56 protein-coding genes (2 of these 56 cut by a window edge) are annotated in these 56,450 nt (G+C 58.9%); 24 read left to right on the forward strand and 32 right to left on the reverse strand.

Annotated features, from left to right (window positions below; all coding sequences use genetic code 11):
• The 5 genes from xsc to GOX73_RS14875 form a co-directional block, all read left to right on the forward strand.
• Positions 1-1,158, forward strand: partial view of a sulfoacetaldehyde acetyltransferase gene (xsc, locus tag GOX73_RS14855; protein WP_171126323.1) — the 3' portion only. Its footprint begins 621 nt before the window's first position; 1,158 of the gene's 1,779 nt are visible here — the last part of the coding sequence; its start codon lies off the left edge, out of view; it ends in the stop codon at positions 1,156-1,158.
• A 5-nt stretch (positions 1,159-1,163) separates the two neighbouring features.
• On the forward strand, positions 1,164-2,177 hold the full coding sequence (gene pta, locus GOX73_RS14860; protein ID WP_171126324.1) for a phosphate acetyltransferase: 1,014 nt from the start codon (positions 1,164-1,166) through the stop codon (positions 2,175-2,177).
• 88 nt (positions 2,178-2,265) lie between these two features.
• On the forward strand, positions 2,266-5,079 hold the full coding sequence (locus GOX73_RS14865) for a molybdopterin oxidoreductase family protein (protein ID WP_171126325.1): 2,814 nt from the start codon (positions 2,266-2,268) through the stop codon (positions 5,077-5,079).
• A gap of 91 nt (positions 5,080-5,170) precedes the next feature.
• Positions 5,171-5,920, forward strand: coding sequence for a 4Fe-4S dicluster domain-containing protein (locus GOX73_RS14870; RefSeq protein WP_171126326.1), 750 nt, complete (start codon positions 5,171-5,173; stop codon positions 5,918-5,920).
• Entirely contained in the window at positions 5,920-6,792 is an 873-nt protein-coding gene (locus GOX73_RS14875) for a DmsC/YnfH family molybdoenzyme membrane anchor subunit (protein WP_171126327.1), read from the forward strand. Before GOX73_RS14870 ends, GOX73_RS14875 begins: the two co-directional genes overlap by 1 nt.
• Before the next feature lie 98 nt (positions 6,793-6,890).
• On the opposite strand, the gene dapA is transcribed toward GOX73_RS14875, so the two are convergent.
• Entirely contained in the window at positions 6,891-7,763 is an 873-nt protein-coding gene (gene dapA / locus GOX73_RS14880) for a 4-hydroxy-tetrahydrodipicolinate synthase (RefSeq protein ID WP_171134996.1), read from the reverse strand.
• A 133-nt stretch (positions 7,764-7,896) separates the two neighbouring features.
• On the opposite strand from dapA, the gene GOX73_RS14885 reads away from it, so the two are divergent.
• On the forward strand, positions 7,897-9,861 hold the full coding sequence (locus GOX73_RS14885) for a lytic transglycosylase domain-containing protein (RefSeq protein ID WP_171126329.1): 1,965 nt from the start codon (positions 7,897-7,899) through the stop codon (positions 9,859-9,861).
• Here GOX73_RS14885 and GOX73_RS14890 read toward each other — a convergent pair.
• Both GOX73_RS14890 and mnmD read right to left on the reverse strand, forming a co-directional pair.
• The gene (locus tag GOX73_RS14890; protein ID WP_171126330.1) at positions 9,835-10,704 is read right to left on the reverse strand and encodes a DMT family transporter; all 870 of its coding nucleotides are present in this window, start codon (positions 10,702-10,704) and stop codon (positions 9,835-9,837) included. The genes GOX73_RS14885 and GOX73_RS14890 overlap by 27 nt on opposite strands.
• Positions 10,701-11,366 carry a tRNA (5-methylaminomethyl-2-thiouridine)(34)-methyltransferase MnmD gene (gene mnmD / locus GOX73_RS14895; protein ID WP_171126331.1) on the reverse strand — a complete coding sequence of 222 codons (666 nt, stop codon included), beginning with the start codon at positions 11,364-11,366 and terminating at the stop codon, positions 10,701-10,703. Before mnmD ends, GOX73_RS14890 begins: the two co-directional genes overlap by 4 nt.
• Before the next feature lie 55 nt (positions 11,367-11,421).
• On the opposite strand from mnmD, the gene GOX73_RS14900 reads away from it, so the two are divergent.
• Positions 11,422-12,456 carry an FAD-binding oxidoreductase gene (locus tag GOX73_RS14900; protein WP_171126332.1) on the forward strand — a complete coding sequence of 345 codons (1,035 nt, stop codon included), beginning with the start codon at positions 11,422-11,424 and terminating at the stop codon, positions 12,454-12,456.
• Here the strand turns inward: GOX73_RS14900 and GOX73_RS14905 are convergent.
• From GOX73_RS14905 to GOX73_RS14920, 4 genes are all read right to left on the reverse strand, one after another.
• Positions 12,448-13,248 (reverse strand): acyl dehydratase, encoded by an 801-nt coding sequence (locus GOX73_RS14905; protein WP_171126333.1) that lies wholly within the window; start codon positions 13,246-13,248, stop codon positions 12,448-12,450. The two genes, GOX73_RS14900 and GOX73_RS14905, sit on opposite strands and share 9 nt — an antisense overlap.
• 46 nt (positions 13,249-13,294) lie before the next feature.
• Positions 13,295-13,840 carry an NADPH-dependent FMN reductase gene (locus tag GOX73_RS14910; RefSeq protein WP_171126334.1) on the reverse strand — a complete coding sequence of 182 codons (546 nt, stop codon included), beginning with the start codon at positions 13,838-13,840 and terminating at the stop codon, positions 13,295-13,297.
• A gap of 119 nt (positions 13,841-13,959) precedes the next feature.
• On the reverse strand, positions 13,960-14,631 hold the full coding sequence (locus tag GOX73_RS14915) for an OmpA family protein (RefSeq protein WP_171126335.1): 672 nt from the start codon (positions 14,629-14,631) through the stop codon (positions 13,960-13,962).
• A gap of 118 nt (positions 14,632-14,749) precedes the next feature.
• A complete protein-coding gene (locus tag GOX73_RS14920; protein WP_171126336.1) occupies positions 14,750-15,439 on the reverse strand; it encodes a YafY family protein in 690 nt (229 codons plus the stop codon).
• 103 nt (positions 15,440-15,542) lie between these two features.
• On the opposite strand from GOX73_RS14920, the gene GOX73_RS14925 reads away from it, so the two are divergent.
• The gene (locus GOX73_RS14925) at positions 15,543-15,728 is read left to right on the forward strand and encodes a hypothetical protein (RefSeq protein WP_171126337.1); all 186 of its coding nucleotides are present in this window, start codon (positions 15,543-15,545) and stop codon (positions 15,726-15,728) included.
• A 2-nt stretch (positions 15,729-15,730) separates the two neighbouring features.
• Here GOX73_RS14925 and GOX73_RS14930 read toward each other — a convergent pair whose 3' ends face one another.
• Positions 15,731-16,378: an RluA family pseudouridine synthase gene (locus GOX73_RS14930; protein WP_171126338.1), complete on the reverse strand. Its 648-nt coding sequence runs from the start codon at positions 16,376-16,378 to the stop codon at positions 15,731-15,733.
• 96 nt (positions 16,379-16,474) lie between these two features.
• Between GOX73_RS14930 and GOX73_RS14935 the strand changes: the two genes are divergently transcribed.
• Together GOX73_RS14935 and GOX73_RS14940 are read left to right on the forward strand one after the other, a co-directional pair.
• Complete coding sequence (locus GOX73_RS14935) at positions 16,475-16,885, forward strand: nuclear transport factor 2 family protein (protein ID WP_171126339.1); 411 nt, start codon at positions 16,475-16,477, stop codon at positions 16,883-16,885.
• Positions 16,886-16,887: 2 nt separating this feature from the next.
• The gene (locus tag GOX73_RS14940) at positions 16,888-17,592 is read left to right on the forward strand and encodes an SGNH/GDSL hydrolase family protein (RefSeq protein WP_254429215.1); all 705 of its coding nucleotides are present in this window, start codon (positions 16,888-16,890) and stop codon (positions 17,590-17,592) included.
• Here GOX73_RS14940 and rarD read toward each other — a convergent pair.
• The 9 genes from rarD to GOX73_RS14985 all read right to left on the reverse strand — a co-directional run bounded on the left by rarD (position 17,583) and on the right by GOX73_RS14985 (position 28,236).
• A complete protein-coding gene (rarD, locus tag GOX73_RS14945; RefSeq protein ID WP_171126340.1) occupies positions 17,583-18,488 on the reverse strand; it encodes an EamA family transporter RarD in 906 nt (301 codons plus the stop codon). The genes GOX73_RS14940 and rarD overlap by 10 nt on opposite strands.
• A 254-nt stretch (positions 18,489-18,742) precedes the next feature.
• Entirely contained in the window at positions 18,743-21,196 is a 2,454-nt protein-coding gene (locus GOX73_RS14950) for an FAD-dependent oxidoreductase (RefSeq protein WP_171126341.1), read from the reverse strand.
• Positions 21,197-21,285: 89 nt separating this feature from the next.
• A complete protein-coding gene (locus tag GOX73_RS14955) occupies positions 21,286-22,230 on the reverse strand; it encodes a GlxA family transcriptional regulator (RefSeq protein ID WP_171124414.1) in 945 nt (314 codons plus the stop codon).
• A gap of 4 nt (positions 22,231-22,234) precedes the next feature.
• Positions 22,235-23,128 (reverse strand): homocysteine S-methyltransferase family protein, encoded by an 894-nt coding sequence (locus GOX73_RS14960; protein ID WP_171126342.1) that lies wholly within the window; start codon positions 23,126-23,128, stop codon positions 22,235-22,237.
• Between the two features lie 14 nt (positions 23,129-23,142).
• On the reverse strand, positions 23,143-24,195 hold the full coding sequence (locus tag GOX73_RS14965) for a zinc-binding dehydrogenase (RefSeq protein ID WP_171126450.1): 1,053 nt from the start codon (positions 24,193-24,195) through the stop codon (positions 23,143-23,145).
• Positions 24,195-26,642 carry an FAD-dependent oxidoreductase gene (locus GOX73_RS14970; RefSeq protein ID WP_171126343.1) on the reverse strand — a complete coding sequence of 816 codons (2,448 nt, stop codon included), beginning with the start codon at positions 26,640-26,642 and terminating at the stop codon, positions 24,195-24,197. Before GOX73_RS14970 ends, GOX73_RS14965 begins: the two co-directional genes overlap by 1 nt.
• Positions 26,643-26,657: 15 nt before the next feature.
• Positions 26,658-27,038 (reverse strand): GFA family protein, encoded by a 381-nt coding sequence (locus GOX73_RS14975; protein ID WP_171126344.1) that lies wholly within the window; start codon positions 27,036-27,038, stop codon positions 26,658-26,660.
• 4 nt (positions 27,039-27,042) lie between these two features.
• A complete protein-coding gene (locus GOX73_RS14980; RefSeq protein ID WP_171126345.1) occupies positions 27,043-27,666 on the reverse strand; it encodes a LysE family translocator in 624 nt (207 codons plus the stop codon).
• A complete protein-coding gene (locus GOX73_RS14985; protein WP_171124424.1) occupies positions 27,667-28,236 on the reverse strand; it encodes an XRE family transcriptional regulator in 570 nt (189 codons plus the stop codon).
• Between the two features lie 57 nt (positions 28,237-28,293).
• Between GOX73_RS14985 and GOX73_RS14990 the strand changes: the two genes are divergently transcribed.
• Positions 28,294-28,626: a DUF1294 domain-containing protein gene (locus GOX73_RS14990; RefSeq protein WP_371808651.1), complete on the forward strand. Its 333-nt coding sequence runs from the start codon at positions 28,294-28,296 to the stop codon at positions 28,624-28,626.
• Between the two features lie 116 nt (positions 28,627-28,742).
• Positions 28,743-29,132 carry an SHOCT domain-containing protein gene (locus tag GOX73_RS14995; protein WP_171126452.1) on the forward strand — a complete coding sequence of 130 codons (390 nt, stop codon included), beginning with the start codon at positions 28,743-28,745 and terminating at the stop codon, positions 29,130-29,132.
• A gap of 36 nt (positions 29,133-29,168) precedes the next feature.
• Here the strand turns inward: GOX73_RS14995 and GOX73_RS15000 are convergent, their stop codons facing one another.
• Positions 29,169-29,621: a GAF domain-containing protein gene (locus GOX73_RS15000; RefSeq protein ID WP_171126346.1), complete on the reverse strand. Its 453-nt coding sequence runs from the start codon at positions 29,619-29,621 to the stop codon at positions 29,169-29,171.
• Between the two features lie 59 nt (positions 29,622-29,680).
• Positions 29,681-30,853 carry an acetyl-CoA C-acyltransferase gene (locus tag GOX73_RS15005; RefSeq protein WP_171126347.1) on the reverse strand — a complete coding sequence of 391 codons (1,173 nt, stop codon included), beginning with the start codon at positions 30,851-30,853 and terminating at the stop codon, positions 29,681-29,683.
• A 102-nt stretch (positions 30,854-30,955) separates the two neighbouring features.
• Here GOX73_RS15005 and GOX73_RS15010 point away from each other — a divergent pair, with 102 nt between their 5' ends.
• The 3 genes from GOX73_RS15010 (at position 30,956) to GOX73_RS15020 (ending at position 33,542) form a co-directional block, all read left to right on the forward strand.
• The gene (locus tag GOX73_RS15010; protein WP_171126348.1) at positions 30,956-31,294 is read left to right on the forward strand and encodes an STAS domain-containing protein; all 339 of its coding nucleotides are present in this window, start codon (positions 30,956-30,958) and stop codon (positions 31,292-31,294) included.
• Positions 31,295-31,325: 31 nt separating this feature from the next.
• Complete coding sequence (locus tag GOX73_RS15015) at positions 31,326-31,766, forward strand: ATP-binding protein (protein WP_171126349.1); 441 nt, start codon at positions 31,326-31,328, stop codon at positions 31,764-31,766.
• 198 nt (positions 31,767-31,964) lie between these two features.
• A complete protein-coding gene (locus GOX73_RS15020) occupies positions 31,965-33,542 on the forward strand; it encodes a gamma-glutamyltransferase family protein (protein ID WP_171126350.1) in 1,578 nt (525 codons plus the stop codon).
• 24 nt (positions 33,543-33,566) lie between these two features.
• Here GOX73_RS15020 and hspQ read toward each other — a convergent pair whose 3' ends face one another.
• Positions 33,567-33,893 (reverse strand): heat shock protein HspQ, encoded by a 327-nt coding sequence (gene hspQ / locus GOX73_RS15025; protein WP_171124435.1) that lies wholly within the window; start codon positions 33,891-33,893, stop codon positions 33,567-33,569.
• A gap of 80 nt (positions 33,894-33,973) precedes the next feature.
• Here hspQ and GOX73_RS15030 point away from each other — a divergent pair, with 80 nt between their 5' ends.
• On the forward strand, positions 33,974-34,855 hold the full coding sequence (locus GOX73_RS15030; RefSeq protein WP_171126351.1) for an AEC family transporter: 882 nt from the start codon (positions 33,974-33,976) through the stop codon (positions 34,853-34,855).
• Between the two features lie 60 nt (positions 34,856-34,915).
• On the forward strand, positions 34,916-35,497 hold the full coding sequence (locus tag GOX73_RS15035; protein WP_171124439.1) for a lytic transglycosylase: 582 nt from the start codon (positions 34,916-34,918) through the stop codon (positions 35,495-35,497).
• Positions 35,498-35,511: 14 nt separating this feature from the next.
• Here the strand turns inward: GOX73_RS15035 and GOX73_RS15040 are convergent, their stop codons facing one another.
• The 4 genes from GOX73_RS15040 to GOX73_RS15055 form a co-directional block, all read right to left on the reverse strand.
• Positions 35,512-36,108: an outer membrane lipoprotein carrier protein LolA gene (locus tag GOX73_RS15040; RefSeq protein WP_171124441.1), complete on the reverse strand. Its 597-nt coding sequence runs from the start codon at positions 36,106-36,108 to the stop codon at positions 35,512-35,514.
• A gap of 139 nt (positions 36,109-36,247) precedes the next feature.
• Positions 36,248-39,142: a DNA translocase FtsK gene (locus tag GOX73_RS15045; RefSeq protein WP_171126352.1), complete on the reverse strand. Its 2,895-nt coding sequence runs from the start codon at positions 39,140-39,142 to the stop codon at positions 36,248-36,250.
• 14 nt (positions 39,143-39,156) lie between these two features.
• Positions 39,157-40,338: an aminotransferase class I/II-fold pyridoxal phosphate-dependent enzyme gene (locus tag GOX73_RS15050; protein WP_171126353.1), complete on the reverse strand. Its 1,182-nt coding sequence runs from the start codon at positions 40,336-40,338 to the stop codon at positions 39,157-39,159.
• A 108-nt stretch (positions 40,339-40,446) separates the two neighbouring features.
• The gene (locus tag GOX73_RS15055; RefSeq protein ID WP_171126354.1) at positions 40,447-41,775 is read right to left on the reverse strand and encodes an amidase; all 1,329 of its coding nucleotides are present in this window, start codon (positions 41,773-41,775) and stop codon (positions 40,447-40,449) included.
• A 53-nt stretch (positions 41,776-41,828) separates the two neighbouring features.
• Between GOX73_RS15055 and GOX73_RS15060 the strand changes: the two genes are divergently transcribed.
• Positions 41,829-43,091, forward strand: coding sequence for an FAD-dependent monooxygenase (locus GOX73_RS15060; RefSeq protein WP_254429216.1), 1,263 nt, complete (start codon positions 41,829-41,831; stop codon positions 43,089-43,091).
• On the opposite strand, the gene GOX73_RS15065 is transcribed toward GOX73_RS15060, so the two are convergent.
• The 6 genes from GOX73_RS15065 to GOX73_RS15090 form a co-directional block, all read right to left on the reverse strand.
• Positions 43,088-43,273 (reverse strand): Trm112 family protein, encoded by a 186-nt coding sequence (locus GOX73_RS15065; protein ID WP_171124448.1) that lies wholly within the window; start codon positions 43,271-43,273, stop codon positions 43,088-43,090. The genes GOX73_RS15060 and GOX73_RS15065 overlap by 4 nt on opposite strands.
• Positions 43,270-43,911 (reverse strand): LON peptidase substrate-binding domain-containing protein, encoded by a 642-nt coding sequence (locus GOX73_RS15070; protein ID WP_171126355.1) that lies wholly within the window; start codon positions 43,909-43,911, stop codon positions 43,270-43,272. The genes GOX73_RS15065 and GOX73_RS15070 overlap by 4 nt, the downstream gene beginning before the upstream one ends.
• Positions 43,912-43,938: 27 nt before the next feature.
• Positions 43,939-44,856 carry a co-chaperone YbbN gene (locus GOX73_RS15075; protein WP_171126356.1) on the reverse strand — a complete coding sequence of 306 codons (918 nt, stop codon included), beginning with the start codon at positions 44,854-44,856 and terminating at the stop codon, positions 43,939-43,941.
• Positions 44,857-44,932: 76 nt separating this feature from the next.
• On the reverse strand, positions 44,933-45,721 hold the full coding sequence (locus GOX73_RS15080; RefSeq protein WP_171126357.1) for an exodeoxyribonuclease III: 789 nt from the start codon (positions 45,719-45,721) through the stop codon (positions 44,933-44,935).
• A 143-nt stretch (positions 45,722-45,864) separates the two neighbouring features.
• Complete coding sequence (locus tag GOX73_RS15085; RefSeq protein ID WP_171126358.1) at positions 45,865-47,067, reverse strand: GSCFA domain-containing protein; 1,203 nt, start codon at positions 47,065-47,067, stop codon at positions 45,865-45,867.
• Between the two features lie 321 nt (positions 47,068-47,388).
• Positions 47,389-48,075, reverse strand: coding sequence for a response regulator transcription factor (locus GOX73_RS15090; RefSeq protein WP_170415695.1), 687 nt, complete (start codon positions 48,073-48,075; stop codon positions 47,389-47,391).
• A 161-nt stretch (positions 48,076-48,236) separates the two neighbouring features.
• Here GOX73_RS15090 and ribA point away from each other — a divergent pair, with 161 nt between their 5' ends.
• Positions 48,237-49,331 (forward strand): GTP cyclohydrolase II, encoded by a 1,095-nt coding sequence (ribA, locus tag GOX73_RS15095; protein ID WP_171124457.1) that lies wholly within the window; start codon positions 48,237-48,239, stop codon positions 49,329-49,331.
• Positions 49,328-49,828: a L,D-transpeptidase gene (locus GOX73_RS15100; protein WP_171126359.1), complete on the forward strand. Its 501-nt coding sequence runs from the start codon at positions 49,328-49,330 to the stop codon at positions 49,826-49,828. The genes ribA and GOX73_RS15100 overlap by 4 nt, the downstream gene beginning before the upstream one ends.
• Here GOX73_RS15100 and GOX73_RS15105 read toward each other — a convergent pair.
• Both GOX73_RS15105 and GOX73_RS15110 read right to left on the reverse strand, forming a co-directional pair.
• Complete coding sequence (locus tag GOX73_RS15105; RefSeq protein WP_171126360.1) at positions 49,812-50,471, reverse strand: YggS family pyridoxal phosphate-dependent enzyme; 660 nt, start codon at positions 50,469-50,471, stop codon at positions 49,812-49,814. The genes GOX73_RS15100 and GOX73_RS15105 overlap by 17 nt on opposite strands.
• A gap of 100 nt (positions 50,472-50,571) precedes the next feature.
• Positions 50,572-51,618: a porin gene (locus tag GOX73_RS15110; RefSeq protein ID WP_171126361.1), complete on the reverse strand. Its 1,047-nt coding sequence runs from the start codon at positions 51,616-51,618 to the stop codon at positions 50,572-50,574.
• A 282-nt stretch (positions 51,619-51,900) separates the two neighbouring features.
• Here GOX73_RS15110 and GOX73_RS15115 point away from each other — a divergent pair, with 282 nt between their 5' ends.
• From GOX73_RS15115 to holA, 4 genes are all read left to right on the forward strand, one after another.
• The gene (locus GOX73_RS15115; protein WP_171124687.1) at positions 51,901-52,389 is read left to right on the forward strand and encodes a DUF3576 domain-containing protein; all 489 of its coding nucleotides are present in this window, start codon (positions 51,901-51,903) and stop codon (positions 52,387-52,389) included.
• Positions 52,390-52,461: 72 nt separating this feature from the next.
• Positions 52,462-54,996 (forward strand): leucine--tRNA ligase, encoded by a 2,535-nt coding sequence (gene leuS / locus GOX73_RS15120; RefSeq protein WP_171126362.1) that lies wholly within the window; start codon positions 52,462-52,464, stop codon positions 54,994-54,996.
• Positions 54,983-55,474, forward strand: a complete 492-nt coding sequence (lptE, locus tag GOX73_RS15125; protein ID WP_171126363.1) for an LPS assembly lipoprotein LptE — start codon at positions 54,983-54,985, stop codon at positions 55,472-55,474. Before leuS ends, lptE begins: the two co-directional genes overlap by 14 nt.
• A protein-coding gene (holA, locus tag GOX73_RS15130; RefSeq protein WP_171126364.1) for a DNA polymerase III subunit delta crosses the window boundary here: on the forward strand, positions 55,471-56,450 show its 5' portion. It continues 49 nt past the right edge of the window; the window shows 980 of its 1,029 coding nt (coding positions 1-980); its start codon is at positions 55,471-55,473; its stop codon lies beyond the right edge, outside the window. The genes lptE and holA overlap by 4 nt, the downstream gene beginning before the upstream one ends.

Consider the following 56,450-nt stretch of genomic DNA (forward strand, 5'->3'; position numbering starts at 1 on the left):
GTGGTTCTGTCCGAAGGAGGGATCGAGGCGTCTAAAGATCTGGCCGAGCGTCTGGATGCGCCGGTCTGCGTTGGTTATCAGCACAACGATGCCTTCCCCGGTTCGCACCCGCTGTTTGCCGGGCCGCTGGGCTATAACGGCTCAAAAGCGGGGATGGAATTGATCAGCGAGGCTGATGTGGTTTTGTGCCTCGGCACCCGCCTGAACCCGTTCTCGACCCTGCCCGGCTATGGCATGGAATACTGGCCGACGGACGCCAAGATCATTCAGGTCGACATCAACCCCGACCGGATCGGCCTGACCAAGACGGTTTCGGTGGGCATCATCGGTGACGCGGCCAAGGTGGCCAAGGGCATTCTAGCGCAGCTAAGCGATACTGCAGGCGATGCAGGGCGGATTGAACGCAAGTCGCGCATCGCCCAGAAAAAATCCGCATGGGCGCAGCAACTCTCCAGCATGGACCACGAAGATGACGATCCGGGCACCACATGGAACCAGCGCGCCCGCGCCGCCAAGCCCGACTGGATGAGCCCCCGCATGGCGTGGCGCGCGATTCAGTCCGCCCTGCCGAAAGAGGCGATCATCTCGTCCGATATCGGCAACAACTGCGCCATCGGCAATGCCTACCCATCTTTCGAGGATGGTCGCAAGTATCTGGCGCCCGGCCTGTTCGGCCCGTGTGGCTATGGCCTGCCGTCGGTTGTGGGCGCCAAGATCGGCAACCCGGACGTGCCGGTTGTCGGGTTCTCGGGCGACGGAGCCTTTGGTATCGCGGTCAACGAACTGACCGCCATCGGGCGCGAGGAATGGCCCGCGATCACCCAGATCGTCTTCCGCAACTATCAGTGGGGGGCCGAAAAGCGAAACTCGACCCTGTGGTTTGACGACAATTTCGTTGGCACCGAGTTGGACACCAAAGTGTCTTACACCGGAATTGCACAAGCTTGCGGTCTGAAAGGCGTCGTGGCGCGCACGATGGACGAGCTGACGGCCGCCCTGAATCAGGCCATCGAAGACCAGAAGAACGGCATCACCACCCTGATCGAAGCCATGATCAATCAGGAACTGGGCGAACCCTTCCGCCGCGACGCGATGAAAAAGCCGGTGGCGGTTGCGGGCATCAGCGCCGATGACATGGCCCCACAGGCCGGGGCGTAACCCCCGTGAAGCCTCTGCGCGCCATTCTCGGGACGGCAAGCGCGTCGGACAAAATCATCGCCCTGTCCGAGGGCGACGATCCCCGCGTTGTCGAAGGCGCGGTGAAAGCCGTAAAAGAGAATGTCGCGCGGATCATCCTGATCGGAGACAGGGCCGAAGTTTCGGCCCTGCTTGAAACCCATGACGGGTATGATTCAGACCGGATTGACATCCACGATCCGGCCACGTCGGACCTGACGCCCGGCCTTGCGCAAGCGCTATACGAACGGCGCAAGCACAAGGGCATGACGTTGGAAAACGCGCGCCAGCAGATCACCAACCGTCTGATCTATGCCGCAATGCTGGTGCAACAGGACATCGCCGACGGCACGGTCGGCGGCGCGGTCGAGACAACCTCTGACACCGTGCGCGCCGCGTTACAGATCATCGGCACCGCGCCCGAAGCCGCGATGGTATCCAGCTTTTTCCTGATGTTGTTCTGCCAGGACCATCACGAGGTCAAAGGCGCCCGAATCTTTGCCGATTGCGGGCTGATTGTGGACCCCGACGCACAAGAGATGGCAGAGATCGCCCGCGCCTCGGCTGACTCCTACACGACCCTGACCGGCGAGGTTGCGCGGGTGGCGATGCTATCCTTTTCCACCTCGGGCAGCGCAGAACACCCTAAGGTTTCGAAAGTGGTCGAAGCGACGCAGATCGCCCGCGCCAAAGACCCAAGCCTGCTGATCGACGGAGAGCTACAGTTCGACGCCGCCTTCGTGCCTGAAATCGCCGCCGCCAAGGCCACGGACTCACCACTCAAAGGTGAAGCAAATGTCTTTGTCTTCCCCAGCCTGAACGCGGGCAATCTGGGTTATAAAATCGCGCAGCGCATCGGTGGGGTCGAGGCGATCGGCCCCGTGCTGCAAGGATTGGCGAAACCCGCCAACGACCTGTCACGCGGCTGTTCATCCGAGGACATCCTGCACATGATCGCCGTCACCGCCGTTCAGGCGCAACACAACGATTCCGGGACGTAAGCCGTCCTCACAAGAAAAAACGAAAACATTATTCCGATTTACCTCATTTTATGAGAAAGGTCGGATCGCAGTCTTTAAGGGGGCGCTTTTGAACCAGCCAGTGATCGACACCTCGCCCAAGGTCTCAGACGAGGTCCGCAAGACCACCTGCTACATGTGCGCCTGCCGCTGCGGTATCAATGTCCACATGAAGGACGGCAAAGTTGCTTATATCGAGGGCAACCGCGACCACCCCGTGAACAAGGGCGTTCTGTGCGCCAAGGGCAGCGCCGGGATCATGCAGGTCAACGCACCCTCGCGCCTTTGTAAACCGCTGCGCCGGGTCGGCCCGCGTGGCTCGGGCGAATTCCGCGAAATCGAATGGGACGAGGCGATCAGCACCGCTGTCGGCTGGCTGAACGAACTGCACGAAACCGCCCCACAGAAACTGGCCTTCTTCACCGGGCGCGACCAAAGCCAGAGCTTTACCAGTTTCTGGGCGCAGCATTTCGGCACGCCAAACTATGCGGCCCATGGCGGATTCTGCTCGGTCAACATGGCGGCGGGTGGGATCTACACCATGGGCGGCGCGTTCTGGGAATTCGGCCAACCCGACTGGGAGCACACCAAGCTGTTCATGCTGTTCGGTGTGGCCGAGGACCACGACAGCAACCCGATCAAGATGGGGATCGGCAAGATCAAAGCGCGCGGCGCGCGGGTGATCGGGGTGAACCCGATCCGCTCGGGCTATAACGCGGTGGCCGATGATTGGGTCGGGATCACGCCGGGCACCGACGGGCTGTTCATCCTGTCGCTGATCCATGTGCTGATGAAGGCGGGCAAGATCGACCTCGACTACCTTGCCCGCTACACCAACGCGCCGGTTCTGGTGAATGCCTCTGACGGCCCCGAGAAGGGCCTGTTCCTGCGCGACGCCGACGGCAAACCTCTGGTGATCGACCGTGTGACCGGAAAGCCCACCGCCTTTGACAAACCCGGTGTGCGCCCGGACCTGTCGGCCACCTATGACAAGGATGGCGTCACCCACCGCCCGGTCTTTCACCTGATGGCCGAGAAATACCTCTCGGACGATCACGCCCCGGAAAACGTGGCCGAGCGCTGCGGCATACCGGCCCAGAAAATCCGCGCCATCGCAACTGAGATCGCCCGTGTCGCCTTTGATGAGGCCATCGAGCTTGACCAGGAATGGACTGATTTCCGGGGCGAGAAACACAGCAAAATGACAGGCCGCCCGGTCAGCTTCCACGCGATGCGGGGGATCTCGGCCCATGCCAACGGTTTCCAAACCTGCCGCGCGCTGCACGTGCTGCAAATCCTGCTGGGCACGGTCGAGGTTCCCGGCGGCTTCCGCTTCAAACCGCCCTACCCCAAACCGGTCGAGGCCCACCCCACCCCGCACGGCGATCGCCGCCCGGGTCGCCCGCTGGAAGGCCCCCATCTTGGCTTCCCGCGCGGCCCCGAAGACCTGCTGCTGGACGAAAACGGAAATGCCCAGCGCATCGACAAGGCGTTCACATGGGAAAACCCAATGTCGGCGCATGGGCTGATGCATATGGTGATCTCGAACACCGCCGCCGGTGATCCTTACAAGATCGACACGCTGTTCATGTATATGGCGAACATGTCGTGGAACTCCTCCATGAACACCAAGGGCGTGATGGAGATGCTGTCGGCCAAGACCGAAGACGGCAAATACGTCATCCCCAAGATTATCTACTCGGATGCCTATTCCTCGGAAATGGTCGCCTATGCCGACCTGATCCTGCCCGACACAACTTATCTGGAGCGACACGACTGCATCTCACTTCTGGACCGCCCAATCTGCGAGGCCGACGCCGCCGCCGACGCGATCCGCTGGCCCGTGATCGAACCCGACCGCGACGTACGCGGGTTCCAGTCGGTGCTCATTGAACTGGCCAACCGCATGAGCCTGCCGGGCTTCACAAACGAAGACGGCACACCAAAATGGAAGGATTACGCTGACTATATCGTCAACCACGAACGCAAACCGGGCATCGGCCCGCTTGCCGGGTTCCGGGGTGAGGACGGCGACAAGGAAGGGCGTGGTGAGGTCAACCCGGACCAGTTAAACCGGTACATCGAAAACGGCGGCTTCTACGTGGCCCACATCCCCGAAGGCGCGGATTACTACAAACCGTGGAATGCCGCCTATCAGGACTGGGCCGTTAGCATGGGCCTCTATGACAGCCCGCAACCCTACTTGTTCCAGCTCTATTCCGAACCGATGCGCAAATTCCAACTGGCCGCCGAAGGGCATGGTGACCGCCAGCCCCCCGAGCACCTGCGCCAGCGCCTCAAAGACACGATGGACCCGCTGCCCATCTGGCACGAAACCGACCAGCAGGGCAACGAAGGCTTCACCGTCAACGCCCTAACCCAACGCCCCATGGCGATGTATCACAGCTGGGGCACCCAAAACGCATGGCTCCGCCAATTGCACGGGCGCAACCCGCTTTACGTGCCCACAAAGCTGATGCGCGAACACGATCTGCAAGACGGTGACTGGGCCAAAGTCAGTTCACCGCATGGGGAAATCACAGTCCCAGTCATGGAAATGGCTGCACTGAACGAAAATACCGTGTGGACATGGAACGCCATTGGTAAGCGCAAAGGTGCCTGGGCCCTGCAAGAAGACGCCCCCGAAGCCACCAAAGGCTTCCTGCTGAACCACCTGATCCACGAACTCCTCCCACACAAAGGCGATGGAATGCGCTGGGCCAATTCCGACCCGGTTACCGGACAGGCCGCGTGGTTCGACCTGAGGGTCAAAATCGAAAAGGCCGCGCCGCCTGAGGATGCGGAAAGCCAACCGGAATTTAGCCCGATCAAGTCGCCTGTGGGGACCGGGCCCAAAGACCTCGCTTGGAAGGTTGGCAAATGACCCGATCCGCTCTTCATCTGGCCCAAAATATCCCGGGGTCTGGGGCAGAGCCCCAGCCCGCCGTCACCCCAAACGCAGAGGCAAGGCAACCATGACCCAGCTCCCACAATCCACCGAGCGTAAAATGGGGCTGGTGATCGATCTTGACACCTGTGTCGGGTGCCATGCCTGCGTAATATCGTGCAAAGGTTGGAACACGGAAAACTATGGCGCTCCCCTTTCGGATCAGGATGCCTATGGCAGCAACCCCTCAGGCACGTTCCTGAACCGAGTTCATTCCTACGAAGTGCAACCCAATCAAGGCCCGGCCCAACTGATCCACTTTCCAAAGTCCTGCCTGCATTGCGAGGACGCCCCATGCGTCACCGTTTGCCCAACCGGGGCCAGTTACAAACGGGTCGAGGATGGCATCGTGCTGGTCAATGAAAGTGACTGCATCGGATGTGGGCTCTGCGCGTGGTCCTGCCCTTACGGCGCGCGTGAGATGGATGTTGCGGAAGGTGTAATGAAGAAATGCACATTGTGCGTTGACCGTATCTACAATGAAAACCTGCCCGAGGTGGACCGAGTTCCATCCTGTGTTCGCACCTGCCCCGCAGGGGCACGGCATTTCGGTGATCTGGGAGACCCCGAAAGCGATGTCAGTAAATTGGTGGCCGAACGCGAAGGAATGGACCTGATGCCCGAGATGGGCACAAAACCCGTGAACAAGTACCTGCCACCGCGCCCCAAAGATCAGGTGGAAGACCAGATTGATATTCTCGCGCCCCTGCTGGCCCCGGTCGCCGAAGAACCCAAGGGCTTTATCGGCTGGCTCGACAAAGCTCTGGAGAAGCTCTGATGCATCCAGCGCCTTCCGTCATCATCTTCACCACCCTGTCCGGTCTGGGTTTCGGTCTTCTCTTCTTTCTGGGTCTGGGGATGCCGGACGTCACCGGCTGGGTTGCGTTCGTCTTCTTTATTATCGCCTATGGCCTGTCTGTTGGCGGACTTATGGCGTCGACCTTCCACCTTGGGCACCCTGAACGCGCCTGGAAGGCGTTCACACAATGGAGATCCAGTTGGCTTAGCCGCGAAGGATGGTGCGCCGTCATCGCACTGACCGTCATGGGCTTTTACGCGATTGGAGCGGTCTTTCTGGGACAAAAGTGGAGCGTGCTTGGGGTCATCGGGTCAGTGTTTTCGTTGGCGACTGTTTTCACGACGTCCATGATCTATACCCAACTCAAGACCATCCCTCGCTGGAACATGAAGCTGACACCGGCTCTGTTTCTGAGTTTCGGTCTGGCTGGCGGGGCTCTGCTTGCAGGTCAAACCCGGCTTGCCGTACCTTTGTTACTTATCGCCGCGACCATTCAAGCCCTTTATTGGTGGCAGGGCGACAAAGCGTTCGCCAAATCTGGAACCAACCTAGGCACGGCAACGGGTCTGGGGTCGCGCGGGGCAGTTCGGGCGTTCGAACCTCCGCATACCGGGACGAACTATCTGCTGCGCGAGTTCGTGCATGTCGTGGGACGCAAACATGCCGAGAAGCTGCGGATCATTTCGTTTCTGTTGGCTTTCTTCGTACCAGTCGTTCTGCTGTTTTTGCCGTTCAACCACTTTTTTGCGCTGATCGCGGTGGTCTCGCATCTGGCGGGTGTCGCCGTGTCACGCTGGTTGTTTTTCGCGCAGGCCGAGCACGTGGTCGGATTGTATTACGGAAAGAGATAAAGAAGGGGGCCAGCCCCCTTCTTGGTCTTTCAGACCAATTCATCCCCCGGGATATTTTCAGCCAGATGAAGGGCGGACCCCGCCAAGGGTCAGCCGGGCTATAGGAGACCGGCGTGGACCAATGCCGCATCAATCGCAGATTTGGTACCTTCTTCCAGCTCAGTCAGAGGCGAACGGACTTCGGTGCTGCAGAGGCCGAGTTTACTGAGGGCGTATTTCGCGCCCACAAGACCCGGTTCAATAAAGATCGCCTCGTGCAAAGGCATCAGCCGGTCCTGATATTCCAACGCCTTGGCGTAATCACCCTGAAGCGTCGCTTGCTGGAACTCGGCGCAGAGTTTCGGCGCCACGTTTGCTGTTACCGAAATGCAGCCCACGCCCCCATGCGCATTGAAGCCAAGTGCAGTTGCGTCTTCGCCTGACAATTGACAGAAATCTTCGCCGCAGGTGGCGCGCTGCTGGCTGACACGCGCCAGATCGCCGGTGGCGTCCTTAACGCCCACAATGCGCGGCAGTTCCGCCAACTCTCCCATCGTTTCAGGCGTCATGTCGACGACCGAGCGGCCCGGGATATTGTAAATGATGATCGGAATATCTGCGCAATCGTGCAGCGCCCGGAAATGTGCGATCAGTCCTTTTTGCGTCGGCTTGTTGTAATACGGGGTCACAACCAGCGCGGCGTCAGCGCCAACCTTCTGAGCGAATCGCACAAAACGGATTGCTTCGACCGTATTGTTCGATCCCGCACCCGCGATCACTGGTACGCGCCCGGCCGACGCCTTTACGACCTCTGCGACGACGGTTTCGTGTTCATCATGGCTGAGGGTGGGGCTTTCGCCGGTGGTGCCAACGGGAACCAGACCGGTTGACCCTTCGTGAATTTGCCATTCGACCAACCGTTTGAGCGTATCCAGGTCCAACTCGCCGTTTGTGAACGGGGTGACCAGGGCTGGCATCGAGCCTTTGAACATGACACGCTCCTCAGAGTGCAGTTGGCAATTATTGTGCCGCCAGCGATCACAATCTGAGTGATGTGAGTTGATCCCGGCGGCGCAAGGTTTATCCTGAATGGCTCTATCCTTGGTTGGTTAGGAAATGCAAGGCATGACACGCGTTCTGACGCTATTGATGGCAATGATTCTGGGATCATTCGGGCAGGCGCATGCCGACGCAGCAAGCGATCTGCGCGCCGGGCTGGATGAAATGCGCAAAGGCGACTGGAATGCCGCTTTGCGTGAGGCAGGCGCGCGGGGATCGGTATCACGCGACATAATCGTCTGGCATTGGCTTCGCGAAGGTTTTGGCAGCTCTGGTGACGTACTGGTCTTTTTGGACCGTCGCCCTGATTGGCCGGGCCTGACATGGCTGCGCCGCAAAAGCGAACCGGCGTTTACCGTGGCAGATCCTGACCGTGTATTGAAGTTTTATGCCGATGTACCACCGCAAACGGCAGAGGGCGCATTGAACTATGCGGTGGCGCTCAAGGCCAAGGGGCGCCCAGGGGATGCCGAGGCAGATATCGTTGCGGCGTGGCGGACCATGCCGATGGGTAAAGGCCTGCAGAAGGATTACCTTGAAAACTTCGGGAAGCTCCTCAAGCCCCACCATGAGGCCCGGCTGGATCGGATGCTGTGGGATAACCACCTTGTCAGCGCTGGACAGATGCTGCCTTTGGTCGGGTCTGATCATCGTAAGCTGGCCGAAGCCCGGATCGCGCTGCAAAAGCGCCTGCCTGGTGTGGATGGTAAAGTTGCTGCCGTTCCCAAATCGTTGGCAGAGGCCCCGGGGCTGGCGTTTGACCGGTTTGTCTGGCGGGACAAAAAGGAACTGGACGACAGCGCCATTGACCTGATGCTGGCGCGGTCCACCGGCCCCGAGGCTTTGGGCGAGCCGGACAAATGGGCAGAAGGCCGACGCCGCCTGGCGCGGCTGGAGATGCGCGGCGGCGATATCAATCGCGCCTATGACATCGCGGCCAACCATCACATGACGCCTGAAATGGGCTATGGGTATGCCGATCTTGAATGGCTGTCAGGGTTCCTTGCCCTGCGCAAACTGAACGACCCGGCAACAGCCGTGCGTCATTTCCAGAATTTCTCGGACGCCGTTCAGTCGCCTATCTCGAAAGGGCGGGCCGGATATTGGCTTGGGCGGGCTTACGCGGCACAGGGCAATGCGGACAAGGCCTACGAAGCCTATGCCATGGGAGCGGATCATCAGACCTCGTTCTACGGATTGCTGGCGGCTGAGCAGATTGGCCGCCCGTTCGATGGTGAATTGGCAAACCCCAGACGCGCGCCACATTGGAAACAGGCCGAATTCGCCGAGTCCAGCGTGCTGGAGGCGGGGTTGTTGCTGCTGCAAGCTGGCGAAGCAAACCTGTCGGAACGGTTCCTGACACATCTGGTGGAGGACCTGGACTCGGTCGAGGCAACCCAACTGGGTGATCTGGTTATCGAATTGAAAGAGCCTCATCTGGCCGTAATGATTGCCAAGCGCGCGGCCAAAACCGGTGTTGTCCTGCCTGCTGCCTATTACCCGGTGCATCCGGTGGCCGATCTGGGCCTGCCGATGGCCAAGGAGATGACGTTGGCCATTGCGCGCCGCGAAAGTGAGTTCGACCCCATTGTCGTCAGTGGGGCAGGTGCCCGAGGTTTGATGCAGGTCATGCCTGCGACCGCGCAACTGGTTGCCAAAAACATGGGCATCCTCAGTGGTCATAAGACGGGCAAGCTGACGTCTGACTGGAAATACAATGCCAAGCTAGGTGCGAATTACCTGTCTGGGCTGGCGGCGGATTTCAACGGCAACGTAGTGATGATGGCCGCCGGATATAATGCCGGGCCGCGCAGACCGATCTCTTGGATGGGTCGGTATGGTGACCCGCGCGCAGGTGAGATTGACGTTGTCGACTGGATTGAGACGATCCCGTTCAGCGAGACCCGCAACTACGTGATGCGCGTCGCCGAAAGCCTGCCGGTCTACCGCGCCCGTCTGGGTCAACCGGCCCTGCCGATCCCGTTTTCGCAAGAGCTGATTGGCTCAACTCTGGCGGCGTTCGCGCCATAAGGTGAACAGGCCAGCGGCGATGACCAGTCCGGCGCCGATGACAACCGCGGGCCGCAGGGTTTCGCCAAAAACCGAGATTCCCAGAATCGCGCTCCACATCAGGTGGAAATAGGCAAAGGGCTGAACGGCGCTGGCTTCGGCCATTTCATAGCATTTGATCAGCAGCCAATGTCCCAGCACCCCGCTGAGACACAGCAACCCCATCCAGAACCAATCGCGGCTTTCCATAGGTTCCCAGAACCACATGCCGACCGCAGTCATGGCGACCGCTCCGGTGATACCGGTCCAGAAAAAGCTGGTTGCAGTGCTGTCCTGTCGGGCGACATACCGGGTCAGCAACCCATAGACCGCGAACATCAGAGCCGAGATCAGGGGGATCACTGCCAGCGGGTTGAACACACCCATACCGGGTTGAAGGATAATCAGCACGCCCATGCAGCCGACGCCAATTGCCGTCCATCGCCGCCAGCCCACCTTTTCCCCCAATACCGGACCGCTAAGCGCCGCCACCAATAGCGGATAGCAGATGAACACGGCCTGACTTTCAATCAGACCCAGTACGGTAAAGGCATAAACGGCCACGCAAATCTCGCCGGCAAGCAGTACACCGCGCAATATCTGCCATCCCAATTGGCTAGTCCGCGCCGTCACTCCGATGCCACCCGGGGCGCGAAGGGCCAGGGCCAGAACGAACGCAGCAAAGAACCAATACCGGATCATAACGACCATGTAGGTGTTGTAGGTTCCGGCAAGGTGGCGGGACATGCCGTCCTGCAACGCGAAGACAACGGTTGCCGCGATCATCAGGGCAATCCCTGCGCGTGTATTGTTTTGCTGCGTCATGATCTGACCGCCCGCGTCATATGGCGTTTGCGGCCATATCCGGGGACGCGAGTGACAGAAAAGCCCGCATCCTCCAATCCGCGGCGAACGAAACCTGCAGCTGTGTAGGTCGCGGCAGTACCGCCGGGGGTCGTATGGTCAGCCACATGCTGCATCAACTCAGCCCCCCACATTTCCTGGTTCTTGGCCGGAGAGAACCCATCCAGAAACCACGCATCCGCGGATGCGGCCCATTTGGGCAGCGTTTCGCGCGCATCCCCTTCGATAACCTCAAGCCGCAGCGTACCCAGATCGCACGACCCTCCGCGCCAGTGCTGCAGAAAACGCGTGCTCCAGGGGGTGATTTCGGGAAAAGCCTCCAATGCGCGGGACATATCCGCAGGGTCCATTGGGTAGGCTTCGAAACTGGTAAAGCTCAAAGGTGTTGTTTGTCCGGACTTCTCCCACTCTGACCACGCGGTCAGCATGTTCAGGCCGGTGCCAAACCCAAGTTCAGCAATACGAAATCCCGGCGCGAAGCGCGCGGGCAGGTCGTTGCCGTCAAGAAAGACATGACGCGTCTCAGCCAGCCCGTTTTGCAACGAGTAATACGGGTCGTCGAACCGGTCTGAAACGGGTATTTGATCGTCGGTCCAAGTCAGTTCGGCACGCTGGTCTGCCATCGGGGAATCCTGTAGCTAAGCGGCGCGACACTGAACAAGGAAAAGGGGTTTGGCAATGGTCGATGTGACGGTACGCGGCGCGGGTATCTTTGGCCTGTCCATCGCCTGGACCTGTGCCCGACGCGGTGCAAAAGTTCAGGTCGTTGATCCTTTTGGCGCAGGTTCAGGATCAAGTGGCGGATTGGTTGGTGCCCTTGCCCCCCATGTCCCCGAGAACTGGAACGCTAAGAAAGCCTTTCAGTTCGACAGCCTGATCATGGCCGAACCATTTTGGAAAGGCGTTAAGGAAATCGGCGGGGTTTCAGCGGGTTTTGCAAGGCTGGGGCGGCTTCAACCTGTACCTGACCCCAGAACCTTGGAACTGGCTCACGCCCGCGCGGACACGGCGGCTGAACTGTGGCAGGGCAAGGCCGAATGGCGTGTCGTTGAAACCGAACAACTGGGATCGTGGTGCCCACCCAGTCCAACTGGATACGTAATCCACGACACGCTCAGCGCCCGGATGCACCCACGGCGCGCCTGTGCCGCGCTGGTATCAGCACTGGCCGTCATGGGTGTTGATGTCGTGGCTGAGGCACCGGACAGGGGGCAAGTCGTTCACGCCACCGGGTTGGCTGGACTTCAGGAGCTAAACGACGCATTGGGGAAAGTTGTCGGCAATGGCGTCAAAGGACAGGCCGCATTGTTGCGGTTCGACGCCGGCGATGTTCCCCAGCTCTTTGCCGATACGGTCCATATCGTGCCGCATGCGGATGGCACGCTGGCCATCGGCTCAACCTCCGAGCGCGAGTATGACGATCCAACCAGCACAGATGCCGCGCTTGAGGACGTGCTGGAGCGTGCCACGCGCGCAGTCCCTGTTCTGCACGGGGCCGAGGTGATCGAACGCTGGGCCGGGGTTCGTCCCCGCAGCAAAAGCCGTGCCCCTATGCTGGGCGCGCATCCCTTGCACAAGGGACAGTTCATCGCCAATGGCGGGTTCAAGATCGGCTTTGGAATGGCCCCGAAGGTGGCCGCAATCATGGCCGATCTGATACTGGACGACCGCGATACGATCCCAGACGATTTCCGGCCCCAAGCGTCACTGTGACCGCGCGGCGGCATCGGCAATCATGCATTGCCGCCCGTCGGGGCCACGCACCCACATGCTCTGACCGTCCCGGCACAGGGTCGCAGTTTCGGTATGCATCAACGGCGAAGTCGCGCGGAACGAGAACCGTGCAAGCGGACCCATCACATCCTCGGCAAACAACATCAACAACTGGGCCAGCAACGGCCCATGCACGACCAGACCATCATACCCTTCGACCTGACGCGCATAGTCCAGGTCATAATGGATACGGTGACCGTTGAACGTCAGCGCCGAGTATCGAAACAACAAAGTCGAGTCGAAAGTTACCTCGCGCCGAGCGGTCTCGTCGGTCCGGGCCACCGGCGGCATGGGGTGTGGTTCATTGTCAAATGGATCGTTGCGGTAAACGAGGTCCTGCCACTCGGTCAGGCAATGCGTTTCATCCTGCCATATCTCGTGGCGCAGCGTGACAAAGGCCAGCGGCCCGGTTCGTCCTGTTTTGGACACAAGATTTTCCCGGACAGAGCGCCGTTCGGCTACCCTGCCCGCAAAAAGGGACGCATGAAACTCTAGCCGACCGCCTGCCCACATCCGGCGAGGCAAACCCAAATCGGGGATCAGGCCACTTCCAACCTTTGGGTGACCGTCCCGGCCAAGGCCGTCGGGTGGCTGCGGTGTCCAGAAATAAAGCTGGTGGAAAAAGGCAGGCAAGGGTGTGCCTGCCCTAATGGTCCCGCCCTGCCCCAACGCGATCTGAAGCGCGGCGGCGCGGGCCGGGTCCAGAACATCTGTCCGTGTCTCTACCTTCATGGCAAAACACTAGACAGCGGAACCGGCACCGACAAGCGACCTGTGGTTATTGGAAACCAGCCTCGGCCCGCAGCTTTTGCATTAAAGTTTGCAGAGCGCTTTCGTATCTTTCGCTGGTCAGTTTTCCCTGCTCATCGAATTCACTGGAACTGCTGGCCAGATGAATTTCCGGTCCCTGCAAAATACGTGGCTGGAACGGCACCATATAGCCGCGCAGCACCATTTGGGCCCGCTCTCCGCCTGCGCGACCCGCGGCGGCGGACATCACCGCAACGGGTTTGTCGGCCCATGGCTTGCCCTTGGTTCGGCTTACCCAATCCAGCGCGTTCTTCAACACACCGGATGGACCCTTGTTGTATTCCGGGGTCGAGATGATCACGGCGTGCGCCTGTGCGATCTGGTCCGCCAGCAATTGAACCGGCTCGGGGATACCTTCGCCGTCCTCCAGATCACCGTCATAAAGCGGCAGGTTCAGGTCTGCCTCGACATATGTCCCGGGGTCAAACAGCCGCGCGGCTTCGCGCAGCAACTTACGGTTGGTTGCGCTCTGGCGCAGCGATCCGGACAGGCCAAGCAGGATCGGTTCAGACATGGTAGGGCTCCGTGATAGTGTCTTTCACTAATTAGCGCGACACCTCTGCGCGCCATAGCCCCCATGACGCGCAGTCAATGTGCGAAAAAGCCAGAGCACCTAATTATGCCCTGTTAAATTCAGGTGCGCCCGTTTGGAATGATCTCGATATCGACCCGTCGATTAAGGGCTTTACCCTCAGGCGTCAGGTTCGAGGCCGCTGGGCGGTTCTCACCCAGTCCAATCGTGCTGATCCTTGCACTGTTGACGCCATTGGCCTGCAAAATATCGGCGACAGAGCCCGCCCGACGTTCTGACAGAGCCTGATTGTACGACGCCTCACCGTCACTGTCCGTATGGCCAATGACCTGCACGGTTGAGTTGGGGTAATTCACCAGGTTTTGCCCCACCCGCACCAGATCGGACCGCAGCGCCGGGCGCACGGTCGAACTGTCGGTGTCAAAGGTGATGTCGTTCGGCACGGTGACAATCAGCCGGTCTCCGGCATTGGTTACGGTAATCCCCTGATTGGCCAATTGCTGACGCAGTTCTGCGGCCTGTTTGTCCAGTTGGTTACCGATCAGGCCGCCACCCGCCGCACCAATCGCACCACCAGCCAACGCACCAAGAAGCGGATCAGAGCCATTCGCGATCGCTCCGACACCCGCACCAACCAATCCACCCAGAATCGCACCCTGTTTTGTGTTCTGGTTTGGGTCGGCTGGCAAATTCAGCGTACCGGGGTCCGTGCACGCGCCCAAAAACATTGCCGAGCACAGCCCGGCGGAAACAACAAACTTGGAAATGGTCATGAAATCACCTTCTGCTCTGGTACCCGTTTGCCGGGACCATCTTGTTCAGCGCAGTATATCGCGCCGACGCCGAGCAGGCTCAAGCAACAATCCGGTGATATCGGCAGTTACCCGCCAGTCATTGTTGTGTGGCAGCGTCCCAGCGATTTTGCTCTTGCCATATCGCGCGAAGCGGCGCGCCCTGACCGCAAAAGTGATCATCGATCAGATCACAGGACCAGATGCGGTCGGTCCGAAAATGTCGAAACCCGTTTCTTAACTCGCACCATGCAGCAAGCATCGTGCACTCGATATGATAGATCAGCGCAACTGGGCGCACGGTCCGTTCCGTCCGGTCACCAGCAGAATTGACATAGGTAATACGGATCTTGCGCTCGGACCGGATCGCCTCACGGTAGTTCACAACCTGAACGCATCCCTTTTCGGGGTCGTCTGCGGGCGCGCCCCACGGGGCCACTTGCAGCCAATCCGCAGGCGCACGCAGAGCGTCGATTTTGCGACACACCCGATCGGCGGCCTGTTGCAGCGTGCTGTCGCCGGTGCGCGCCAGCATGGACAGACCAACCCACAATGCTTCGACCTCTTCCGCGTCAAAGTTCAGTGGCGGCAGATCATAACCACGGCGCATCAGATACCCGATGCCCGCCTCACCTTCGATTGGGATGCGCTGCGCCTGCAACGCGGCAATATCGCGATAAACCGTCCGAACGGAAACCTTGAGCTTTTCGGCAAGCATCTCGGCGGTGACGGGCGCGTTTGAGGCGCGCAGAATTTGGATGATCTCAAACAAACGGGTCGAACGGCGCATGAAAATCTCCGGCTGAACTGCTGACACTCTAACACAGCCCCCTGACAAGGTGGTGTCAGCAGTGATCGGCAAGGCTGGACCAACACAAAAAAGGATGCCCTCCATGCCAAGCCGAGACAATCATGTTCTAATGACCCTCAAACTGGGTCAATGGGCCGAGAAGCACAACCTGCGCGCCTTTGAAGTAGAACGCGAAGTCGCAGCAAACCGTCAACGCTGCACCGCCAGACGCCACGCAAGGCGGTTTTCTCTGGGCAATCTCAAGCTGCTCTGGACCAACGCAGTCTGACGTCAGAATTCGGGTGCGGCGCGGAATTTCATAGAAACGCCGCCCTCGGGGTTTTTCAGGCGCAATTCTTCGGAATGCAGCATAAGGCGCGGATAGTCGCGCGCTGCACCGTCCGCATAAAACGGGTCGCCCAAAATCGGGTGACCCAAAGCCTGCATGTGGACCCGCAACTGATGGGACCGCCCGGTTTTCGGAAACAGGCGCACACGGGTCGTGTCGCCTTCGTGTTTAACGACCCGCCAATCCGTGACAGCAGGTTTACCAGTCTCATGACACACCTTCTGACGCGGGCGATTGGGCCAATCCACAATCAGCGGCAGATCAATGGTGCCGGTTTTGGGTTCAACCCGACCAAACACACGCGCGACATAGGTTTTGCGCGTCTGGCGCTTCTCGAACTGCATGCTCAGATGCCGTTGGGCGTGCGGGGTCTGCGCGAACACCATCACCCCCGACGTATCCCGATCGAGCCGATGCACCAACAAGGCTTGCGGAAAGGCTGCCTGCACCCGTGTCAGCAGGCAATCGGCAAGATGCTCTCCGCGCCCCGGAACCGACAACAGGCCCGATGGTTTATTCACCACGATCAGTTGCGCATCTTCGTGCAACACGTCCAGAGGTGTTTGGGGTGGATCGTAGGGTTCGCTCATGCGCGCCTGCCTATCGCAGCCCGCTGCCTCCCGCAACGTCGTCCTTGCTTGCGCCGCATAGTTCCGCAACTCTGCCCCTAAAGCGGAGGAAAATTCATGCACACCACAATCGAGCGCATGCAAGAGGTTGTTGCCAAAGGTGACGAATCCCAGATTCTAGAACTGCTGGCCGAGGATGTGCGGTTTTCACCCCCAACCTATTTCAGCACATGGACAGGGCGCGCCCCGGTCGCGGCGGTACTGGGCCATGTGGGGCAGGTGTTCACTGATTTTCACTATCGGCGGGTCATGGGCGACGGCAAGGATTGGGCGTTGGAATTTCAGTGCAAGGTTGGCGATCTGGATGCGGTCGGCGTAGATCTGATCACACTGGATGACGATGGTATGATACAGGAGTTCGAAGTCGTCATGCGCCCCTACAAAACGATTGGTGCCCTGCGCGAAGCGATGATGGCCCGCGTCATGACCGATCCGCGTTTTCTGGAATACAAAAACGCACTGAGCTGATGATGCCAGTAGCCCCAGACCAGTTGTTGCGGGTGCCGCTGCTGCCAGTTCTGGCCGCACAGGGCCTGTCTGTCCGACGGAGCGCGCAACTTTTGCCCGAACCCATAGGCCCCCGCAGCGGCCGAAATGGTCGGGGGCCCCGACTGCGCCTTTTGATCGCCGGGGACAGCTCGGCCGCCGGTGTAGGCGCCGGCACGCAGGCACAGGCGCTTTCAGGGCATCTGGTTCGGGAATTGTCCCGGTACTACACCGTCGAATGGCAGCTTGAAGCCATGACCGGCCACACCACGCAGGATACACTTAACCGCCTACAGGTTTTGGTCGGCCAATTTGACATGGCAGTCACAGCGCTGGGAGTGAATGATGTCACGCATGGCGTCACACGCAAGAAGTTCGCCGACCGACAGACGCTATTGATGAACCTTCTTGTCCGGCAGCTTGGCGTTCGTCGCATTGTCGCGACAGGCGTCCCCCAAATGGCCCGGTTTCCAGCGCTGCCGCAGCCATTGGCCTGGGTTCTGGGTCAGCAGGCCGCCCGGTTGGATCAGGCTTTGCAAGAAGTCACCGCCGGGTTTTCTCAGGCGCGCCATCTAACGCTCAACTTGCCTGACGATCCCGCATTGGCCGCGCCAGACGGCTATCATCCCAGCCCAAAAACTTATGCCATCTGGGCATCCGAAGCCGCGACACTCCTGCGTCAGGCCTGAGCGCGCATCTGCCGGATCATTGGAATCGAGTACACAACCAACGCAGCCCAAATCAGCGGAAACGCAATCATGCGCCCCCTGTCAATCTGCTCGCCGAAAACAGTGATCGCGGTGATGAAGATCATGGTCGGTGCGATGTACTGCAATATGCCCATCGTCGACAGGCGCACCAGCTTTGCCCCGTTTGCATAAACCAGCAGAGGAACGGCCGTCACCACCCCCGCAGCGGCCAACAACAGGGTATCCGAACCCGTTGCCCCAAAATGCCCAGTTCCTTTGGCACCAAGCCACGTTACGTAAACCAATGCCGGAATCAAGAGGATCAGGACCTCAAGCAGGAACCCCTGATTTGGGCCGATAGGCAAAGATCGCTTGAAGAATGCGTAGAACCCCCAACTGACCATCAGGCCCAGGGCCGCCCAAGGCAAACTGCCAGCCTGAAGAACTAAGACCAGTACGCCGGCCGCAGCAAGACCAACGGCAATCAATTGCGTTTTGTTAAGTGGCTCCCGCAGTAGAACCGCGCCCAAAGTTATGCTGAACAGCGGGTTGATATAATACCCAAGCGCGGCATCCAGCGCATTTCCGCTGGCAATGGCCCAGATGTAAATCGCCCAGTTCACAGATATCAGCGCCGCAGTCAAACAGGCCATGCCCAACATTTTGGGGTTTTGCAACGCCGCTTTCAGATCAGCGGTTCGCCCAAGCGCGATCAACAACGCACCTGCCACAGGTACCGACCAAATGACCCGATGCGCCACGACCTCAACCGGGCCGATATGCACCAACGCCTTCATGTAAAGTGGAAGAAACCCCCACAAAACATAGGCCGTGACCGCCAGCGCCAACCCTTTAGGCGTGTCGCCATTGTTCGACGGGACTGGGGTGTCTGCCATGGTGAGTCTCCGATTGATCTTGAAGCTCTGTAAGACAAACTCAGAAAAAAGAAATCCGCGAAATCTGTGACGGACACCATCATGGAATCTGATATGTCTCGCCAATTGCGACGGCTCACCTTGCGAGGCTCTGCCTCGCGCTCCGGGATATTTTTAGCCAGATGAAGAGTGGATCTCCTGCTTCATCTGGCCCCAAATATCCCGGGGGAGTCGCGGCTTGCCGCGGCGGGGGCAGAGCCCCCTTTTGCCGCGCATCAGACTTTTACGCGTTCCGATTTTGGGTCATACATCGGTTTTAGCGATGCTTCTGCTGTGACCTTCACCCCGCAGACGTCGATCTCATAGCTTGAGGCCAAAACATCGGCAGCCTTTTCACCCGCGCAGGGCACATAGCCCAGACCGATGGCACCACCCAGCGTGTGTCCATAGTTGCCCGAACTCAGATAACCCACATATTCACCGTCCCGCAGGATGGGTTCGTTGTGGAACAGCAGCGGTTCGGGGTCAGTGAGTTTGAACTGAACCAATCGGCTTTGTGGTCCGGTTTCCTTTCGTGCGATCACTGCCTCGCGCCCGATGAAGTCGCAGCCCTTGTCGGTTTTCACAGCAAAGCCCAGCCCGGCATCGACCACGTGATCTTCACAGGTGATGTCATGGCCGAAATGGCGGAAGCCTTTTTCGATCCGGCACGAGTCCATCATGTGCATCCCACAGAGTTTCAGGTCCATATCCTGCCCGGCCTCAAACAGGGTGTCGAAAACATGGCCTGCCATGTCTGAGGAAACATAAATCTCCCACCCCAGTTCACCCACATACGTGACGCGATGCGCGCGGGCGAGGCCCATGCCGATCTCGATCTGTTGCGCGGTGCCAAACGGATTTGCCGCGTTCGAGAAATCAGCAGGCGAGACCTTTTGCAACAGCGTGCGCGCATTGGGACCCATGACGGCCAGAACACCTTCGCCTGCGGTGACATCCGTGATGACCACGTTGAACGCATCCGCGTGGCGCTGCATCCATGTCTGATCGGCCAAGCGTGTGGCGGCAGGTGTGACGACCAGATAGGTGGTCTCGGACAGGCGGGTGACGGTCACGTCCGCCTCGATCCCACCTGTGCGATTTAGGAATTGAGTGTAGACGATCTTGCCATTGGGTACCGCGTAGTTGCCGCCGCCGACATAGTTCATGAACGCCTCGGCATCGGGGCCTTCAACGCGGATTTTGCCGAAGGAAGACATGTCATACATGCCCACATTCTCGCGCACCGCGCGGTGTTCGGCAGCCGCGTTTTCGAACCAGTTCTGACGTTTCCAGCTGTAGTGGTATTCGCGTTCCTGACCTGCGTTGGCGAACCAGTTGGCCCGTTCCCACCCGGCGAGTTCACCCATGACAGCACCCTGTTCCAGCAGGTGATGGTGGAAGGGCGTGCGCCGTACCCCGCGTGCGGTGGCCTTCTGGCGATAGGGGAAGTGGTCGGCATAGAGCAGGCCCAGCGTTTCCTTGGAGCGTTCAAACAGATACTGTTTGTTGCCCTGAAACGGCTGCATCCGGCCAATATCTACATCGCCCAGGTCAAAGGGTTTTTCTCCGCTGTCCATCCACTCGGCCAGTGCCATACCCGCACCACCGGCGGATTGGATACCGATCGAGTTGAACCCGGCAGCGACCCAAACATTGTCCATCTCGGGCGCGAGACCCAGATGATAGGCGTCGTCGGGCGTGAAAGATTCCGGCCCGTTGAAGAACGTATGAATTCCCGCCTCGGCCAGCATCGGCATCCGGTTTACCGCCGCCTCTAGGATCGGTTCAAAGTGGTCGAAATCCTCGGGCAGTTGGTCAAATTCGAAACTATCGGGGATGCCATTCATCGCCCAGGGCTTTGCGTTAGGTTCAAAGGCCCCCAGCAGGATTTTACCCGCGTCTTCCTTGTAATAGGCGCATTCATCCGGCACGCGCAGTACCGGCAGTTGGGTCAGACCATCTATCCCTTCGGTGACGATGTAGAAATGCTCGCACGCGTGCAGCGGCACGTTTACGCCTGCCATGCGGCCGACCTGATGCCCCCACATACCCGCGCAGTTCACGACCATATCGCATTCGATATGGCCTTGCGTCATGCCATCATCGCTGACCCATTCCACAGAATTGACCCACCTCCCCTGCCGAGAAATGCCGGAAACTCTTACCCGTTCCTGAACAATCGCCCCACGTTGACGCGCACCCTTGGCCAGTGCCAGCGCAATATTGGCGGGATCGGCCTGGCCATCGGTCGGCAACCAGACCCCCCCGGTCACACCATCAAGATTGATATGCCCGTAGCGCTCTTTCACCTCGGTCGGAGACAGCTCTTCGACCGGGACGCCAAAGGCGCGGGCCATTGCGGCGTTCCTGTAAAGCTCTTCCAGACGTTCGTCGGTCAGCGCGACCGAGACCGACCCGACTTGACGCATCCCCGTTGCCACGCCGGTTTCTTCTTCGAGCCCTAGATACAACTCGGCCGAATAGCGCGCCAATTTGGTCATGTTCGACGTTGCGCGCAACTGCCCGATCAGGCCTGCCGCGTGCCATGTTGTGCCGCTGGTCAGTTGCTTGCGCTCCAGCAGGACAACATCGTTCCAGCCCTTTTTGGTCAGGTGATATGCGACCGAGCATCCGATGACGCCGCCGCCGATGATGACCACACGGGCCTTGTTGGGAAGATCAACCATCCTGAAATCTCCGCACTGTCAGGTTTGGGTCAAATTGGCATGGAAGATCGACAATAAATGTGCCAAAAGCGTCACAATATCGGTAATTTTCACCGATGTGCTACGCGCTTTTCGCGGCGCAGAACAAACGGCGTGACGCCGAAAAAGCTTTTGTAGACAGACGAAAATCCGTTCGGAAATCCACAAGCCAGGCCGATTTCGCGCACGCTCATAGTAGTGTTGAGAAGAAGGTTATTGGCCTTGGCCAACCGCATTTCGCGGTAGAACCCGTTCGGGGTGGTGCCGAAGAAAGTCTTGAACTTGCGCTCAAGCGAACGGTTGGACAGGTGCAGTTCTTCGACGATCTGATGGATCGGCAAGGGGTCTTCGATATTGGCCTGCATCAGCTTGATGCACAGGTCCAGCTTGGCATCCCCGGTGGCGGTCAGGCGCGCGCCGGAAAACGGCTGCATCGAGGAAAAATCGCGGATGTTCTCGTGCAACATGATATCGGCCACGGTCATCTTGGCGGGCCCCGAGATGTGACGGCCGATCACCGACAAAGCCACATCCGTCGTCGCCTCCATCCCCGCACACGTCACTACAGCGCCTTGCTGGGTGGCGATGGACAGCTTGGCCTCGAACCGGGCGCCGCGTTCGCGCAGGAACGAAGCGTTCTCCCAATGGGTCGCCATATCCTCAGTTCCGTGTTCGTCGATGTAACGACTGGCGGCTTCGGCCAGCAGAAACACCTGCGCGCCGCGATAGGTATAGTCGGACACCACGCGACCCAACGACAGGTCAGGGTGATCGGGATCGGTATTGCCAATGACAAACAAGTAATCCGCCTTGGGTTGGGCACTGACGGCCTCGGTCTGGATCATCGCGTCGCTGCTGGAATGGATCGGGCCGCCCTTCAGGGATTTATACGCATAGGTAAAAGGCGGATGTGGGCAGACGCGGTTGGCCAGACGCAGCACCTCGACCAGCGACGCCAGTTCCAGCAGCACATAGCCGGGGGCGACGAGGATATCGAAATGCTGCTGTGTCGCCATCGCCCTAAACGATCCTGTGTCGGGCGGCGTGCAGCGCGTGGGCCAATGCCTCGATATGATCAGGGCCTACCTCGCAGCAGCCGCCGACAATGGTGGCCCCGTGCTCGACCCAAGACATTGCGAAATCGGCATAGGTTTCGGGGGTCAGGTCATGACGTTCTTCCAGCGCATCAACGGTGGGGGCGTCCTCCAGAAATTCTTGCGTGATGCCGGTGAAGCCATTGGCATAGGCCCCATACGGGCGGCCCATCGTTTCAAGGATCGTCAGCGCGGGCATCACTGATTCCGGGCGGGTGCAGTTGATCAGCACCGCTTGCGGCTTACAGCGATCCACCAGCGGCGCGACCTGCGCCAGATGCTCGCCCGAGCGCAGGCGGGTGCCGTCAGTGTCCATCACCGACAGCGCCAGCCAGACGGGTTTAGTCGCGCTTTCCGTGCCGCGCAGCGCGCCTTCGGCCTCTTGCAGCGAGGACACGGTTTCGTGCAGGAACAGGTCCACCCGATCGTTCATCAGACCGACCAGCTCGGCATATTTCAGCGCCGCCTCTTCAACATCGGGTTTCAGGTCGGGCCGGTACGAGGCCAGCAGAGGCCCCAGTGCCCCGGCGATCCGCCCACGCGACGCAGGTCGCGCGCCTTCCGCCTGCGTCAACGCCGTGTCGATCAGGGCGGGCAGTTGATCCTCGATCCCTTCGCGTACCAGACGCGAGCGGTGGATAGCGTAGGTGTTCGTAGTCGCCACGGTCGCGCCGCGTCGAAAGTAATCTGCATGGACCTGCCCCACCAATTCGGGCTGATCCATCATCACCCGCGTCGACCACAAAGGTGTAGGCTTTTCGCCGCCACGTTTGACCAACTCCTGCCCAATCGAGCCGTCCAACAGAGTGATATCCGCCATGTCCTTACCTTTCCTCAGGGAATGAGAACCAGTTTTCCCGCAAACGCCTTGGACTGAAAGTCTGCTTGCGCTTTGGCAATGTCTCTTAGCGGATAGGTTTTCGAGATCAATGGTTTTACCCGGCCGGCGTTCATCAGTTCGACCAATCGGCCGAAAACCTCGAACGCCTGATGGGTGCAGCCGTGAATGGCGATGTCGCGCAAATAGATATCGCGCAGGTCGGCCTGAACGATAGGTCCGGCGATAGCTCCCGAGACGGCATACTGCCCGCCGGGCTTCAGTGACAGGATCAGATCGGGCCATGCGGGACCGCCGACCACGTCAATCACCACATCGAACATGTCTTTCGGCAAAGGCGCGCCTCGGTCGAACGTATCAATCGCGCCTTGATCCCTCACCACCTCGGCCTTGGCAGGACTGGTGACGCCCCACACGGTCGCCCCGCGCAGCCGGGCCAGTTGTACGGCGGCCAGACCAACCCCGCCCGAGGCTCCGGTGATCAGAACCTTGTGCCCGGCAGTCACACCTGCGCGGGTCAGCAGGTTTTCCGCCGTGCCAAAAGCACAGGGGACGGCAGCGATTTCGACATCTGACAGGGGTGAGGCCGACACATCGTACAGATCAAACGCCTCGACCAGACAATATTGCGCGAAGGCCCCGTCAATCTCGGACCCCAAAGCGATGAAGCCAGTCGGGTTGCCGGGGCGTGGGCGCGGTAGGTTGATCGGGCAGGTTACGCGCTGGCCTTTGGTGAAACCCGTGCCCGGCGCGGCCTGTTCAACTATGCCGCACAGATCGCCGCCCTGAATGCGTGGGAAGTGCAGCGCGCCTCCCCAGCCGCCCGCGTCGACCTCCTGATCCACCGCATCTGTCGCACCGGTCACATCCGAGGAATACCAACCGACGCGCGTGTTGATATCGGTGTTGTTCACCCCGGCGGCAGCAACCCGAACCAGCACTTGACCGGGTCCGGGTTGTGGCACCGGGATATCCGCGCGCCATTCGAGCGCCTCTGGTCCACCATGGTGGGTCAGATAGACGCCTTGCATGACGTTTGGCACAGCCATCAGGCCCGAAGCCGTTCGTTGGCTGGATCCCAAAGCGGTTGGTCCTCTTGTACCACGGCGGGGTATTTTCGACCGTAGATTTCAACCTCCAGCGCCGTGCCCGGATTTGCCAGTTCCGACTTGATCATGCCAAGTGCGATAGACTTGCCCACGCGGTAACCCCATGCGCCGGACGTCGTCTCACCCACAATCTGATCGCCTTGCCAGATGCAGGACATGTAGGGCGCGTCGCAGTCACCGGCCTCGACCGTCAGGGTCACGAAGGACTTCTTCACCCCCTGCTGCTTTTCGTTCAGGATCGCCGCCTTGCCCGGGAAATCTTGCGGCTTGTCCAGTTTGACGAAGCGCCCCAACCCGCCTTCCAGCAGCGAGTAATCAGTCGACAGATCGCCCTTCCATGCGCGGTAGCCTTTTTCGATCCGCAGCGAGTTCAGCGCATACATGCCAAACGGCGTGGCTCCAGCCTCAAGGATCGCATCATAGATCGCGGGCATGTCGTCGTTCAGGGCGTGAACCTCCCACCCCAGTTCGCCCGCGAAGGATACGCGGATCAGATAGGCAGGTTTTCCGGCCACCGCGGCAGCCTGATGGGTCAACCAGCCCAGCGACAGGTCGGCATCGGTCAGACCCGACAGTATGTCCCGCGATTTCGGCCCGGTGACGATCAGCGTGTCGCGTGTCGTGGTGACATCCTCGACACTGATACCAGAGGGCATCGCATTCACCAGAATGTCCCGGTCATGCCATTGCGCGGTGGCGGCTGTGATCATGACGAACTCATCTTCACCCAAGCGCAAGCAGGACATCTCGGTCAGGATACGCCCCCGGTCGTCGGCGATATAGACCAAATTAATCCGGCCCACCTTAGGCAGACCACCCGTTACCAGCCCGCGCAGCGCCTCGGCCGCGCCTTCGCCTTTGACCATGAAGCGCGAGAAACCCGGCAAGTCCAGCACGCCGCAATGGTCGCGGACGGCCTCGCATTCTTCTTTGATCCGCTGCTCCCACGGGCCGGATCGGCCCCATGTATGCGTCGCGTCCAGCGAGGTGTCGTCGCCCGGCTTGGCGAACCAATTGGCGCGTTCCCAGCCGTTATAGGCACCCATAACCCCGCCCAGTTCCTTGATCTTGTCATGAACCGGAGACAGCTTCTTGTCGCGCGCCGCAGGCCATTCGTGATGCGGGAAATGCATGGCGTATTCGTTGCCGTAGACCTCCATACCCTTCTGGTTGCAGTAGTCCTGATCGGTGTAGTCGGTGTAACGACGCGGATCGACGGCCCACATATCCCATTCGGTCGCGCCATCGACGATCCATTCGGCCAGCACCTTGCCAGCGCCACCACCCTGCGCGATACCGAAGGTGAATGTGTGCGCCTCGAACGCATTTCGAACACCGGGCATCGGCCCGATCAGCGGCAGCCCGTCGGGCGCGTAAGGGATCGGGCCGTTGATCACCCGACCCACGCCCGAGGTCGCCATCAACGGCACCCGCTCCATCGCGTCGGTGACGATGTCCTCGATCCGGTCTAGGTCGTCGTTCCACAGCTGAAAACTGAAATCCTCGGGCATCGGATCGTCTTCGCTCATCCAATGACCCTTGCAGTTGGGCTCATACGGGCCAAGGTTGAAGCCGTTCTTTTCCTGCCGCAGATAGTACGAGATATCCACGTCGCGCAGCAGCGGCAGCTTGCCGCCGTTTTCCTTCGACCACGCCTCGATTTCCGGAATCTCGTCGGTCAGCAGGTACTGATGGCTCATGACCATGGCAGGCACGGTGCGCCCACCAAAGGGTTTGAACCATTCGCCCACGCGCTGCGCATAGTACCCGGCGGCATTGACCACGTAATCACAGGCAATATCGCCCTTGTCGGTGTGAACGGTCCACATGCCGTCGTCGCGCTGAGTCACGCCAGTCGCCGGACAGAAGCGGATGATCTTTTGTCCCAAATCCCGCGCGCCTTTAGCCAGCGCCTGCGTCAGCTGCGCCGGGTCGATGTCGCCGTCGGTGGGGTCGTACAGCACACCCTCAAGGTCATGGGTTTCAAGGAAAGGATAGCGCTCTTTGGCCTCTTCCGCGGTCCACATCTCCATCGGGATGCCCTGATAGCGACCCATGGACATGGCGCGCTCGAACTCCTGCATCCGTTCTTTGCTATGCGCCAGACGGATTGAGCCCGAGACGTGGTAGTTCATTGGATAGTCGACCTCATCGGCCAGCCGCGAATACAGCTCGGTCGAATAGCGCTGCATGTTCATGATCGCCCACGAGGTCGAAAAGGTCGGCACGTTCCCCGCCGCGTGCCAAGTCGAGCCCGCCGTCAGCTCATTCTTTTCCAGCAGAACGCAGTCGGTCCAGCCCTTCTTGGCCAGATGATACAGCGCCGAACAGCCGACAACGCCACCGCCGATAACGACCACACGGGCCTTGGTTGGAAAATCACTCATGGTCTTGATCCTCTGTCAGTGTGCCCGCTGGGGCAGATCGTCTTGGATGTCGTAATAATCGCCCTTGTCAGCGACAAAGATGTGCCGAGCGAGTTTCACTCCAGTGGGCTCGTCCAGAGACCCCATTGAAACCGCAATCGTATCCTCGTCATTGTGCTGCCAGAACAGGAACGAGCCACAGGCGCTGCAAAAGCCGCGCTTGGCGATATCCGAGGCGCGATACCAACCCAGTGTATCGCTGGCGGTAAAGCTGAGGTTGTCCTGATGCGTGACGGTTGAGGCCCAAAGATGCCCCGACTGCCTACGGCATTGACCGCAGTGGCAGGCATTTGGCGGCGTGAGATCTCCGACAATTTTGAACGCAACCTTGCCGCAAAGGCAGGAACCGGTGTGCATGTCTTTACCCCCTTGTTGCTGGCGTTGAGCTGGTGCCCAGCAGCACGCCGTAAATGATGAAACAGGTCGCCATTACGCGGCGGACCCAGATGTTGAACACAGCCCCCAAGGCCGCTTTGCCCATCAGCGCACCCAACAGGGTGAACCCGGTATAGCTGAGTGTTGTGATGATCAGTGCGGTCGGCATGATCACCCCCATCTGCTGCCAGACTGGCACGTCCGGCTGCACGAACTGAGAAAACGCTGCCAGATACCCGGCCACGCTTTTGGGGTTGATCGTCGCCACCGCCAACGCATGCAGATAGACATGGCGCGCTGGCCGCTCGGACGCAGGCGCGGGCTTGCTGGCATTGATCCAACCGCGGATGCCCATCCAGATCAGGAACCCCGCGCCGATCAGCTTGGCGATGAAAAACCCTGTGGGAGAGGCCGCAATCAGCGCCGTTATGCCCAGCGCCGAAAGGATCAGAAACGCGCTGGCCTGCGTCAGGATCGCCAACACCCCCAGCATTGCCTTGGGAAACGGCAGGCTCATCCCGTTCGAGATACAATTCACCGCGTTTGGCCCCGGAGTAGTCACGAACACCACCCAAAACAGCGCGAATATGGTCCAGGCTTCGAAGCTCATTCAATACACCGGTGGCGCGATGACCCAGACGGTCACGGCGGGCTCATCATAAGGGTTGGCCCATTGGTAGGGTTCATGTTTGATGCGGAAACTGTCCCCCGGCCCGACCGAGAACTGCCGTCCTCCAATCATCAAGTCCAGACGGCCGGACACCACATAGCCGACCTCTTGCGTCGGACGATCGGCGGGGGTCTGCATTTGGGATCGGGGTTCGAACGTGGAATGCACCATTTCGAAATCATCGGTCAGATCAGGTGACAGCAATTCCTCGATCAAACCTTCCTCACCCGATCCCATAGGACGGCGTGAACCAGCGCGCACAATATACCCCTGTTCGTCCGCTGGTGCGGCTGAATGTGCGAACAACATCGACATCGGCACACCAAGACACTCGGCGATCTGGCGCAGGTCCGAGATCGACGGCTCGGACTTGTCCCTTTCGACCTGGCTGAGCCATCCAACCGAACGCTCCAGACGCGCCGCGATCTCGGTCAGGGTCAAACCCCGCGCTTTGCGCAATGCCCGGATATCCGCGCCAAGAGTCGACCTGTTTGGGGCTTGGCTGTTCACGTGGTGCTCCGGTTGTTCGTGAAAATTTTAGTGACTTTTTCACGATGACCTGAGTCGGTGAAATTTCCAAGCATTTTTTCACTTGGGTGTCTGACGGGGATTGTTTTTTCGTCGGACATGTGGATTGCAGTTACGTATCTTTGGGTCATTAACCTGCTGACCCTGCTGGCATTTGGATGGGACAAACTGCGCGCCAAACGTCGCAAAACCCGCGTGCCCGAGGCCAAACTGCTATGGCTCGCCGTGATCGGCGGGGCACCGGGCGCGGTTTTGGGACGCTGGATTTTCCAACACAAAACCCGCAAGCGACGGTTTTCAATGTACCTCTATCTGGTGCTCGGTCTGCAGGGTGCTGTTCTGTACTTTCTGGCCACCCACTTCCCACCCTGACACACGCGAACTTTCAATCAAAAATTATCCGCAGCCAAAGAGGAAACTGTCTGCTACACTGACGTAGTTACTGAATTCCTGAAATAATCTTATATTGGCAAAGGGTTGGAAGAGACATGGAAAATGGCATCGGGTTTTTCGACATAGTGTGGTCGATCTTCTGGCTATTCCTGATGGTAGCCTGGTTCTGGGTAATGATTTCGGTGGTGGCCGATGTGTTCCGCTCAAAAGACCTGAGCGGTTTCGGCAAGGCCGCATGGATCGCGTTTGTTATCCTTGTTCCCTGGCTCGGGGTTCTGTCCTATCTGATCGCACGAGGCGAAAAGATGCATGAACACAATGTCGAGGCGATGAATAAAATCGAAGAAGCACAGAAGGATTATATCCGATCCGTCGCGACGGTATCCACCGCGGACGAGTTGGAGCGTCTTGCCGCCTTAAAGGAAAAGGGCGTTCTGACAGACGAAGAGTTCGCAGCCCACAAAGCCAAGATCCTCAGCGCGTAACAAATAATGCTCCGGCCAGTGCCGCACTTGCCGGAGTTATTTTGCGAAAATGGCACTTAGAATTGCACCAAGCGCGTCCGCGTCCTGCTGCGTGAATGCGTCCGGTTGATCGCTGTCGATGTCAAACACGGCAATAATGTCGCCTGACGCGTTTCGCACCGGCAAGACCAGTTCTGACCGCGTGGTCGATGCACAGGCGATATGGCCGGGAAAAGCATCCACGTCGGGCACAAGCTGCACCTCGCCCGTGCGCGCGGCGGCGCCACAGACTCCCCGCTCGAACGGGATAATCAGGCATCCGTGACCGCCCTGATACGGGCCGATCTTCAACACATCCGGTTCTGTCACGCGGTAAAACCCGGTCCAGTCGAACCGGTCGTCGGAATGATGCACCTCGCACGCGACGGTTGCCATAAGCGCGACCGCGTCAGTTTCCCCTTCGGTCAGGGCTGACATGGTTTTCGCCAGCAGGTCGTAATCAACGGTCATCTTGGATTGTCCGGCATAGGTCGTCTTGCTACGCCACCTATGCCGAAACCGCCCATGGGTCAAACACGTTCGATCGCGATCGCGGTGCCTTCTCCGCCACCGATGCAGATCGCCGCGACACCCCGTTTCAGGTTGCGCTTTTCCAACGCATTCAAAAGCGTCACCATAATGCGCGCGCCCGAAGCGCCGATCGGGTGCCCCAATGCACAGGCCCCGCCATTTACGTTCACTTTGTCACGCGGCAAGCCCATTTCATGCATGAATGCCATCGGCACAACAGCAAAGGCTTCGTTCACCTCCCACAGATCGACGTCATCCTTGGACCATCCGATCCTAGACAGCAATTTCTGGGCGGCGGGGACAGGTGCGGTTGTGAACAACCCCGGCGCCTGAGCATGGCTGGCATGGCCCAGAATTCGCGCACGTACGGTCAGCCCCCGATCTTTGGCCGCATCCTCGGACGCCAGCACAAGCGCAGCCGCGCCATCCGAGATCGAGGATGAGTTGGCTGCCGTCACGGTCCCATCTTTGCGGAATGCAGGTTTCAGTGTGGGTATCTTCTCGGGTCGGGCAGATTGCGGCTGTTCGTCCGCGGCGTGCTGCACCTCACCCTTGCGGGTCGGGACAACGACCGGGGTGATCTCGTCCGAAAACGCCCCGCTTTCCTGTGCAGCCAGAGCATTGGACAGGGACTGCAGCGCATATTCATCCTGCGCTTCGCGGGTGAACTGGTAGGCTTCCGCACAATCCTCGGCAAAGGTGCCCATCAGCCGACCCTTGTCGTAGGCATCCTCCAATCCATCAAGGAACATGTGGTCCACGACCTGACCATGCCCGATCCGGGCCCCGCCGCGCATCTTCGGCAGCAGGTAAGGGGCGTTGGTCATACTCTCCATCCCCCCCGCGACCATTGTGTCCGCGTGTCCCAGCGCGATCTGGTCGAACGCCATCATCGCGGCCTTCATGCCAGAGCCGCACATCTTGTTCAGCGTTGTGGCTGGGACGTCTTCGCCCAGACCCGCCGCAAACCCGGCCTGCCGCGCCGGTGCCTGCCCCTGACCAGCGGGCAGAACGCAACCCATCAGTACCTCGTCTACCGTCTGGGTTCCGGCCCCTTGCAACGCAGCGCGAATGGCAGTGCCCCCCAAATCGGCCGCTGGCACACCGTCAAACACGCCTTGAAATCCGCCCATGGGTGTCCGGGCCGCGCCTGCAATAACAACATGATTCATCGGGGTGCTCCTCCTGTTTTCCGGAATGATGGATACCGAATGGTAAGAATTGCCGTCTAGCGTATTTCTACGATTGAATTTCAGTTTAAAGGATCATCGCGCATGAGCCTGACCAGCGAAACAACAGGCGGCACACAGATCATCACGGTTCATTCCGACCGGATAGATGCAGCCATGGCCATCCAGTTCAAGGAAGACATGAGGAACGAAGCTCAAGGTGACAATGCGCGGGTCATTCTGAATCTGACCCATGTAGAGTTCATTGATTCCAGCGGTCTTGGCGCCATCGTCGCTGCGATGAAGCAGCTCGGCAATGGTCGCAGGCTGGATTTGGCCGGACTGCATCCCTTTGTCGAAAAGGTATTTCGGTTGACGCGCATGGATACGGTTTTCAAGCTGTTTGCGTCGCTGGACGACGCGCTGTCCGCCCCCACAGACTAACCAGCCGCTCAACGGAATTGGCACGACACCAATGAGTAACTGTAACTGCCTGGATTTGAGTTTTGTAGCGACAGAAGCAGAAGCCAGCCTTGGCATCGCCAGGTTGAGCTTGTGCCTAGAAGAAAAGGGCCTGCCCGGTCACAAGGCCGGTGACGTGAAAATCGCGCTGGCAGAGGCTATCAACAACGTGGTCGAACATGCGTATGCCGGGATAACCCCGGCCCGGGTGCAGGTACATTGCCGCTTTCACCAGAACTGGCTCGACATCCTGATTTCCGACACCGGCATGCCTCTGCCAGGGTTTTGTATTCCCGAAGGCATTCCTGCAGCATTGGGCGAAACGATTGATGAATTGCCCGAGGGTGGGTTTGGCTGGTTCCTGATCCATGAATTGACCAGCGACATCCGATATGAGCGCAAAGGGGGCTGCAACAGGCTGTCGCTTCGGTTCGACTTTCCAGACTCCGGCTGACCCAAAATCGCCACAATCAAACCATGGTCACGCCGCAAACAAAGGGCATAGTGATTCTCGTAGCTCAGATAGCTTCCCTCGGCGTCCAGTGTCACAGCCCCCACCCAGTGAACGGCGCCGAGGAACTTCCCATTGATTTGACTGGACAATATCTGCCTGCGCGATACCTTCGGCGCGTTCAATCAGGGAAACAAAGCTATGCGGGATTTTCACACTCCGGGCAGATCCGAAGTTCTGGCGACAGAAGGCATGTGTGCCACATCGCACCCTTTGGCAGCTCAAGTCGCAGTGGACATTCTGCAAAAAGGCGGCAACGCAATGGATGCGGCGATCGCCGGGGCCGCCCTTCTGGGTATTTGCGAACCGCAGATGACTGGGCTGGGCGGCGATTGCTTTGTGCTTTTCAACCGGGCCGGAGAAAATGAAATCCGCGCGCTGAATGGTTCGGGGCGAGCACCTTCGGCGGCGGACCCCCAGAAACTGCGCAATGCCGGTCTGACGACTGTGCCGCTGAATACAACGGAGTCAGTCACCATACCCGGTGCGGTGGACGCTATATGCCATCTGGCCGAAACCGAAGGCAAACTGGGCCTCGACGCGATCCTTCAGCCTGCGATTCACTACGCCGACATCGGTGTGCCGGTGGCACCAAGGGTCGCGTTCGACTGGCAAACAGGCGAGGCAACACTGCAGGGTCCCGCGCGCGGTCATTACCTGATCGACGGTAAAGTGCCGAAGGTCGGGCAGGTCTTCCGCGCGCCTGGTCAAGCCGAAGTTCTGCGCCAGATCGCCAAGCGGGGGCGCGACGCCTTCTATTCTGGCGATATCGCGCAAGACATGGTCGATGCACTGACGCAAATGGGCGGGGGACATTCGCTTGCTGATTTTCAGGCAACCAAATGCACCGAAGCCCAGCCCGTAGTTGGCAATTATCAGGGTGTTGACCTTGTCGAACACCCACCAAACGGTCAGGGTGCGACCGCGATCCTGCTTTTGAACATTCTGAAAAGCTTCGATCTGGCCAGCATGGATCCCTTCGGGACCGAGCGCATACATATCGAGGCCGAAGCCTCGAAACTGGCATATGATGCGCGGAACCGGTTCATTGCAGACCCTGATCACACTGCGCGGGCCGAGTTATTCTGCGATCAGGTCTTGGCCGACAGGCTGGCAGCCCTGATCGACCCCAAACGCGCGATGCCTGCGGCGCCCCTCCTGACCGAGGCAATCCACAAAGACACCGTTTACATTACGGTCGTTGACCGCGACCTGATGGCCGTTTCCCTGATCTATTCGATCTTCCACAGCTTTGGCTCGGGCATCGCGTCCGAGAAATACGGGATACTGCTGCAAAACCGAGGGGCCGGATTCACGCTTGAACCCGGGCACCCCAATGAAATGGGCCCCGGCAAACGCCCGATGCACACGATCATCCCGGGTATGCTCTGCGAAAATGGGCGCGTCACCATGCCATTCGGCGTTATGGGCGGCGCTTTTCAACCAACCGGGCACGCCCGGCTTTTGTCCAACCTGACAGATCACGGGCTGGGACTGCAGCAAAGTATTGACGCCCCGCGTGCCTTTGCAGATGCAGGCGTTCTTAAGCTAGAGCGCGGAATTCCGCCCAAGGTCGCTCAACAATTGGCCAGCATGGGTCACAATGTCCAAACTCCAGAAACACCACTTGGCGGCGCCCAGGCAATCAGGATCCGTGAAGATGGCGTCTTGGAAGGCGGAAGCGATCCCAGGAAAGACGGTTGTGCGCTGGGATATTGATCCGAGCGCAGAGCGCGCACCCGATCAGTTCAAATGAAAGTGCAGCGGATATGCCCCGTTTTCGAACGGGCCGAACATGTCGGGGATATCAGGATGTTCCACAGGTTCGCCCGACTGATCGGCAATCAGGTTTTGTTCAGAAACATAAGCAACATAGAAGGATTGATCATTCTCTGCCAACAAATGATAGAACGGCTGATCCTTGATCGGGCGGCTGTCTTCCGGAATGGCCTGATACCATTCTTCGGTATTGGAAAACTCTGGATCCACGTCGAAAATCACCCCCCGAAAGGGATGTTTTTTGTGGCGGACCACCTGGCCCAAACGGTACTTGGCGTTTGTCTTAAGCATTTTCACAGCCCCCAAGGGTCTTACTACCTCTTTCCGCGCGAGAATGCCAATCATTGATCTGAAATTTAGGGAAACAGTCTGTGAACCTCTTACTGACAGTCTTTGAAATCGTGGCCCCTGTCTTTCTTTTGGCGGGTATCGGCTTTGTCTGGGTCAAACTGGGGTTTGAATACAGGCTGCAGTTTGTAACCCGCCTTGCGGTTACCCTTGCGGTGCCCAGCCTTATCTTTGTTGCGCTGATGCAGACCGAGATCCCGGCCGGTGAACTGACGCGTTTCACTGTGGCGGCCATTGCGGGTCACGTCGTGCTTGCAGTTGCCTTTGAGGTATTCGTGCGGCTTGGCGGATTGGATCGACGGACGTATCTGGCGCCGTTGATCTTTGGGAACACCGGAAATCTTGGATTGCCCTTGTGCCTGTTTGCCTTTGGTCAGGCGGGTTTGGGGTTTGCGGTCGTGTTTCTGGCCGTTACCGCGTTACTTTCGTTCACTTACGGCATCTATCTGGTCGCGGGCAAAGGCGCGTTTGTCAAAGTTGCCCGCGAACCGATGGTATGGGCCACATTGCTCGGCGTGCTGTTCCTGTGGCGCGGATGGGAGACCCCGGTCTTTCTGACCAATACACTGGACTTGCTGGGACAAATGGCGATTCCCATGATGTTGATCACAGTGGGCGTCGCCATCGCGCGCCTGACCACCCGCAAGTTGGGTCAGGCCATCTGGCTTTCATTGCTCAAACTCGCGGTTTGCTTTGTTTTAGGGTGGGGGATCGCGGTGGCGTTTGACCTTGATGCCGTCGCATTTGGGGTGCTGCTTGTGCAAATGTGCACGCCGGTTGCGGTGACTTCATACCTGCTGGCCGAGCGGTTTGACGCAGATTCAGACGCCGTCGCCGGGCTGGTCATGGTCTCAACTGTTCTGTCTGTTGCCGCTTTGCCTATTATTCTAGCTATCGTTCTATAGCGATTGTGATTTCCTCGGAGCGCAATCTGCGCTAGAATAAAGAAAAAAGGCACGAGGCACATGAGCAGAATTCTTATCGTACTCTTCGGGGTGCTGCTTTTGGCATCCTGTGGGGGCGGGTCAAAGCAACCGCCCAGCAAGCTAAATGACGCGTGCAGCATTGCGCGCGAACGGCCGGATTATATCAAAGCATTCAAAAGCACCGAGCGCAAATGGGGCGTCCCGGTTCACGTCCAGATGGCGACTATCTATCAGGAAAGCCGCTATCGCCATGACGCAAGGACACCGCATCAATACGTGTTGGGCGTCATCCCGATGGGCCGTCAAAGCAGCGCCTATGGGTTCAGTCAGGCACTGGACGGAACCTGGGATGAATACCAGAAAGAGACCGGCAAACGCCGTGCCAAGCGCGACCGTATCCGGGACGCTTCGGATTTCATCGGCTGGTACATGAACAAAAGCTATGAGCGGAACGGGATTCATCCCAGCGACACGCGCAACCAGTATCTCGCCTATCACGAAGGTCATACGGGATATGCACGTGGTAGCCACTACAGCAAGACTTGGCTGTTGAACGTCGCAAATGACGTGGATGCGCGCGCCAAGCTGTATCAGGCACAGTTGGCCGGCTGTCGGTACTAAGAGAACTCAGCGGGTCAGCGATTGCCTGACCCGCTTCGCGCGCGGTTGGAAAACAGGCTTTGATCCAACCTGTTATCCGTATCCAATTGGCCCAGCAAAACAGTAGTCTGGCTACCGGCATTGTCGTGGATGACCCATTTGCGCAGCTCTATCGGATCGCCAGTGAACATCAACTCAATCCGGCCCGAATCGGGATTTTTCGGGTCCTGAGCGGTAACGACCGTGGCTGTTCCGTCAAACTCATGCCCGACGACCATATTGGCCTGCCCCAGATTGACGTTGCGCGCCAGTACCAGCGACAACGGTGTGCGCTTCAGCGGGTATTGCTCGGGTGGTTGGTTGGATTTCGGGTCGAATATCTGAACCGTTCCTGCACGCGCCAGAACAACCGCGCTGTTTGGTGGATCATATTCAAACCGCATCTTGCCCGGCCGTTCCATCCACAGTTTACCAGTGCTCAATGAACCGTCATCATTGACCTGCGTAAACGTGGTCTCAACGGTTTTCAGACCGTTGAGATAGTTGGAGATCTGCGACAAAGGCAGTTTTTCAGCGGCCCACGCAGCCGGCGCAGCCAGCGTCAGGGCCAGGGCAAAAGCAATCTGTTTCATGATCTACCAGATATGCGTTTCGCCGCTGTTATTAAATATCCAAATCCGATTTCAGGGGTGCCTAAAACAGCAGACGCGCTGAAACCCATAATTTCAGCGCGTCACTTGATTTTGATACGGCGGTACTCCGCAAAGCCACTTACTGCTCGGGCACAAGGATTTCGCGTTTTCCGACATGGTTTGCCGAGGAAACAACGCCTTCATCCTCCATCTGCTCGACCAGTCGCGCGGCTTTGTTGTATCCGATGGCGAGTTTTCGCTGAATATACGAGGTCGAACATTTTCGATCCTTGATCACGATCGCCACGGCCTGATCGTACAAAGCGTCCTCACCGTTCGTGTTGCCACCAGTGTTCAGGCCCAGCACGGCGTCAATATTGTCGGCTTTTTCCTCGGCCGGGCCATCTACGACGCCGCTCATGTAATCTGGCGGGCCGAACTGTTTCAGGTGGCTGACGATTTCCTCGACCTCTTCATCCGAGACAAACGGACCATGGCAGCGCGTGATCTTGGCACCACCCGCCATATAGAGCATGTCCCCCTGCCCCAGCAGTTGTTCGGCACCCATCTCGCCCAGAATGGTGCGGCTGTCGACCTTGGACGTCACCTGAAACGAAATCCGGGTGGGGAAGTTCGCCTTGATCGTACCGGTAATCACATCGACCGAAGGTCGTTGCGTGGCCATGATCAGGTGAATACCCGAAGCCCGCGCCATCTGAGCCAGACGCTGAATGCAGGCTTCGATCTCTTTACCTGCAACCATCATCAGGTCGGCCATCTCGTCGACGATGACCACGATATAGGGCATAGCTTCAGGCGCGAATTCTTCGGTCTCGAACACGGGTTCGCCCGTTTCATCATCGAATCCGGTCTGGACCGTGCGGCTGAACATTTCACCCTTGGCCAGCGCGTCTTTCACACGGCCGTTGTAGCCTGCGATGTTGCGCACGCCCATTTTGGACATCTTGCGATAACGATCCTCCATCTCACCCACGACCCATTTCAGGGCAACCACAGCCTTTTTCGGGTCGGTCACAACAGGGGACAGCAGATGCGGGATGCCGTCGTAAACCGAAAGTTCCAGCATCTTGGGGTCAATCATGATCAGGCGGCATTCATCCGGCGTCAGCTTGTACAGCAGCGACAGGATCATCGTGTTGATCGCCACCGACTTACCGGACCCCGTGGTCCCCGCGATCAGCAGGTGAGGCATCTTCGCAAGGTTCGCCACAACGGATTCACCACCGATATCCTTACCCAAGGCCAGCGGCAACGCGTGGTTGCCGTCGCCAAAGTCCCGGCTGGCGAGGATTTCGCGCAGCACCACCATTTCGCGGTTTTCGTTGGGCAGTTCGATCCCGATTACCGAGCGGCCCGGCAATGTCGAAACCCGCGCCGACAGCGCCGACATGGACCGCGCGATATCATCCGCCAGACCAATCACCCGGCTAGCTTTCAGGCCCGGAGCGGGCTCCAGCTCGTACATGGTCACAACGGGGCCAGGGCGGACGCTGACGATCTCACCCTTCACGCCGTAATCGTCCAGCACGTTTTCCAGCATCCGCGCGTTTTCCTCCAGCGCCTCATCGCTCAGGTGGTGGCGCTGAATACTGGAGGGGTTCGACAGCAGTCCCAAGGGCGGCAGTTCGAAATCAGAATGCTTTTCCTCGAAGGACAGCGCTGGCTGTGCCTCGGCCTGCGCACGGCGCGACGGTTGCGGTGCGCGGCGCACAGGCTGTGCAACCACTGGTTTGCGGGGTTCGGCAACCGGGATTTTTACAGCCGGGCGCTGTTGCGGAGCCGGTTCTGCCACATCTTCAAACACGGCCCCCTCTTCGTAATCCGCGCCGAGCGTATCCTCTTGCACGACAGACTCTTGCCAATCGTCTGTCAGAGGTGCCGACATCATCGGTTCCACCGGCAAACCCGCCGACGTCATCGGGGGTTCAGGCGGCAAGTCACCAGCCCCGCCTGCATTCAGGATAAGCGGATCCGGCCCCCTGCCGCGCCCCTTGGTCAACGGCAGGTTCGGATCCGGCTCAGGCGTCATCTCGCCGGTTGCGACTTTGCGGTTGCGCACGGCGGCGGAAATTTTTGACCGAATGCGGTCTTCACCCGGCATCTCATCATACCCAGCAACAGGTTCACGATCCAGCAGTTCAGGCTCGGGCATCGGCTCTGGGCGGCGGATCAGGGAAGGCATCCGCGCAAGAAGGCCTGTTTTCACAGACTCCGGCGACTCGAGTGGGGGTTCGTCGAATACGGGGTCGGCATAGGCCAGTTCATCTTCAAAAACAGCTTCGGCGGCTTCTGCCCTTGCCGTTTTACGGTCGTCCCATTGCGCGCGGCGATCACGGGCGGCCTGCGCTGTCGCTGCGGCGCCCCGGCCCAGCAGGTTCATCAACCCATCGTATGACATGACCAGACCCAACAGGAATACACGGAACCCTTTGCGCACATCATCCTTGGTGAACCCCAGAACAAACACGCCAAGCGACAACATTCCGATCGCCATGGCCAAAGACATCACCTTGACCATGAAATGCGATGAGATCGGCAACAGCGTCAGCAAAGCGCCCATAACCGTGTCGCCAAAAAGACCACCCAGCCCAAAGCTGTGTGTGGTACGCCACGCCTCGCCCGGGACAAGCGTTGCCGCGTAAACGGAAACAATCGCGATCCAGATCGGGGCAAAGATCAGCCGGGCAATCGCACGTTCTTCGCCAAAATGACCTGCAAATCGCACGCCCCATCCGATCAGAACCAGCGCGATGCTCCAACTGCCCCAGCCGACAATCATGAACAGGGGCGCGGCAATCGACGCACCGATCCGGCCCATCCAATTCTGCACCGGCGCATCGGTCGACACCATCCAGTTGGGATCGTCCGGCGTGTAAGACCAGATCATCGCGGCTGCGGCCAGGCCCAGCAGAATCAAGGCAATGCCGATCAGCTCTTTACTGCGCCGCTCAATGGCGGCTTGCGTCGTACTGTCCAGCAAAGGATCGCGATTGCGCGCGTTATATGATGCCATTTTGCCCTCGTACCTCACGAATAGATGCAGTCGCGGAGCTTGATCAGCCCTTGCTGCAACTCTGTTTTTGGGGCCACCAAAGCAGCCCGGATAAATTGTTCGCCCGGGTTTTGCCCCGGATCGCCTTGAGAAAGATATGCGCCCGGAAGTACCCGGACCCCGGTTTCCTGCCACAGCTTCAATGCGGTTTCTTCGCCATTATCGACCGGCAACCAAAGGAAAAACCCGGCCTGCGGTGCCATATACCCCTGAATGCCAGCGAATACCTGATCCGCAATGGCGTATTTTGCCTGATAGAGCGCGCGGTTCTCGGCCACATGCGCCTCATCCGCCCACAGCTTTGCCGCAGCCGCCTGCAAAGGCAGCGGCAAGGGTGCGCCCGCGTAGTTGCGCAGTTGTTTGACCCGTTTGATCGTCTCGGGGCCACCTGCGATCAGGCCGGAACGCAAGCCGGCGACGTTTGACCGCTTGGATAGCGAATTGAACAATGTGATCCGCTCAGGATCTGCGCCCAGTTCCTGCGCGACGGTCAAAACGCCGGTCGGGACCTCATCGCGGTAGATCTCGGAATAGCATTCATCCGCGAAGATGCGGAAATCGTATTTTTCGGCCAGCCGGATCAGTTCGGCCCAGTAGTCGCGCGACGCCACCGCGCCCTGCGGATTGGCCGGGGAACAGAAATAGGCCGCAACCGTGCGGTTGAGAACATCCTCGGGCAGACCTGCGTAGTCCGGCAGATGGCCGGTTGCAGCGGTGGCAGACACAAATACCGGCTCGGCCCCGATCGAGATCGAGGCGACCATATAGACCTGATAAAAGGGGTTGGGGCATAGGATGACCGGTTTATGACCGTTCTTTTCCTCGGGACACAATGCCATTGCCGCGTTGTACAGCCCCTCGCGCGTACCGTTCAGCGCCATGACATTGGCGTTTGGGTCCATCGTCACACCATACCGGCGATTGATCCAATCGGTGATTGCGCCACGCAGCGCAGGAGAGCCCTCATTTGGGGGGTATCCCTGAAATCCGGCCGCGTTTTCCATGATTACATCTGTCACCCATGCGGGAAAATCGTGCATGGGCGCGCCGATGGTCATGTGAATGACATCACCGCCCGGCTGGTGATGATCCAACAGGGTGCGCAGACGCGGGAAAGCATATTCCGGTAGGTTCGAGAACCGCTCGGGAAAATTCATAACTACTGCCTCAATGCCGGGATCGTTTTCGCCCCGTTTTTTGGCAGATTACAGGTCGGATTCCGCTTCGTCCAGACAAAGCGACGCCGAATCAGGGGATTGTGGCATTCACGCCAGAGCGGTTTCGACCGCCGCACCCACCCGCAAAAGCGCTTCTTCCGATCCCGGATACCCCATCATCATCAACCCGCACCCCGCCGTTCCCGTCGGAACGGTCAGCGCGGCCAATCCCATCAGATTGCCGATCCGGGTGTTGCGCAATGCCAGCAGGTTCTCGGTGACATAGTAGTCATGATCCGTCATCAACCGCTCAAGATTTGGGGGAAGTATCGGCGCGGTTGGGGCCAGCACTGCGTCAAAACCGGCCGTCGCCGCATCCCATGCGGTCCGGCAGGCTTTCAACCGGGACCAGGCCGCAATGTAATCCGGCCCTGACACGTTCTTGCCCGCGCGGAACCGCTCCAGAATCTCTGGGTACATTGCATCGGGGTTGGCCTCGATCACGTCGCGCCACAGACCGTAGGCTTCGGTCGTATAGAGGACACCGGACAGGCTCATGGCGTCGTTCAGTTCGGGCACCTCTAGCGGGACAATCTCGGCTCCGGCCTCTCGCAAACGGTCCAGTGCGGATTCGTAAGCCGCGCCCGGGCCATCCCGCAGATCATCCTTGGCCACGTTCTGCAAATCGGCGAAACGGCGGCCCTGCAGCGTTGCACCCCGCAGGTCAGCGGGCGTGCCGCCTTCCAGCAGCGCCAACAGATGGGCGGCGTCCTCGACAGAACGCGCCAATGGGCCAATCGTATCAAACCGCAAACACAAGGGCACAGTCCCCTCAAGCGTTACGCGCCCTGCCGTGGTCTTCAACCCGACAAGATTGTTCCAAGCCGAAGGAATACGGACCGACCCTCCTGTGTCCGACCCAATACCGCCCGCGGCCAGCCCCCACGCGACCGATGCTGCAGCACCCGAGGAAGACCCGCCCGGCACCGCGTCGACATCGTCGATACAGGGCGGCGTTCCGGTGATCGGGTTCAGACCCAGCCCGGAAAAGGCCAGTTCGCTCATATGGGTCTTGCCCAGACAAACCGCCCCCATCGCCGTTGCATTTCTGACAACAACCGCATCCCGGTCAGGGACGCGCCCTTTTAAAAGGGCTGTTCCGGCCTCGGTCTCGGTTCCAGCGGTATCGAACAAGTCTTTCCAACTGATCGGCACACCATCTAGCAGGGACCGGCGCAAGCCCAGTTTGACCCGCACGCGCGCAGCTTCGGCCTCGGCGCGGGCGCGTGTGTCGGTAACGCGGGCATAAATGCGGTCCCGGTGGGGGTGCGCGGTAATGGCGGACAGGTAGGTTTCGGTCAATTCGACGGGGTCGATCTGGCCCATTCCAATGCCTCGGCCCAGATCACACGCGGTCATGGTCAACCAATCCTGCATTCCTACCCCCTTGGAAAAATTCGCTTTGGGCGACGGTAGCGACAGGACCGCATATGGACAATCCCGAAAGGGCGCGCATATTGCACGGCATGGAACACAAGCCCGATATCCTGATCGTTGGTGGCGGTCTGAACGGCCCCGCATTGGCACTAGCATTGGCTCAGACCGGGCATACCGTCACGATCATCGACACCTTGGCCGAGAAAGTTCGGAAAAACGCCGCCTTCGACGGGCGTGCCTATGCGCTTGCGTTGGCCTCTCAACGCTTGCTGCAAACAATTGGTGTGTGGGAACGGGTCGCCGACCACGCCCAGCCGATGCTTGAGATCAAGGTCACGGACGGGCACGCAGGGACCGGGCCATCACCCTTCTTCATGCATTTCGATCACGCCGAGATCGAAGAAGGCCCGATGGGATACATGGTCGAGGATCGCCATCTGCGCCGAGCCTTTTTGGATGCGATCGACGCGGACTGCAACATCACGCAGATCAGTGGCCGAACAGTCATTGCGCAGGATCACGACGCAACGGGCGTCACCCTAACTCTGAATGACGGCTCGACCCTGACGGGCTGCCTGCTTGTGGGGTGCGATGGTCGCCGCAGCGGCACGGCTGCGCGTGCAGGCATCAAGCGCAGCGGATGGGATTACGGACAGACTGCTCTGGTCTGCGCCATCGAACATGACCTGCCCCATCACGGTATCGCGCATCAGTTTTTCATGCCGCCGGGTCCGCTTGCGATCCTGCCATTAACCGGCAACCGCAGCTCGATTGTCTGGAGCGAACGGACCGACGCTGCAAAACGCATCAATGCCCTACCCGAAGCGGATTATCTGCAGGTCCTGCGCCCTCGCTTTGGTGATTTCCTTGGTGATATCAAGCTGGCCGGGGATCGGTTCACTTATCCTTTGAACCTGACGATCGCGAACGCATTCATTGGCGAACGAATGGCCCTAGTCGGAGATGCCGCACACGGTATGCACCCTATCGCCGGTCAGGGGCTTAATGCCGGGTTGCGGGACGTGGGTGCGCTGGCCGAGGTGCTGACCCTGGCCGGACGGCGCGGCGAGGATATCGGGTCGGTTCTGGTGCTGGAGCGCTATCAGGAATGGCGCCGTTTTGACACGGCGTCGCTGGCGATGGCGACAGACGTGTTCAACAAGCTGTTTTCAAATGACAACCCCCTGTTACGCGTTGGGCGCGACATCGGGATGGGGATCGTCGGGTCACTTCCGGGCCTGCGCCGGGGCTTCGTGCGCGAGGCCGCCGGGCTGACCGGGGACCTGCCGAAACTGCTTCAGGGGCGTCCGATTTAATCCAGTTGCCGCGCCTCGTCGACCAGCATCACCGGAATGCCGTTGCGGATCGGAAAAGCCAGCCCCGCAGCCTTTGAGACCAGTTCCTGCTTTTCCGCATCATAGTGCAGGGTTGTCTGCGTCTGCGGGCAAATCAACGCCTCAAGCATACGGCGGTCAAAGGCATGTTCAGGTGTGGTCATTGCAGCTTTTCCTCGCTCGATCCGCCGCGCATGGCGAATTCGATCAGTGTTACCAAAGTTTCGCGACGGGTACGCAGGCAGGGCGCTTCTAGCAAGGCCTGTTTTTCCTCGGGGTCGAAATCCAGCAGCATGGACAGCGAGTTGACCAGCAGTTCATCATCCGCGTCCTTCAACGAGTCCCAGTCGGTCGATAGCTGCCGGGACGAGAAAAACCGCTCTAGCAGTGTCAGAAAGTTTGTGCGGTTGAACCCGTCATCTTGTTCGGCCCGGCCCAAGTCGCGGTCAAACCCATCCCAGGACACCTGGCAGCGACGATAAGGGGTAAAGGCGTCCAACTCGGACTTGACGCGAAAGCGCGAAATCCCGGTCAGCGTAATCAGGTAACGGCCATCTTCGGTTTCCGAAAACTGCGTCACCCGCCCCGCGCAGCCGATCTGGTGCAGCTTGTCGTCGTCGCTTTGGCAGGGGTTCGGCTGCACCATCCCGATCAAACGCTCGGGCGTTTTCAGGGAGTCGTCCAACATCTGCAGATAGCGCGGCTCGAAAATGTGCAGCGGCAGGCGCGAGCGGGGCAACAGCAGCGCCCCGGGCAAAGGGAAGACGGAAACCGTTTCCGGCAGATCAGCGGGATGCATCATGTACCCCAGTGTAGCTCTGATCAGAGATTAGGCAAATATCATCGAGCTGAGTTTGCGCCGCCCATTCAGAACAATCGGGTCGTTTGGCTTGAGCGCGTCGAAGATCGTGAACAACTGCGCCTTGGCTGCGCCGTCGTTCCATTCGCGATCCCGACGGAACAGTTCAAGCAACTGGCTTACGGCCTCTTCCACGTCACCATTGGCATGCAACGCCTGCGCTAGGTCGAACCGGGCCTGATAGTTGTCCGCGTCAGCCTGAACCGCCGCAGTCAGTTCGGCCACAGGGCCCGCATCCGCGGCTTGTTTGGCCAGTTCCAGTTGCGCATGCGCCGCCTCCACTTCGGCAGAGGTGGAAATTTCGGCAGGGGCACCGTTCAAAATGGCCTCGGCCTGTTCCAGATCACCGGCTGCGATATGGGCGCGCACCAAACCGCCATAAGCCGCCGCATGGTTCGGATCCTCGCCCAGAATGGCAGCAAAGGTCTGCGCCGCGTCCGCAGCGGCGCCTTCCGACAGCATTTCTTCGGCCGCTTGAACGGCGTCATCCAATTGCCCGCCTGGGCTTTCGCCCCCTGCTGCTTCGATGACACGGTCGACAAATGCCTTGATCTCGGACCCCGGCAACGCGCCTTGAAACCCGTCAACCGGCTGACCCTTGAAAAACGCATAGACGGTCGGAATAGACTGAATACGCATTTGCGAGGCGATCATCTGCGCCTCGTCCACGTTGATCTTGACCATCTTCACTGCGCCCTTGGCGGCGGTCACAGCGTCTTCCAGCAGAGGTCCCAGAGTTTTGCACGGCCCGCACCATGGCGCCCAGAAATCCACGATGATCGGAGTTTCCTGCGAAGCCTCGACGACGTCGGCCATAAACGTGGCCTCGGACCCGTCCTTGATCAGATCCGCTGTATCGGGGCTGGCTGCGCTGTTCAGAAGGTCCATGACACTCACTCTTTCGTTCGAACTTGCGCCCTATATGCAACCGCATAGGGCAGAAACCAAGGGTTGAATTGCAGAATTAAAGGTCGAAAGTGGCAAAGACCGGAGCGTGGTCGCTTGGCTTTTCCCACCCGCGCGCATCGCGCAACACGCGGCTGGAATGCCCCGCGTTCGAGATATCAGGCGTGGCCCAGACGTGATCCAGCCGCCGTCCCTTATCGACCGCATCCCAATCGCGCGCACGGTACGACCACCAGCTGTAAAGCTGCCCCTCGGGGATATCCTGGCGGGTGACATCGACCCATCCGCCTGCATCCTGCGTCTCGGCCAGCGCTTCAACCTCGATCGGCGTGTGCGAAACGACCTTGAGCAGTTGCTTGTGCGACCAAACATCATCCTCGCGCGGGGCGATGTTCAGATCACCCACCAGAATGGACTTTTCGGGCTTTTCAGCATGGAACCAGTCGCGCATGTCGGTGAGGTAATCCAGCTTCTGCCCAAACTTCTCATTCACCTCACGATCCGGCACATCGCCACCTGCGGGGACATAGAAGTTCTGAATGGTCACGCCGTTTTCCAGCCGTGCCGCGATGTGGCGGGCGTGGCCGAGACCGGCGAAATCCTTGTCGCCCACTTCCTCCATCGGGATACGCGACAGGATCGCAACGCCATTATATCCCTTCTGCCCACGCGCAACCATGTGGGTATAGCCCAGTTCCGCAAAGCCTTCGGTCGGGATTTTCTCGACCGGCGATTTACACTCTTGCAGACACAGCACATCGGGGGCTTCGTCGCGCAGCAATTTCAGCACGATAGGCTCGCGCAGACGGACCGAGTTGATGTTCCAGGTGGCAAGGGTAAAGGGCATTGGGGAATCCTCTGTCGTCGGTTGCGCGGAGGTTAGCGTGGGTTGGGATGGGGTGCCATGGGGAAAGAGACTGCAAGTCTGTTCTGCGGACAAAGCACCGTTTCGCTATCCACATCGCCGACGTTTCTAGAACACGTAGTTTGCTAAGTTTGATCCTCGACCTCAGCGCTCTTCAATTGTCGTTCCTGCGTTTCCAACAGGACGGCGAGTTCAGCAAGCAAGGCTCTGCGCGCCTGATCAACCTCGCCATTCTCATGGAGTCCTCGATGTTCAGTGAAGTTTTTCAAGGCAGTGAAGTCACGCGCGTCAAGTAATTTAACGACCCGTTTCGGCAATTCGCCGGATGCGACAAGCGCGCGGATCCAAGCCTCCGAGAGGTTAACATCATCTTCCTTTTGCTCTTGTACGCACCAGATGCTCTCAAACAACGTCATAATAAAATCGAGGACAGGCCGCTTCGGATGCCGGTTATCGGACATGAACGGCTGCCGAAACACATCCATGACAAGTTCGTACGACGGCCAATAGTGAATCATATCGTCACCAGAATACTCAGATACCACTTCGTCGAGAGCTACGCGCAGAACTGACTTGGAAACCGAGTTTGCGGAAATGCACGAAATTTCCCTGAACGTGGCAATCAGCGGCACCGGGGAAAGGGTCAAAATAACTTTTGCGGATGGACGATGCTTTCGGATCAGCTCGCAAATTGCGCGAATGTTGTCGCTATTCTCGGCGACGCTGGACAATCGAAACTTGTGGCGAGTAGGGTCGTAGGCGTCTTTGGGAATAGTACGCCAGAAAACGTTGCCCGTCGGTTCATCGTACCAGACTTCGCTTAGTCCAAAAGTCAAAATGAATACATCCGTCTCATCAAAGATCGCTTTAGTCTGCAAGCGGATATCCTCATCATATCCGAACTCTTCGGCCTTGTAGCCATGCCAAAGCGGTTGTTCGAAGACCTTATTTTCCCAAGCCCATTCGAATTGCTGCCGGATAGCAAATGAATTCACCATGCCTTCTCCCATGGAGACTACATAAGCATTCGCGTGAGCCTCATCTCGAGTGAGAACACGGAAGTTTCTTCGAGCCAACCAGTCGGAAATATTGGCAGCAAAGCAGGACCCAAACGCTGTAATTTGCGTCTCTGAAGTAATCGCCGGCTGGTCCGGCTCCCAACCGTGGAGGACGGCTCCCACCGCGTCCTGCTGCATCGTCATGGCGGAAAGCTTGGGCCGCTTATTCACCGTGCTCCCGCGAAACCATGCCCGGCGTGGCACGTCCATCAGAATACGCTGCGAGGGTCGTCTGTCGGTATCAACGGGTTTGTCGTTTTTGATGGACATTAACATCGGCCTTTGGTTCAGTCTTTGGTGAGCGTGGACCGCGACAAAATAGTTGTCCGCCACTCACCGCCCATTCGACCCCGACGAGTGGGACACTGCAACTACAAATTCGCTGAGACCGGCTCTGCACTGTGGATTTCTGCAGTTGCGCAAATGCCGTCCACTTGCGCCAGTCCAACACTCCCTCCCACAAAAAAAGCCGGGCCATCAGGCCCGGCAGTCCAACAGGGAGGTACATGTCATTACCCGGACATGCACGGGTTGGGAGTAACCTAAATATATCTCCAGAGTATCACTTTGATCTGCATCATTCCATCAAAGTTACGACACAAGACGATATCCGCCCGACTCTGTGACCAAAAGGCGCGCGTTCGACGGATCGGGCTCGATCTTCTGGCGCAGGCGGTAGATGTGGGTTTCCAGCGTATGCGTGGTGACACCGGCATTGTATCCCCAAACCTCGTGCAGCAGCACATCACGCGCAACCACACCGTCGGCCGAGCGGTAGAGGAACTTGAGGATATTTGTCTCTTTCTCGGTCAGCCTGATTTTCCGGTCATCTTCGGTGATGAGCATCTTCATCGCAGGCTTGAAGGTATACGGCCCAAGAACAAAGACCGCGTCCTCGGACTGTTCGTGCTGGCGCAGTTGGGCACGGATACGGGCCAGAAGGACCGGGAATTTGAAAGGCTTGGGTACGTAATCATTGGCACCGGCATCAAGGCCCAGAATGGTGTCGGCGTCGCTATCGTGCCCCGTCAGCATCAGGATCGGACTTTTGACACCCTGCTTGCGCATCAGGCGGCACAGTTCGCGACCATCGGTATCTGGAAGGCCGACATCCAGAATAACCAGATCATAGATCGCTTCGCGTGCGCGCTCCATGGCGGACTGCCCGTCGGACGCTTCGAACACGTCAAAGTCTTCGGTCATCACAAGCTGCTCACTCAGAGCTTCACGAAGATCTTCGTCGTCGTCCACCAGCAGGATTTTCTTAAGCTGTGCCATATCTGGTCCTCCTAAGCCTTTTCCACCACTTGCGCGTCAAAGATGCAATCAACAAGGTTTGCTGCAATCGTCTCACGCCCTCGTGTCTGATGATGAGGAAATGTTTCACATTTCCGTCCGATCAGGCTACAGGAAGGGCTAATCGTTACAGGGTAACATAAATGAGTCTCATCCCGGATATCTCGGAACTGCTGGCACGCGCGCGTGCGGACCTGCGTATGGGTGTGCCTGTCATCCTGACAGATGACAGCGGCTTCAGCGTTCTTGCAATCGCGTCAGAAACACTAAGCGCCCAACGGCTTGCGGATTTGCGCGGGCTGGGCGGTGAACCGGTCGTCGCCATTACCGTGCGCCGGGCAGAAACGCTCAGGGCGCGAGCCTATGATGGGGATTTGGCACGGGTGATTATTCCAGCCGATGCGGATATCGGTTGGGTTCAAGCGGTCGCCGACCCGTCCGATGATCTGAACGCACCGATGAAAGGCCCCCTGATGACGCAACGTCAGGGCAGCTCCAGCCTGCATCGTATCGCCATTGCCCTGACCAAATCCGCCCGCTTGCTTCCCGCAGCCGTTGTTGTCCCCATTGATGACGGGCGCGCCTTTGCCAGCGCACATGGCCTCACCTGCATTGATCACACCCGGGCAGCACCGCATCTGGCAGACCGCAGCATTCTGAACGAAGTGGTAGCCGCGCGCCTGCCCATGGAGGTGTCCGAGGCCGGGCGGCTTCACGTCTTTCGTCCGGAAGATGGCGGCGAGGAACATTACGCCATCGAAATCGGACGTCCCGACCGTAGTAAACCCGTATTGGCCCGTTTGCACTCGGCCTGCTTTACGGGCGATCTCATGGGCAGCCTGAAATGCGATTGCGGCCCGCAGCTTCGGGGTGCGCTTGCCCAGATGGGAACGGAAGGGGCCGGGGTGCTGTTGTATCTGAACCAAGAAGGGCGCGGTATCGGGCTGGCCAATAAGATGCGGGCCTATTTCCTTCAAGATCAGGGCTTCGACACGGTCGAGGCCAACCATCGGCTGGGATTCGAGGATGACGAACGGGATTTTCGTTTGGGTTCGGATATCTTGAAATCTCTGGGGTTCAGTGCTGTCCGATTGCTGACCAACAATCCGGCCAAGATCGCGATGATGGAAAAAACGGGAATCGCCGTTACGGAACGCGTCCCGCTGAAGGTCGGAGAAACAGCCCATAATCGCGGGTATCTGGCGACCAAGGCGGAAAAATCGGGCCATCTGCTTTGATGCCCTCTGACCTCGTGCTTACACCGCGCGGCGTCCGGTTTGCCGGGCGCACGTTTCCCTGTTCGATCGGCAAGGGTGGGCTCAGCAACACCAAGCGTGAGGGCGACGGCGCAACCCCGACCGGTGTTCACCGTATCGTCGGTATGCTTTACCGCCCTGACCGGATCGCGGCGCCGAGCCCATTGGCCATCCCGATTGGGCCGTGGGATCTGTGGTCGGATGACAGCAGCGATAACCGATATAACCAACTGGTCAGCGCGCCCTACCCGTTCAGCCATGAAAAGCTGCGCCGGGCAGATCCCTTATACGATCTGGTTTTGCTTACCGACTGGAACTGGCCTAATGCGGTCCCGGGAAAAGGTTCGGCAATCTTTCTGCATCAATGGAGAAGGCCCGGCTATCCCACCGAAGGTTGCGTTGCGTTTCGAAGGGAACACCTTCATTGGATCGCCGGAAGGATAACACCCGATACGCGGCTGATTATTCCTGCGGTTTGACACGCTCGCCAAAGATCGCCGATCCGACACGCACATGGGTTGCGCCCAATGCGATGGCCTTTTCAAAATCACCACTCATGCCCATGGACAGCCCCGTTAGCCCGTTCCGGTCTGCGATTTTGGCAAGCAGCGCAAAATGCAGCGCGGGCTCTTCCTCGACCGGAGGGATACACATCAACCCGGCCAATGGCAGATCCAGATCACGGCATTCGGCGATGAATGCATCTGCCTCGGCAGGTATGACACCGGCCTTATGATCCTCTTCCCCGGTATTCACTTGTATGAACAGGTCGGGACAGGCTCCGATCTCTTGCGCTAGACGCGCCAGCGTTCTGGCGAGCTTGGGGCGATCAACAGAGTGTATCGCGCTGAACAACTCCATGGCCTGACGCGCCTTGTTCGTCTGGAGCGGTCCGATCAGATGCAGATCAATATCAGAATAGTCCCGCATGAAGTCGGGCCATTTCCCCATGGCCTCTTGCACCCTGTTTTCCCCAAAACAGCGGTGCCCCTCATCCAGAACACCGCGAACGCGTTCGTTCGGCTGTACCTTGGACACGGCAATCAGCTTAACAGACCCGTTTGGCCGCCCGGCAGCGGTTTCAGCTTTTTGGATACGAGTGGCGATATCATGCAGCGACATGGGGATCCTCAATTGGTTTGAGGCAGCAAAACACCATGTCAGCCCAAAAGAAAAGGGCAGGTCCGAAGACCTGCCCTTAAACCTTGCGGTTCAGATCAACTTAGAAGTTGAACTGAGCACCGAAGTCAGCACGGATGGTGCTGTCTGCGCTGCCGACTTTGGTGTCGCCGATACCACCGCGCAGCGATGCACCGCCACCCAGGTCGTAGATTGCGCCGATACCATACTGACGGGTGTCACCGTCAGCCGAACCGTCACCGTAAGCGGCGGTCAGGGTCAGAGCCGAACCAACGTTGTAAGCTGCCGACAGACCGTAGAAGGTGTCGTCGGTTGCTTCACCAGCTGCGTTCGGAGCGGTGTCGCTTTCGTCACCAACAAACAGGGTGCCCGAGAAGTCGCCCCATTCACCACCCAGGGTGAAGACCAGCAGGTCAGGGTCATCGCCGAACGAACCCGCGTCGGTCTGACCATAGGCCAGAGCTGCGGTGATGTTGTTGAAGGTGTAGGTCGCGCTGATGTCCCAGCGGTCTGCATCTTCAGGAACGCCGCCCAGAGCAACGGTTGCCTGGTCATACGATGCGCCGAATGCGAAGTCGCCAACTGCGTACTGGAAGAACACAGCGTTCGAACCCGAACCGGTCGACGAGTAACCCAGGAAGCTGTAGTTAACGCCCGAGTACTGGCCGATGAAGTTTTCCAGGCCCGGCTCGTTACCGTAGTAGTTTGCCAAGTTGTCGAAGGCACCTGCAACGTTGCCCGCGTCAACACGCAGACCACCGTAGATGACCGAGAAGCGTGCGCCGTTCAGGCCGGCTGCGTTTGCTTCACCGTTGCCGGCGTTTTCGTCAGCCTGCAGACGAACACGAGCCGAGAACTCAACGCCGCCATCGGTTTCAACGACGCCGTCGATGTTCAGACGGAAGCGCGAGATCAGGATGGTGTTGTCGGTGTCGACAGTCGCGTTGGCGTTGGTGCCGGTTCCGCGAACAATGTCACCGCTTGCGGTGGTGGTGAAGTTCGCAACCGAACCGGTGCGGTCTTCTTGGTATCCAATACCAAAGCGGCCGTAACCGCTAAAGCGTACATCGGCCGCTGCAACACTTGCGGTTGCGATCAGAGCGGTCGATGCGAAGAGAACTTTTTTCATCTTGTTTCCCTCGGTTTCAAAGTTTTTCTACTCGACACATGCCTCAGCACATGTCTCAGCACGGGAACCGTTTCGCTCTTTTTGCCCCCTTCGCGCAAGCACTGCATAATTGGACAGCCCGTATTGGCAACAGATTGGTGCAAGGATGCCACAGTCCGTTTTGAGCCTTAAAGCATCAGCAATACCGCTTATTTGTTACAATAAGAGGGTTGTTGCCGCACTGGACCTTGTCTAGGAGTATCACTGAACGAACGAGACCAAGTGAAACAGGACCAGTCGACGATGCGCCTGCAGACGATTATCGGTTTGATCATAGTGGCTGCCGCAGTGTCGGCCTGCGGACAGAATCGAGGGGCCGCGCCGAACCCTGATCTGCTTAATACAGACAGCGGACGATCAAGCGAACGCGAACTGAACGATCCCAACCGTTCGACCATCTGGGATGTATTCGACACCAGAAACGCAGAGCAGGTTACAAATGTGAACCGCTATCTGTGGGCGGCGTCGCTGGATGTATTGAATTTCCTGCCCGTACAAGAGGTCGACCCATTTACTGGCATAATTGTAACGGGTTACGGGACACCCCCGGGTGGCGGACGCTCGTATCGGGCGACGGTTCATATCAGCGACCCGGCTCTGGCGGCGCGCTCTTTGTCGGTGGCATTGCAATCCAGCGGCGGCGCACCGGTCAGCGCCGCAACTACACGCGCGGTCGAGGATGCCATCCTGTCCCGCGCCCGTCAGTTGCGCATTGCGGACAACAAGCTCTAGCAACCCGCCGAAAATCACAATATTACCACGCCGGGTTCATTCCCGGCGTTTTCATTCATGAAGGACCGCACGATGTCGCGCTACTCGGCCAACGAAATCGAAGCTAAATGGCAAGAGGCCTGGGACAAGGCCGGGATCTTCACCGCCAACCACAAGGCGGATAAGCCGAAATATTACGTGCTTGAGATGTTCCCCTACCCGTCTGGCCGAATCCATATGGGCCATGTGCGCAATTACACGATGGGCGACGTGATCGCGCGGCACAAACTGGCAACCGGCCACAATGTGCTGCACCCGATGGGCTGGGACGCGTTTGGGATGCCTGCGGAAAACGCGGCGATGGCCATTGGCGGCCACCCCAAAGACTGGACCTATGGCAATATCGCCGACATGCGCGGTCAGATGAAACCGCTGGGTCTGTCGATCGACTGGTCGCGCGAGTTTGCAACCTGTGATCCGGAATATTACGGCCAGCAACAGGCGCTGTTTTTGGATATGCTCGAGGCTGGTCTGGTTTACCGCAAGAACGCCGTGGTGAACTGGGATCCCGTCGATATGACCGTTCTGGCCAATGAACAGGTGGAAAACGGCCGCGGCTGGCGCTCGGGTGCGCTGGTCGAGCGCCGGGAACTGACGCAGTGGTTCTTCAAGATTTCCGACTATTCCGAGGAATTGCTGGACGCGCTGGATACGCTGGACAACTGGCCTGCCAAAGTCCGCCTGATGCAGGAAAACTGGATCGGCAAGTCGCGCGGCTTGCAGTTCGGCTTTGAACGCACTGATGGCGGCGAACCGATCACAGTCTACACGACCCGCCCTGATACGCTGATGGGGGCGTCTTTCGTCGGTATTTCACCCGACCATCCGATCGCCAAACAGCTTGAGGCGGAAAACCCAGAAGTTGCTGAATTTGTTGCGGAATGCCGCAAGGGTGGCACCACGGAAGAGGCCATCGAAACCGCCGAGAAGCTGGGCTATGACACCGGCATCAAAGTAAAACACCCGCTGGACCCGAATTGGGAACTGCCGGTCTGGATCGCTAACTTCATCCTGATGGATTATGGCACCGGCGCGATCTTTGCCTGCCCCGCACATGACCAGCGCGATCTGGATTTCTGCCGCAAATACGGCCTGCCCGTGGTCGATACCTTCTTTGCAATGGACGATGAGTCTCCGGTCGACAAGCTCGCATTCGTTCCGCTGAAAACCGAAAAAGTCCGCTGGGTGAACCACTTCGCTGGCCTGACCGAGGCAACAGGCGACGAGGCCATCAACACCACCGTCGATTTCGCTGAAAAGGCCGGATGGGGCCAAGGTGTCACCAAGTACCGTCTGCGCGATTGGGGGCTAAGCCGCCAACGCTATTGGGGCTGCCCGATTCCCGTTGTGCATTGTGATACCTGCGGCGTGGTGCCCGAGAAGAAAGAGAACCTGCCGGTCCGCCTGCCCGACGATGTGACCTTTGACAAACCCGGCAACCCGCTGGACCGTCACCCGACCTGGCGCGACTGCGTTTGCCCGTCCTGTGGAGCACCGGCCAAGCGTGAAACCGACACGATGGACACGTTCGTCGATTCGTCGTGGTATTTCGCCCGGTTCACCGCTCCGCGCGCCGAAACACCCACCGATCTGGCCGAAGCCGAATACTGGATGAATGTCGACCAGTATATCGGCGGGATCGAGCACGCGATTCTGCACCTGCTTTATTCCCGCTTTTTTGCGCGGGCGATGCAGATCACCGGCCACCTGCCAAAAAAGGCGATTGAACCGTTCGATGCGCTGTTCACGCAAGGCATGGTCACGCATGAGATCTACCAGACCCGCGACGCCAATGGCCGCCCGGTTTATCACCTGCCCGAGGATGTGACCGACGGCAAGCTGGCCGACGGCACCGAGGTTGAGATCATCCCCTCGGCCAAAATGTCGAAATCCAAGAAGAACGTGGTGGATCCGGTCAGCATCATTTCGGCCTTTGGCGCAGATACCGCCCGCTGGTTCGTTCTGTCCGATTCGCCGCCAGAGCGTGACGTTGAATGGACCGCATCGGGGGCCGAGGCCGCGTTCAAGCACCTGAGCCGCGTGCATCGCATCGCGTCGGAAATCGCGGAATCGGACGCTCCGGCCAATGCCGAAGACGAAACCCTGCTGCGTGAGATGCACAAAGCCATCCACGATGTATCGGGCGGGGTCGAATCCTTTGGCTTCAACGCGTCCATCGCCAAGCTTTATGCCTTTACCAACACGTTGGCCAAGTCCAAGGCGGGCTCTGACGCCAAATGTCAGGCCGCCAAGACGCTGGCGCAACTTATGTCCCCCATGACACCACACCTGTCAGAGGAACTGTGGCAGTTACTGGGCGGCGAGGGGCTGGTTGCCACCGCCCCCTGGCCCGCCGCGGATGAGGCGATGCTGGTTGACGATACCGTCACCCTGCCGATCCAGATCAACGGCAAACGCCGCGCGGAAATCAGCGTTCCCAAGGATATGGACAAGGCAGAGGTTGAAAAAATCGCGCTCAGCACCGAAGCTGTGCAAAAGGCGCTGGATGGCAATGCACCGAAGAAGGTGATTGTTGTCCCAGGCCGGATCGTGAATGTCGTTGTTTGACCGCAGAACCCTGTTAATGCTGCCGCTGGCGCTAGCCGCCTGCGGTTTTGAACCCGTTTACGCCCCCGGAGGATCAGGCGATGCCCTGAACGGAAAGGTCCAGGTTTCCGCCCCAAATGATGTTGAAAGCTATTTGCTGGTTCAAAATCTGGAACAACGGCTGGGTCGCAGTTCGGGCTCAGTCAAAGACTACCAACTGGATGTAAATCTGGTCACCCAGACGCGGCGCGCGGCCATCCGGACCACCAACGAAACCGACCGGTATACGATCGAGGGCCGTGCCAGATTCGCCCTTAAGTCGAATGAAACAGGTCAGGTTATGACTTCTGGAACGGTTTCGGACTTTGTCGGGTATTCGGCAGCGGGTTCGACAGTGTCGACCCTTGCGGATGAGCGCGACGCCACTGACCGGTTGATGGTCATTCTCTCTGATCAGATCGTCAGCCGCCTTTACGCGGCACCGGGCCTGACTCAATGAAACTCAGCCCGCGCGAGGCCGACGGCTATTTCGCTAAACCGGACGCAGACAAGACCGGTCTGCTGATCTACGGGGCCGACGCCATGCGCGTGGCGCTGAAGCGCCAGCAGGTTCTTGCGGCGCTGTTGGGCCCAAATGCCGAAGAAGAGATGCGCCTGACCCGATTGCCGGGGGCCGACTTGCGCACGGACCCCGCAGCGCTTTTGGATGCGGTAAAGGCAGTTGGCTTCTTTCCCGGCTCCCGCGCTGTTCTGGTCGAAGACGCAACAGATGCAGCAGCGCCTGCGATCCTTGCGGCGCTGGAGGATTGGCGCCCCGGCGATGCGCAGATTGTCGTTACGGCTGGGCAGCTCAAGGCCAGTTCAAAAATGCGCAAGGCATTCGAGGCACATCCTGCAGCGTTTGCGACCGGAATTTACGATGATCCGCCTTCGCGCAACGAGATTGAGCGGGTTCTGACACAAGCCGGTTTGAAGAACATCCCTCGCGATTCCATGTCGGCCCTGACCGAGTTGGCTGCTGGCATCAGCCCCGGCGACTTCTCTCAAACCGTTGGAAAACTGTCGCTTTACAAGTCCGGCGACGCAACTGAACTGACGATCGAAGATATCGAAGCTTGTGCCCCACGCTCGACCGAAGCCGCGTTGGATGATGTTCTCAACGTCGTTGCCGAGGGTCGCGCCGGAGAGATCGGTCCGCTGATCCGAAGGTTGCAATCGCAGGGCACTGATGCGGTCGCGTTGTGTATCGGCGCCACTCGGCATTTCCGCACGTTGTATGCATGTGCCTCAGACCCCGGTGGTGCGGCGCAGGGGATCGGCAAAATGCGCCCACCGATCTACGGCAAGCGCCGCGATCGGATTGTACGGCAAGCGCAAGGTTGGGGTGCCGCGAAACTTCAGACTGCCCTGACTGTTCTGACAGATACGGACCTGACATTGCGGTCCGCAGGTCAGACAGCCCCGGCAATGGCACT

Origin of the sequence: Ruegeria sp. HKCCD7221 (assembly GCF_013031225.1) — a bacterium.
GTDB lineage: Bacteria > Pseudomonadota > Alphaproteobacteria > Rhodobacterales > Rhodobacteraceae > Ruegeria.

Excerpts from the sequence above, each read along its gene's own strand:
- GOX73_RS14870 (WP_171126326.1), top strand. The coding sequence starts at position 5,171 with ATGACCCAGCTCCCACAATCCACCGAGCGTAAAATGGGGCTGGTGATC.
- GOX73_RS14875 (WP_171126327.1), top strand. The coding sequence starts at position 5,920 with ATGCATCCAGCGCCTTCCGTCATCATCTTCACCACCCTGTCCGGTCTG.
- dapA (WP_171134996.1), bottom strand. The coding sequence starts at position 7,763 with ATGTTCAAAGGCTCGATGCCAGCCCTGGTCACCCCGTTCACAAACGGC.
- GOX73_RS14885 (WP_171126329.1), top strand. The coding sequence starts at position 7,897 with ATGACACGCGTTCTGACGCTATTGATGGCAATGATTCTGGGATCATTC.
- GOX73_RS14890 (WP_171126330.1), bottom strand. The coding sequence starts at position 10,704 with ATGACGCAGCAAAACAATACACGCGCAGGGATTGCCCTGATGATCGCG.
- mnmD (WP_171126331.1), bottom strand. The coding sequence starts at position 11,366 with ATGGCAGACCAGCGTGCCGAACTGACTTGGACCGACGATCAAATACCC.
- GOX73_RS14900 (WP_171126332.1), top strand. The coding sequence starts at position 11,422 with ATGGTCGATGTGACGGTACGCGGCGCGGGTATCTTTGGCCTGTCCATC.
- GOX73_RS14905 (WP_171126333.1), bottom strand. The coding sequence starts at position 13,248 with ATGAAGGTAGAGACACGGACAGATGTTCTGGACCCGGCCCGCGCCGCC.
- GOX73_RS14910 (WP_171126334.1), bottom strand. The coding sequence starts at position 13,840 with ATGTCTGAACCGATCCTGCTTGGCCTGTCCGGATCGCTGCGCCAGAGC.
- GOX73_RS14915 (WP_171126335.1), bottom strand. The coding sequence starts at position 14,631 with ATGACCATTTCCAAGTTTGTTGTTTCCGCCGGGCTGTGCTCGGCAATG.
- GOX73_RS14920 (WP_171126336.1), bottom strand. The coding sequence starts at position 15,439 with ATGCGCCGTTCGACCCGTTTGTTTGAGATCATCCAAATTCTGCGCGCC.
- GOX73_RS14925 (WP_171126337.1), top strand. The coding sequence starts at position 15,543 with ATGCCAAGCCGAGACAATCATGTTCTAATGACCCTCAAACTGGGTCAA.
- GOX73_RS14930 (WP_171126338.1), bottom strand. The coding sequence starts at position 16,378 with ATGAGCGAACCCTACGATCCACCCCAAACACCTCTGGACGTGTTGCAC.
- GOX73_RS14935 (WP_171126339.1), top strand. The coding sequence starts at position 16,475 with ATGCACACCACAATCGAGCGCATGCAAGAGGTTGTTGCCAAAGGTGAC.
- GOX73_RS14940 (WP_254429215.1), top strand. The coding sequence starts at position 16,888 with ATGCCAGTAGCCCCAGACCAGTTGTTGCGGGTGCCGCTGCTGCCAGTT.
- rarD (WP_171126340.1), bottom strand. The coding sequence starts at position 18,488 with ATGGCAGACACCCCAGTCCCGTCGAACAATGGCGACACGCCTAAAGGG.
- GOX73_RS14950 (WP_171126341.1), bottom strand. The coding sequence starts at position 21,196 with ATGGTTGATCTTCCCAACAAGGCCCGTGTGGTCATCATCGGCGGCGGC.
- GOX73_RS14955 (WP_171124414.1), bottom strand. The coding sequence starts at position 22,230 with ATGGCGACACAGCAGCATTTCGATATCCTCGTCGCCCCCGGCTATGTG.
- GOX73_RS14960 (WP_171126342.1), bottom strand. The coding sequence starts at position 23,128 with ATGGCGGATATCACTCTGTTGGACGGCTCGATTGGGCAGGAGTTGGTC.
- GOX73_RS14965 (WP_171126450.1), bottom strand. The coding sequence starts at position 24,195 with ATGGCTGTGCCAAACGTCATGCAAGGCGTCTATCTGACCCACCATGGT.
- GOX73_RS14970 (WP_171126343.1), bottom strand. The coding sequence starts at position 26,642 with ATGAGTGATTTTCCAACCAAGGCCCGTGTGGTCGTTATCGGCGGTGGC.
- GOX73_RS14975 (WP_171126344.1), bottom strand. The coding sequence starts at position 27,038 with ATGCACACCGGTTCCTGCCTTTGCGGCAAGGTTGCGTTCAAAATTGTC.
- GOX73_RS14980 (WP_171126345.1), bottom strand. The coding sequence starts at position 27,666 with ATGAGCTTCGAAGCCTGGACCATATTCGCGCTGTTTTGGGTGGTGTTC.
- GOX73_RS14995 (WP_171126452.1), top strand. The coding sequence starts at position 28,743 with ATGGAAAATGGCATCGGGTTTTTCGACATAGTGTGGTCGATCTTCTGG.
- GOX73_RS15000 (WP_171126346.1), bottom strand. The coding sequence starts at position 29,621 with ATGACCGTTGATTACGACCTGCTGGCGAAAACCATGTCAGCCCTGACC.
- GOX73_RS15005 (WP_171126347.1), bottom strand. The coding sequence starts at position 30,853 with ATGAATCATGTTGTTATTGCAGGCGCGGCCCGGACACCCATGGGCGGA.
- GOX73_RS15010 (WP_171126348.1), top strand. The coding sequence starts at position 30,956 with ATGAGCCTGACCAGCGAAACAACAGGCGGCACACAGATCATCACGGTT.
- GOX73_RS15015 (WP_171126349.1), top strand. The coding sequence starts at position 31,326 with ATGAGTAACTGTAACTGCCTGGATTTGAGTTTTGTAGCGACAGAAGCA.
- GOX73_RS15020 (WP_171126350.1), top strand. The coding sequence starts at position 31,965 with ATGCGGGATTTTCACACTCCGGGCAGATCCGAAGTTCTGGCGACAGAA.
- hspQ (WP_171124435.1), bottom strand. The coding sequence starts at position 33,893 with ATGCTTAAGACAAACGCCAAGTACCGTTTGGGCCAGGTGGTCCGCCAC.
- GOX73_RS15035 (WP_171124439.1), top strand. The coding sequence starts at position 34,916 with ATGAGCAGAATTCTTATCGTACTCTTCGGGGTGCTGCTTTTGGCATCC.
- GOX73_RS15040 (WP_171124441.1), bottom strand. The coding sequence starts at position 36,108 with ATGAAACAGATTGCTTTTGCCCTGGCCCTGACGCTGGCTGCGCCGGCT.
- GOX73_RS15045 (WP_171126352.1), bottom strand. The coding sequence starts at position 39,142 with ATGGCATCATATAACGCGCGCAATCGCGATCCTTTGCTGGACAGTACG.
- GOX73_RS15050 (WP_171126353.1), bottom strand. The coding sequence starts at position 40,338 with ATGAATTTTCCCGAGCGGTTCTCGAACCTACCGGAATATGCTTTCCCG.
- GOX73_RS15055 (WP_171126354.1), bottom strand. The coding sequence starts at position 41,775 with ATGCAGGATTGGTTGACCATGACCGCGTGTGATCTGGGCCGAGGCATT.
- GOX73_RS15060 (WP_254429216.1), top strand. The coding sequence starts at position 41,829 with ATGGACAATCCCGAAAGGGCGCGCATATTGCACGGCATGGAACACAAG.
- GOX73_RS15065 (WP_171124448.1), bottom strand. The coding sequence starts at position 43,273 with ATGACCACACCTGAACATGCCTTTGACCGCCGTATGCTTGAGGCGTTG.
- GOX73_RS15070 (WP_171126355.1), bottom strand. The coding sequence starts at position 43,911 with ATGATGCATCCCGCTGATCTGCCGGAAACGGTTTCCGTCTTCCCTTTG.
- GOX73_RS15075 (WP_171126356.1), bottom strand. The coding sequence starts at position 44,856 with ATGGACCTTCTGAACAGCGCAGCCAGCCCCGATACAGCGGATCTGATC.
- GOX73_RS15080 (WP_171126357.1), bottom strand. The coding sequence starts at position 45,721 with ATGCCCTTTACCCTTGCCACCTGGAACATCAACTCGGTCCGTCTGCGC.
- GOX73_RS15085 (WP_171126358.1), bottom strand. The coding sequence starts at position 47,067 with ATGTCCATCAAAAACGACAAACCCGTTGATACCGACAGACGACCCTCG.
- GOX73_RS15090 (WP_170415695.1), bottom strand. The coding sequence starts at position 48,075 with ATGGCACAGCTTAAGAAAATCCTGCTGGTGGACGACGACGAAGATCTT.
- ribA (WP_171124457.1), top strand. The coding sequence starts at position 48,237 with ATGAGTCTCATCCCGGATATCTCGGAACTGCTGGCACGCGCGCGTGCG.
- GOX73_RS15105 (WP_171126360.1), bottom strand. The coding sequence starts at position 50,471 with ATGTCGCTGCATGATATCGCCACTCGTATCCAAAAAGCTGAAACCGCT.
- GOX73_RS15110 (WP_171126361.1), bottom strand. The coding sequence starts at position 51,618 with ATGAAAAAAGTTCTCTTCGCATCGACCGCTCTGATCGCAACCGCAAGT.
- GOX73_RS15115 (WP_171124687.1), top strand. The coding sequence starts at position 51,901 with ATGCGCCTGCAGACGATTATCGGTTTGATCATAGTGGCTGCCGCAGTG.
- leuS (WP_171126362.1), top strand. The coding sequence starts at position 52,462 with ATGTCGCGCTACTCGGCCAACGAAATCGAAGCTAAATGGCAAGAGGCC.
- lptE (WP_171126363.1), top strand. The coding sequence starts at position 54,983 with ATGTCGTTGTTTGACCGCAGAACCCTGTTAATGCTGCCGCTGGCGCTA.